52 protein-coding genes (1 of these 52 cut by a window edge) are annotated in these 55,938 nt (G+C 67.5%); 32 read left to right on the plus strand and 20 right to left on the minus strand.

The annotated features are described in order from the left end of the window. A protein-coding gene (locus tag ACN6PJ_RS18960) for an ABC transporter permease subunit (protein ID WP_427997382.1) crosses the window boundary here: on the plus strand, positions 1-500 show its 3' portion. Its footprint begins 1,276 nt before the window's first position; the window shows 500 of its 1,776 coding nt (coding positions 1,277-1,776); the start codon falls outside the window, past its left edge; its stop codon occupies positions 498-500. A 33-nt stretch (positions 501-533) separates the two neighbouring features. Next, the gene (gene dapA, locus ACN6PJ_RS18965; protein ID WP_427997383.1) at positions 534-1,439 is read left to right on the plus strand and encodes a 4-hydroxy-tetrahydrodipicolinate synthase; all 906 of its coding nucleotides are present in this window, start codon (positions 534-536) and stop codon (positions 1,437-1,439) included. A gap of 121 nt (positions 1,440-1,560) precedes the next feature. Here dapA and ACN6PJ_RS18970 read toward each other — a convergent pair whose 3' ends face one another. From ACN6PJ_RS18970 to ACN6PJ_RS18985, 4 genes are all read right to left on the minus strand, one after another. Then, positions 1,561-2,388: an IclR family transcriptional regulator gene (locus ACN6PJ_RS18970; protein ID WP_427997384.1), complete on the minus strand. Its 828-nt coding sequence runs from the start codon at positions 2,386-2,388 to the stop codon at positions 1,561-1,563. Between the two features lie 136 nt (positions 2,389-2,524). Beyond that, complete coding sequence (locus tag ACN6PJ_RS18975) at positions 2,525-3,301, minus strand: phytanoyl-CoA dioxygenase family protein (protein WP_427997385.1); 777 nt, start codon at positions 3,299-3,301, stop codon at positions 2,525-2,527. Between the two features lie 121 nt (positions 3,302-3,422). Then, positions 3,423-4,511: an AI-2E family transporter gene (locus tag ACN6PJ_RS18980; RefSeq protein ID WP_427997386.1), complete on the minus strand. Its 1,089-nt coding sequence runs from the start codon at positions 4,509-4,511 to the stop codon at positions 3,423-3,425. Between the two features lie 151 nt (positions 4,512-4,662). Then, the gene (locus ACN6PJ_RS18985) at positions 4,663-5,730 is read right to left on the minus strand and encodes a LysR family transcriptional regulator (RefSeq protein ID WP_427997387.1); all 1,068 of its coding nucleotides are present in this window, start codon (positions 5,728-5,730) and stop codon (positions 4,663-4,665) included. A 382-nt stretch (positions 5,731-6,112) separates the two neighbouring features. On the opposite strand from ACN6PJ_RS18985, the gene ACN6PJ_RS18990 reads away from it, so the two are divergent. From ACN6PJ_RS18990 to ACN6PJ_RS19000, 3 genes are all read left to right on the plus strand, one after another. Further along, positions 6,113-7,312, plus strand: a complete 1,200-nt coding sequence (locus ACN6PJ_RS18990; RefSeq protein ID WP_427997388.1) for an efflux RND transporter periplasmic adaptor subunit — start codon at positions 6,113-6,115, stop codon at positions 7,310-7,312. Between the two features lie 37 nt (positions 7,313-7,349). After that, entirely contained in the window at positions 7,350-10,565 is a 3,216-nt protein-coding gene (locus ACN6PJ_RS18995) for an efflux RND transporter permease subunit (protein ID WP_427997389.1), read from the plus strand. Positions 10,566-10,637: 72 nt separating this feature from the next. Then, the gene (locus tag ACN6PJ_RS19000) at positions 10,638-12,116 is read left to right on the plus strand and encodes an efflux transporter outer membrane subunit (protein WP_427997390.1); all 1,479 of its coding nucleotides are present in this window, start codon (positions 10,638-10,640) and stop codon (positions 12,114-12,116) included. A 30-nt stretch (positions 12,117-12,146) separates the two neighbouring features. Here ACN6PJ_RS19000 and ACN6PJ_RS19005 read toward each other — a convergent pair whose 3' ends face one another. Together ACN6PJ_RS19005 and ACN6PJ_RS19010 are read right to left on the minus strand one after the other, a co-directional pair. Then, the gene (locus tag ACN6PJ_RS19005; protein ID WP_427997391.1) at positions 12,147-12,710 is read right to left on the minus strand and encodes a hypothetical protein; all 564 of its coding nucleotides are present in this window, start codon (positions 12,708-12,710) and stop codon (positions 12,147-12,149) included. Further along, positions 12,710-13,645, minus strand: a complete 936-nt coding sequence (locus ACN6PJ_RS19010) for a LysR family transcriptional regulator (protein WP_427997392.1) — start codon at positions 13,643-13,645, stop codon at positions 12,710-12,712. The genes ACN6PJ_RS19005 and ACN6PJ_RS19010 overlap by 1 nt, the downstream gene beginning before the upstream one ends. A gap of 172 nt (positions 13,646-13,817) precedes the next feature. Between ACN6PJ_RS19010 and gtdA the strand changes: the two genes are divergently transcribed. The 14 genes from gtdA (at position 13,818) to ACN6PJ_RS19080 (ending at position 27,230) form a co-directional block, all read left to right on the plus strand. After that, on the plus strand, positions 13,818-14,870 hold the full coding sequence (gene gtdA / locus ACN6PJ_RS19015; protein ID WP_427997393.1) for a gentisate 1,2-dioxygenase: 1,053 nt from the start codon (positions 13,818-13,820) through the stop codon (positions 14,868-14,870). Positions 14,871-14,957: 87 nt separating this feature from the next. Beyond that, a complete protein-coding gene (locus ACN6PJ_RS19020; RefSeq protein ID WP_427997394.1) occupies positions 14,958-15,656 on the plus strand; it encodes a fumarylacetoacetate hydrolase family protein in 699 nt (232 codons plus the stop codon). 2 nt (positions 15,657-15,658) lie between these two features. Continuing rightward, positions 15,659-16,918, plus strand: a complete 1,260-nt coding sequence (locus tag ACN6PJ_RS19025; RefSeq protein WP_427997395.1) for a flavin-dependent oxidoreductase — start codon at positions 15,659-15,661, stop codon at positions 16,916-16,918. A gap of 85 nt (positions 16,919-17,003) precedes the next feature. Then, on the plus strand, positions 17,004-17,969 hold the full coding sequence (locus ACN6PJ_RS19030) for a tripartite tricarboxylate transporter substrate binding protein (RefSeq protein WP_427997396.1): 966 nt from the start codon (positions 17,004-17,006) through the stop codon (positions 17,967-17,969). A gap of 52 nt (positions 17,970-18,021) precedes the next feature. Then, positions 18,022-18,660, plus strand: a complete 639-nt coding sequence (gene maiA, locus ACN6PJ_RS19035) for a maleylacetoacetate isomerase (RefSeq protein ID WP_427997397.1) — start codon at positions 18,022-18,024, stop codon at positions 18,658-18,660. Beyond that, complete coding sequence (locus ACN6PJ_RS19040) at positions 18,657-19,040, plus strand: chorismate mutase (protein ID WP_427997398.1); 384 nt, start codon at positions 18,657-18,659, stop codon at positions 19,038-19,040. Before maiA ends, ACN6PJ_RS19040 begins: the two co-directional genes overlap by 4 nt. Further along, on the plus strand, positions 19,033-20,046 hold the full coding sequence (locus tag ACN6PJ_RS19045) for a Bug family tripartite tricarboxylate transporter substrate binding protein (RefSeq protein WP_427997399.1): 1,014 nt from the start codon (positions 19,033-19,035) through the stop codon (positions 20,044-20,046). The genes ACN6PJ_RS19040 and ACN6PJ_RS19045 overlap by 8 nt, the downstream gene beginning before the upstream one ends. A 43-nt stretch (positions 20,047-20,089) precedes the next feature. Then, a complete protein-coding gene (locus ACN6PJ_RS19050; protein ID WP_427997400.1) occupies positions 20,090-21,442 on the plus strand; it encodes an FAD-dependent oxidoreductase in 1,353 nt (450 codons plus the stop codon). A gap of 27 nt (positions 21,443-21,469) precedes the next feature. Continuing rightward, positions 21,470-22,684 (plus strand): 3-hydroxybenzoate 6-monooxygenase, encoded by a 1,215-nt coding sequence (locus tag ACN6PJ_RS19055; RefSeq protein ID WP_427997434.1) that lies wholly within the window; start codon positions 21,470-21,472, stop codon positions 22,682-22,684. A 29-nt stretch (positions 22,685-22,713) separates the two neighbouring features. Next, positions 22,714-23,889: an ABC transporter substrate-binding protein gene (locus ACN6PJ_RS19060; RefSeq protein WP_427997401.1), complete on the plus strand. Its 1,176-nt coding sequence runs from the start codon at positions 22,714-22,716 to the stop codon at positions 23,887-23,889. Between the two features lie 9 nt (positions 23,890-23,898). Continuing rightward, a complete protein-coding gene (locus tag ACN6PJ_RS19065; protein ID WP_427997402.1) occupies positions 23,899-24,813 on the plus strand; it encodes a branched-chain amino acid ABC transporter permease in 915 nt (304 codons plus the stop codon). Between the two features lie 11 nt (positions 24,814-24,824). Continuing rightward, complete coding sequence (locus tag ACN6PJ_RS19070; protein ID WP_427997403.1) at positions 24,825-25,793, plus strand: branched-chain amino acid ABC transporter permease; 969 nt, start codon at positions 24,825-24,827, stop codon at positions 25,791-25,793. Then, positions 25,786-26,538, plus strand: a complete 753-nt coding sequence (locus ACN6PJ_RS19075; protein WP_427997404.1) for an ABC transporter ATP-binding protein — start codon at positions 25,786-25,788, stop codon at positions 26,536-26,538. The genes ACN6PJ_RS19070 and ACN6PJ_RS19075 overlap by 8 nt, the downstream gene beginning before the upstream one ends. Beyond that, the gene (locus ACN6PJ_RS19080; protein WP_427997405.1) at positions 26,538-27,230 is read left to right on the plus strand and encodes an ABC transporter ATP-binding protein; all 693 of its coding nucleotides are present in this window, start codon (positions 26,538-26,540) and stop codon (positions 27,228-27,230) included. The genes ACN6PJ_RS19075 and ACN6PJ_RS19080 overlap by 1 nt, the downstream gene beginning before the upstream one ends. 89 nt (positions 27,231-27,319) lie before the next feature. On the opposite strand, the gene ACN6PJ_RS19085 is transcribed toward ACN6PJ_RS19080, so the two are convergent. From ACN6PJ_RS19085 to ACN6PJ_RS19095, 3 genes are all read right to left on the minus strand, one after another. Beyond that, positions 27,320-28,336, minus strand: coding sequence for a Bug family tripartite tricarboxylate transporter substrate binding protein (locus tag ACN6PJ_RS19085; protein ID WP_427997406.1), 1,017 nt, complete (start codon positions 28,334-28,336; stop codon positions 27,320-27,322). A 225-nt stretch (positions 28,337-28,561) separates the two neighbouring features. Continuing rightward, positions 28,562-29,416, minus strand: a complete 855-nt coding sequence (locus ACN6PJ_RS19090; protein WP_427997407.1) for an enoyl-CoA hydratase/isomerase family protein — start codon at positions 29,414-29,416, stop codon at positions 28,562-28,564. Between the two features lie 13 nt (positions 29,417-29,429). Next, entirely contained in the window at positions 29,430-30,653 is a 1,224-nt protein-coding gene (locus ACN6PJ_RS19095) for a CaiB/BaiF CoA transferase family protein (RefSeq protein ID WP_427997408.1), read from the minus strand. A 95-nt stretch (positions 30,654-30,748) separates the two neighbouring features. Between ACN6PJ_RS19095 and ACN6PJ_RS19100 the strand changes: the two genes are divergently transcribed. Beyond that, positions 30,749-31,597 carry a LysR family transcriptional regulator gene (locus ACN6PJ_RS19100; protein ID WP_427997409.1) on the plus strand — a complete coding sequence of 283 codons (849 nt, stop codon included), beginning with the start codon at positions 30,749-30,751 and terminating at the stop codon, positions 31,595-31,597. An 11-nt stretch (positions 31,598-31,608) separates the two neighbouring features. Here ACN6PJ_RS19100 and ACN6PJ_RS19105 read toward each other — a convergent pair whose 3' ends face one another. The 6 genes from ACN6PJ_RS19105 to ACN6PJ_RS19130 form a co-directional block, all read right to left on the minus strand. Continuing rightward, a complete protein-coding gene (locus tag ACN6PJ_RS19105; protein ID WP_427997410.1) occupies positions 31,609-32,583 on the minus strand; it encodes a Bug family tripartite tricarboxylate transporter substrate binding protein in 975 nt (324 codons plus the stop codon). Positions 32,584-32,613: 30 nt separating this feature from the next. Continuing rightward, a complete protein-coding gene (locus tag ACN6PJ_RS19110) occupies positions 32,614-34,425 on the minus strand; it encodes an acyclic terpene utilization AtuA family protein (protein ID WP_427997411.1) in 1,812 nt (603 codons plus the stop codon). Beyond that, complete coding sequence (locus ACN6PJ_RS19115) at positions 34,422-36,383, minus strand: acetyl/propionyl/methylcrotonyl-CoA carboxylase subunit alpha (protein WP_427997435.1); 1,962 nt, start codon at positions 36,381-36,383, stop codon at positions 34,422-34,424. Before ACN6PJ_RS19115 ends, ACN6PJ_RS19110 begins: the two co-directional genes overlap by 4 nt. 19 nt (positions 36,384-36,402) lie before the next feature. After that, positions 36,403-37,572 (minus strand): acyl-CoA dehydrogenase family protein, encoded by a 1,170-nt coding sequence (locus ACN6PJ_RS19120; RefSeq protein WP_427997412.1) that lies wholly within the window; start codon positions 37,570-37,572, stop codon positions 36,403-36,405. A gap of 12 nt (positions 37,573-37,584) precedes the next feature. After that, the gene (locus ACN6PJ_RS19125; RefSeq protein WP_427997413.1) at positions 37,585-39,201 is read right to left on the minus strand and encodes an acyl-CoA carboxylase subunit beta; all 1,617 of its coding nucleotides are present in this window, start codon (positions 39,199-39,201) and stop codon (positions 37,585-37,587) included. A gap of 245 nt (positions 39,202-39,446) precedes the next feature. Continuing rightward, a complete protein-coding gene (locus ACN6PJ_RS19130; RefSeq protein WP_427997414.1) occupies positions 39,447-40,220 on the minus strand; it encodes an IclR family transcriptional regulator domain-containing protein in 774 nt (257 codons plus the stop codon). 162 nt (positions 40,221-40,382) lie between these two features. On the opposite strand from ACN6PJ_RS19130, the gene ACN6PJ_RS19135 reads away from it, so the two are divergent. From ACN6PJ_RS19135 to ACN6PJ_RS19160, 6 genes are read left to right on the plus strand one after another with little or no spacing between them, the layout of a single operon-like run. Further along, the gene (locus tag ACN6PJ_RS19135; protein WP_013397126.1) at positions 40,383-40,856 is read left to right on the plus strand and encodes a MaoC family dehydratase; all 474 of its coding nucleotides are present in this window, start codon (positions 40,383-40,385) and stop codon (positions 40,854-40,856) included. Positions 40,857-40,867: 11 nt separating this feature from the next. Next, entirely contained in the window at positions 40,868-41,302 is a 435-nt protein-coding gene (locus ACN6PJ_RS19140; protein ID WP_427997415.1) for a MaoC family dehydratase, read from the plus strand. Between the two features lie 54 nt (positions 41,303-41,356). Beyond that, the gene (locus ACN6PJ_RS19145; RefSeq protein ID WP_427997416.1) at positions 41,357-42,343 is read left to right on the plus strand and encodes a Bug family tripartite tricarboxylate transporter substrate binding protein; all 987 of its coding nucleotides are present in this window, start codon (positions 41,357-41,359) and stop codon (positions 42,341-42,343) included. Between the two features lie 8 nt (positions 42,344-42,351). After that, positions 42,352-43,614, plus strand: coding sequence for a CaiB/BaiF CoA transferase family protein (locus ACN6PJ_RS19150; protein ID WP_427997417.1), 1,263 nt, complete (start codon positions 42,352-42,354; stop codon positions 43,612-43,614). A gap of 12 nt (positions 43,615-43,626) precedes the next feature. Continuing rightward, positions 43,627-43,995: a Zn-ribbon domain-containing OB-fold protein gene (locus ACN6PJ_RS19155; protein ID WP_427997418.1), complete on the plus strand. Its 369-nt coding sequence runs from the start codon at positions 43,627-43,629 to the stop codon at positions 43,993-43,995. Next, positions 43,992-45,149, plus strand: a complete 1,158-nt coding sequence (locus ACN6PJ_RS19160) for an acetyl-CoA acetyltransferase (protein WP_427997419.1) — start codon at positions 43,992-43,994, stop codon at positions 45,147-45,149. Before ACN6PJ_RS19155 ends, ACN6PJ_RS19160 begins: the two co-directional genes overlap by 4 nt. A 93-nt stretch (positions 45,150-45,242) precedes the next feature. On the opposite strand, the gene ACN6PJ_RS19165 is transcribed toward ACN6PJ_RS19160, so the two are convergent. From ACN6PJ_RS19165 to ACN6PJ_RS19180, 4 genes are all read right to left on the minus strand, one after another. Next, positions 45,243-45,983 carry an amino acid ABC transporter ATP-binding protein gene (locus ACN6PJ_RS19165; RefSeq protein WP_427997420.1) on the minus strand — a complete coding sequence of 247 codons (741 nt, stop codon included), beginning with the start codon at positions 45,981-45,983 and terminating at the stop codon, positions 45,243-45,245. A gap of 60 nt (positions 45,984-46,043) precedes the next feature. Continuing rightward, a complete protein-coding gene (locus tag ACN6PJ_RS19170) occupies positions 46,044-47,144 on the minus strand; it encodes an amino acid ABC transporter permease (protein ID WP_427997421.1) in 1,101 nt (366 codons plus the stop codon). A 1-nt stretch (position 47,145) separates the two neighbouring features. After that, the gene (locus ACN6PJ_RS19175) at positions 47,146-48,336 is read right to left on the minus strand and encodes an amino acid ABC transporter permease (protein ID WP_427997422.1); all 1,191 of its coding nucleotides are present in this window, start codon (positions 48,334-48,336) and stop codon (positions 47,146-47,148) included. A gap of 168 nt (positions 48,337-48,504) precedes the next feature. Then, on the minus strand, positions 48,505-49,521 hold the full coding sequence (locus ACN6PJ_RS19180; RefSeq protein ID WP_427997423.1) for an amino acid ABC transporter substrate-binding protein: 1,017 nt from the start codon (positions 49,519-49,521) through the stop codon (positions 48,505-48,507). A gap of 308 nt (positions 49,522-49,829) precedes the next feature. Between ACN6PJ_RS19180 and ACN6PJ_RS19185 the strand changes: the two genes are divergently transcribed. From ACN6PJ_RS19185 to ACN6PJ_RS19210, 6 genes are all read left to right on the plus strand, one after another. Beyond that, positions 49,830-50,552: a cell division ATP-binding protein FtsE gene (locus ACN6PJ_RS19185; RefSeq protein ID WP_427997424.1), complete on the plus strand. Its 723-nt coding sequence runs from the start codon at positions 49,830-49,832 to the stop codon at positions 50,550-50,552. Further along, entirely contained in the window at positions 50,549-51,457 is a 909-nt protein-coding gene (locus tag ACN6PJ_RS19190) for a cell division protein FtsX (RefSeq protein WP_427997425.1), read from the plus strand. The genes ACN6PJ_RS19185 and ACN6PJ_RS19190 overlap by 4 nt, the downstream gene beginning before the upstream one ends. Before the next feature lie 300 nt (positions 51,458-51,757). Then, entirely contained in the window at positions 51,758-52,471 is a 714-nt protein-coding gene (gene cheD / locus ACN6PJ_RS19195; RefSeq protein WP_427997426.1) for a chemoreceptor glutamine deamidase CheD, read from the plus strand. Between the two features lie 30 nt (positions 52,472-52,501). Next, positions 52,502-53,032 (plus strand): RNA 2',3'-cyclic phosphodiesterase, encoded by a 531-nt coding sequence (thpR, locus tag ACN6PJ_RS19200; RefSeq protein WP_427997427.1) that lies wholly within the window; start codon positions 52,502-52,504, stop codon positions 53,030-53,032. Between the two features lie 48 nt (positions 53,033-53,080). Next, the gene (locus tag ACN6PJ_RS19205) at positions 53,081-53,641 is read left to right on the plus strand and encodes a 5'-3'-deoxyribonucleotidase (RefSeq protein WP_427997428.1); all 561 of its coding nucleotides are present in this window, start codon (positions 53,081-53,083) and stop codon (positions 53,639-53,641) included. A gap of 91 nt (positions 53,642-53,732) precedes the next feature. After that, positions 53,733-55,070 (plus strand): NAD(P)H-dependent oxidoreductase, encoded by a 1,338-nt coding sequence (locus ACN6PJ_RS19210; RefSeq protein ID WP_427997429.1) that lies wholly within the window; start codon positions 53,733-53,735, stop codon positions 55,068-55,070. A 40-nt stretch (positions 55,071-55,110) separates the two neighbouring features. Here ACN6PJ_RS19210 and ACN6PJ_RS19215 read toward each other — a convergent pair whose 3' ends face one another. Then, on the minus strand, positions 55,111-55,857 hold the full coding sequence (locus ACN6PJ_RS19215; RefSeq protein ID WP_129241039.1) for a FadR/GntR family transcriptional regulator: 747 nt from the start codon (positions 55,855-55,857) through the stop codon (positions 55,111-55,113). Positions 55,858-55,938 lie beyond the last annotated feature (81 nt).

Consider the following 55,938-nt stretch of genomic DNA (forward strand, 5'->3'; position numbering starts at 1 on the left):
AGTCGGCCATGCTGGCCTTCGTGCTCTCGCCCATCGTGGTGCCGCGCATGATCATCGCCGTGGGCATGTTCTATTTCTTCGCCCGGGTCGGCCTGGTGGGGTCGACCATCGGCCTGATCCTGGCGCACACGGTGGTGGCGGTGCCCTACGTGGTGATCACCATGATGGCGGTGCTGCGCAATTACGACACGCGGCTGGACCTGGCGGCGCAAAGCCTGGGCGCGGGCCCTTGGGCCACGCTGCGCTTCGTGACGTTCCCGATCCTGGGCGCGGGGCTGATGTCCTCGTTCCTGTTCGCGTTCGCCACTTCCTTCGACGAACTCACCATCGCGCTGTTCGCCTCGGGCGGCCTGAACGCCACGCTGCCCAAGCAGTTCTGGGACGAGGTGACCTTGCAGATTTCCCCGGTGATCGCCGCCGTCTCCACCTGCCTTTTCATTTTCATTGCCGCGCTGATCTGGCTGGCCGACAGGCTGCGCCGCCGTAGCCTGGCCGGCTGATCCGCGCCTGTTTCACCTTTTAGGATAAGTTTCATGCTGAACGCTACCCGACTGCGCGGTGTCTTCCCCGCCATCCCGACCCCCGTCAACGCCGACGACACCATCAACGTCCCGGCCGCGCAGGCCCTGATCGCCTACCTGCTCAAGCAGGGCATCGACGGCATCGTGCCGCTGGGCGGCACCGGCGAATACGGAGCGCTGGCGCGCGCCGAGCGCATCCGCATGTGCAAGCTGACGGTGGACGCCGTGCAGGGCGGCGTGCCGGTGATCCCCGGCGTGCTGGACCCCGGATTCCACGACGCCCTGCAGGCCGGCCAGGAGTTCGCCGACGCGGGCGCCGATGCGCTGATGGTGCTGACGCCCTACTACACGACGCCCACGCAGGCCGGCATCCGCGAGTATTTCCTGCGCTACGCCGACGCCTCGCCGCTGCCCGTGATGATCTACGAAATCCCGTACCGCACGCGCATCGCGATCGCGCCGGAAGTTCTGCACGAACTCTCGCGCCACGAGAACATCATCGGCATGAAGGCCTGCAACACGGACATGTACCACTTCCTGCGCACGGTGGCGGGCGTGGACGAATCCTTCGCGGTGTTCAGCGGCGAAGACACGCTGCTGCCCGTGCACCTGGCCGCGGGCGCCCGTGGCGGCATCGTCGTAACCGCCAGCCTGCTGCCCACGGCATGGCGCAAGGTCTACGAGCTGGCTTCCGAAGGACGCACGCGCGAGTCCATGGAACTGCACCGCCGCCTGATCCCGCTGATGAACCTGGCTTTCGCCGAGACGAATCCGGGGCCGATGAAGTCCGTGATGGATTTGATCGGCGTGGATGCGCCGGAGGTGCTGGATCCGCTGGTGGCGCCCGCCGACGGGCTGCAGGCCGCTTTGCGGACGGAGTTGCTTCCTTTGCTTCGGGAGTTTGAAGGGCTGGCTTAAGGGCGGCAGCGATCGCGTCTTGGGGCCATGGGCGGGTTCCTGGGACGCCCGCCCCTCGGCCGGCCCTGGGGGCCTTACCCAGCGCCTTGCGCCGGGGTAAGCCCAACAACCGACATAACCCTTACCGCGAATACCCCGAAAACTTCGACTTGGAAATCGAAGTCGCCGCCACCTGCACATGCGGCGCCAATTCCGCCTCCACTCTGGCCACCGTCCAGCGCGTCGTCGGCACCGCGATATTGATCGCCGCGACCGCCAGCCCCCGGTGATCGATCACCGGCGCCGCCACCGAAATATCCCCCAGCACCGTTTCGTTCACGATAATCGCGTAGCCCTTCTCCGCCACGCGCCGCACGCGCTCCAGCAGCTTCTCCGGGTTTATTTCGGTGTAGGGCGTGATCGCTTCCAGGCGCGTCTGCGCCAGGATCTCTCGGCGCTGTTCGTCGGACAGGCGCGACAGGATCGCCGTGCCCGAGGCCGTGAAATAGGCCGGCAGCCGGCTGCCCACGGCGATGTCCACGTTGACCAGGTGATGGCCGGGAAAGCGCGCCACGAAGACGATCTCGTGGCCGTCCAGTTCCTGCAGATTGGTGGTTTCGCCGAGCGTGCGGCTGATGTCCAGCAGATACGGCGACGCCTTGTCGATGAGTTCGTTGGCGCGCACGTAGTTGTACGAGAATTGCAGCACCTTCGGCGTCAGCCCGTAATTGCGGGTGTCGGGAATGCGGCGCAGATAGCCCAGCGTTTCCAGCGTGTAGACCAGGCGCTGCGTGGCGCTGCGGTCCAGGCCCGAGGCGCGGGCGATATCGGCCAGGGTCATGTGGCGCTTGGGGCCGTCGAACGCATGCAGGACCTGGAAGGCCTTTTCGGTGGAGCCCACGAAGAGCGAAGACCGGGTCTCGGTCGTCGCTTGCGTTTTTTCCGTGTCGGCTTGGGGTGGATTGCGCACAGGAAACAGCCTATTCGAGTTCTAGGGATGCGGCGCGGGAAATAGCGCATGGCGGGTTCCGGGTGGGCCAACCAGGCGCAGTGCGCTAATATTAATTGTAATTCAATTATTAATAGCAGATTCCAATCGTTTTTGCTTAGACGGCGGCGGCCTCCAGCGGCACCCCCGGCTGCGACGCGGACCGCGTGCCGGGCAGGGGGTGGCAGGATTGCGGGTGATAGGTATGGACGACCGAGAGCTTTACGCGGTCGCTGCGGTTGCCCTGGGCCGCGTGCAGCGTGCGGCAATGGAAGAAGACCACGTCCCCCGCCTGCAGCTCGGGACAGACCGCGCGGGCGATCCATTCGGCGTTCCGGGGCTCGTCCTCGCGGAAGAATTTCTGTTCGTCGAACTGCTCGGGCGCGTAGGCCGCGGCGTGAGAGCCCGGGATGAACGAGAGCCCGCCGTTGGCGCGGGTTTCCGGCCCCAGCGCCAGCCAGCAAGACACCAGGTCCGTGTCGGAAAACGACCAGTAGCGGATGTCCTGGTGCCAGCCCGTCAGGCTGCCGTATGCGGGATGCTTGGTCATCACGCAATTGTGGTGCACCGTGGACAGCACCGGGGTCTCGCCGAAATAGCGCGCCAGCCACTGGCCGATGCGCGGGTCGGTGGCCCATTGCGCGAACAGCGGGCCGCGGGCATAGGCATTCAGAAGGCGCCTGACGGTCAGCCCGCCCTCGGCGGCGCGGGATTCGGGCGCGCCGGGGTAGCGCAGATCGGCTTCGTATTCAATGGGCGCCACGTGGCCGCGCAAATCGCGCTCGGCCGCGGCGCGCAGCGCCGCCACCTGTTCCGGGCTGGCGAATTGGCGCAGCACCACGAACCCCTGCTCGCGCAGCACGGCTATCTGATCATCAAGCGGTAACCCGGACATCTCGATCCTCACACCCCGCGGCGTAAGCTGCAAAGCGTCTGCATGCGGCGCAGGCGCGCACCGGCCAGGCGCCGGCATACGCGGGATGGCTAGATTACCAAAACCGCCGGCAGGCCCGGCGTCAGGCCTGGGGAGGATTCACCCGGGCGGCGTCGCGTTCCTGGACTTCATGGTGCACCCACTCCCGCCACACGGCCACCAGCAGGGCCATCAGCACCGGCCCCACGAACAGGCCCACGATACCCATGGTCTTCACGCCCCCGACCAGGCCGAAGAAGGTCGGCAGGAACGGCAGCTTGACGGGGCCGCCCACCAGCCTGGGACGCAGGGTCTTGTCGACGATGAAGAGTTCGACGCTGCCCCAGACCATCAGGGCGATGCCCGCCACCAGGTGGCCCGAGCCTACCAGGTACAGCGACACCAGGGTGAACGACAGCGGCGCGCCGCCCGGAACCAGCGCCATGAAGCCGGTCACCACGCCCAGCAACACCGGCGACGGCACGCCCGCCACCCAGTAGGCGATGCCCAGGACCACGCCTTCGCCCAACGCGATCAGGCCCATGCCGGTGACGGTGGAGTTGATGGTGGCGGGCACCACGCGGGAGAAGCGCAACCAGCGCGCGGGCAGGATGCGTTCGCCCAGCACGTCCAGCTGGGCCACCATGCGGGTGCCGTCCTTGTAGACGAAGAACAGCGTGATCAGCATGAACAGCACGGTCAGCAGCAGCTGGAACACGTTGCCCGTGGCGGCCAGGACCATGCGGTAGATATTGCCCAGGTGTTCGCCGCTGACGGCCTCGACCAGCGCGCCCAGCGCGTGGGGTTCCCCGATATAGGACTCCCAGTACTGGCCCAGGCGCTCGCCGACGACGGGCATCGAGGTGATCCAGCCGGGCACGTCCACGCCGTGGCGGTTGGCGGCGATGGCCCAGGCGAAGAAGGCGCTGGCCTCCTTGATGGCGTAGGACAGCGCCAGCGACATTGGCACGATCAGCACGACCACGACCACCAGCAACGCCAAGGAGGCGGCGAGCGTGGTGCGGCCGCCGCAGCGCGCGACCAGGCGTTGGTACAGGGGCCAGCTGGCCAGGCCGATGATCAGCGCCGCCAGGGCGGGAACCAGGAAGCCGCTGAGGAAGTACACCCCCGCCAACAGCACGAGCAACAAAAGCCAACGGGCGATCAGGTAGGCGGGTAGTACAGGCTGCATAGAGCGGATCGACAGTAAGTGCGTTGTAAGGCTTTGACTGTCGGACTATACAGACGTTTCGCGCAATACGAGGGACACAAGGGCTGTATTTACTACGGAGTTTCCCGTGTTTCCCGGGGCGGCCGACATCCGCCGGCCGCCCTGCCCCCATTTACAAAGCGTATTCGGCCGCCTCTTCGCGGGCGCTGCGGCGGCGTTGCGGCGTGCCGAGCAGCGCGGGGCTCTGCATGGTGGCCGCCACCGTGGCGGGCTGGGTGCCCTGGCTGCGCGCGTAGATGCCGCAATGCGCCGCCGCCGGATCGGTCTCGTCGCGGCCGCTGAGCAGCGGGCAGCCCGCGAACAATTCAGCCACCCAATCGGTGAAGGCCCGCACCTTGGGCGACAGTTGCCGGCTCTGCGGGTACAGCACCGAAATCGCGGTGGGGCTGGGCTTCCATTGCGGCAGCACTTCGATCAGCTCGCCCGATTGCAGGTGCGGCAACGCCATGTAGCGCGGCACCTGGATCAGGCCGAAACCCTTGAGCCCGCAATCCAGGTAGGCGCCGGCCTCGTTCACGGCCACCGCGCCCCTCATGTCCACTTCCTGGTGCTTGCCGTCCACGTTGAAATCCCAGGCGCAATTGCGGCCGGTGCGGCTGGAGAAATAATGCACGGCATGGTGGTCGCGCAGCGCCTCGATCGTCTGCGGCATGCCCTGGCGCGCCACATAGGTGGGCGAGGCGCAGGTCACGGTCTGCAGGGTGCCGATGCGGCGCGCGACCAGGCTGGAATCCTCCAGGTCGCCCGCGCGGATCACGCAGTCCACGGCCTCCTGCACCATGTCCACCGGGCGGTCGCCCAGGCCCAGCACCAATTCCACGTCGGGGTATTTGTCGTGGAAATCACACAATGCGGGGATCAGGATCAGCCGCCCGATGCTGGTGGGCACGTCGATGCGCAAGCGGCCCTTCAGGCGCAGCGCCGCTTCCTGGAAGCAGGCCTCGGTTTCCTCTACGTCGGCCAGGATGCGCACGCAATGCTGGTAGTAGCCGGCGCCGTCGGGCGTGAGGCCGATGCGCCGCGTGGTGCGGTTGAGCAGGCGCACGCCCAGCAGGCGTTCGAGATTCTGGATGATGGTGGTGACGGTGGTGCGCGGAAGCGAGAGGCTGTCGGCCGCCCGGGTGAAGCTGTTGGCGTCCACGACGCGCACAAACACCTGCATAGCCTGAAAACGGTCCATGGCGACGGTGTCCTTGAGACGAATAAGTCGGGGTGGAAGGAGCATAACCCGATTTCGGCGCTGATTAGTCGTTTTCACCGACTAGTGTTGCCGAAATGTACGGGTTTATCCGCCCCCGTAAAACACTCACAATTCAAACCATCTTGAAGTGCCCTTGCCGCCCGGCGCCCCCAAAGGGCATGTCAATCCTCAGATTCCGGCCATCGCGAAGACCCGCCCCGCCAAGGCGCCTTTGCCTGGACTAGGCGACCGCGCCATATGCTGCATCGCAGCATTCCAGCGGGAATCTCAGGACTGGCATCCCCGGGGCGCCGTCGCCGCCTCCCGCCCCAGGCTCCCGGGCAAGCGCGCTTCCGTCCCGACATCATCTCAAGGAAACATCATGGTTTCGCGTCATCGTATTGCTGTGCTTGCCGTTTTCGCAGCCGTCATCGCGGCCGGCGGCGGTTATGCCCTGTTCCGCGCCCCCGCCGGCGCCAACGCAGCCCAGGCGCAAAGCGCCCCCGCGGCGGCATCGGTCGAGGTGGCCGAGGTCCTGAACAAGACCATCGTGGACTGGCAGCGCTATTCGGGCCGCCTGGAAGCGATCGACCGCGTCGACATCCGGCCGCTGGTCTCCGGCACCCTGACCGCCGTGCATTTCCAGGACGGCAGCATCGTCAAGAAGGGCGACGTGCTCTTCACCATCGACCCCCGCCCCTACGCGGCCGAGGTGGACCGGGCCGCCGCCGCCCTGACCGCGGCCAAGGCCCGCGCTTCGTATACCGCCAGCGAACTGGCGCGCGGCCAACGGCTGCTGGCCGACAACGCCATCGCCCGCCGCGACTTCGAGGAAAAGCAGAACGCCGCCCGCGAGGCCGCCGCCAATCTGCAGGGCGCGCAGGCCGCGCTGGACTACGCCAAGCTCAACCTCGGCTACACGCGCATCGAGGCGCCGGTCGCCGGCCGCGTATCGCGGGCCGAAGTCACGGTGGGCAACGTCGTGGCCGCTGGCGCCTCCTCGGTGCCGCTGACCACCCTGGTCTCGGTGTCCAAGATGTACGCCTCGTTCGACGTGGACGAGCAGACCTTCCTGCGCTACGTGAATCCGGCCCGCAACGGCCACAGCACGGCGGCCGTGCCGGTGGAACTGGGCCTGGCGAACGAGGAAGGCTATTCCCGCAGCGGCGTCGTGCACTCGGTGGACAACCGCCTGGATGCCACCTCGGGCACCATCCGCGTGCGCGCCGAGTTCGACAATTCCGACGGCCAGCTCCTGCCGGGCCTGTACGCGCGCATCCGCCTGGGCGGCAGCGATCCCCGCGAGGCCGTGCTGATCGACGAACGGGCCATCGGCACCGACCAGGATAAGCGCTACGTGCTGGTGCTCGACGACAAAAACCACGCCACTTACCGCCAGGTCAAGCTGGGCGCCAACCAGGACGGCCTGCGCGTGATCGACTCGGGCCTCGCTCCGGGCGAACGCATCGTCGTCAATGGCTTGCAGCGCATCCGCCCCGGCGACGCCGTGACCCCCACCGTCGTCCCCATGATCGCGGCCCAGCGCAAGCCCGTCACGACCGCTTCGGCCGCCAGCAACTGAGCCGGCCCGACCCCTGCAAGGCGCAACGAGAACGTCCATGAATATCTCGAAATTCTTCATCGACCGGCCGATCTTCGCCGGCGTGCTCTCCGTGCTGGTGCTGCTGGCCGGCATCCTGGCCATGTTCCAGCTGCCCATCTCCGAATATCCGGAAGTGGTGCCGCCGTCCGTGGTCGTGCGCGCGCAATACCCCGGCGCCAACCCCAAGGTCATCGCCGAGACCGTCGCCTCGCCGCTGGAGGAATCCATCAACGGCGTGGAGGACATGCTGTACATGCAGTCGCAGGCCAATAGCGACGGCAACCTTACCCTGACGGTGAACTTCAAGCTGGGCGTGGATCCCGACAAGGCGCAGCAACTGGTGCAGAACCGCGTGTCGCAGGCGCTGCCGCGGCTGCCGCCGGACGTGCAGCGACTGGGCGTCACCACGGCGAAGAGCTCCCCCACGCTGACGCTGGTGGTGCACCTGATCTCGCCCAACGACCGCTACGACATCACCTACCTGCGCAATTACGCGATCCTGAACGTCAAGGACCGCCTGGCCCGTATTTCGGGCGTGGGCGAAGTGACGGTCTGGGGGTCGGGCAACTACTCCATGCGCGTCTGGCTGGATCCGCAGAAGGTGGCCCAGCGCGGCATGACGGCGGGCGAAGTGGTCGCCGCCATCCGCGAGCAGAACGTGCAAGTGGCCGCCGGCGTGATCGGCGCGTCCCCCACGCTGGGTGACGTGCCCCTGCAGCTGAACGTGAACGCGCGCGGTCGCCTGCAAACCGAAGAGGAGTTCCGCGACATCATCCTGAAGACCTCGCCCGACGGCGCCGTGACGCACCTGTCGGACGTGGCCCGCGTCGAGCTCGATGCGCAGGAGTACGGCTTGCGCTCGCTGCTGGACAACAAGCAGGCCGTCGGCATGGGCATCATGCAGTCGCCGGGCGCCAACGCGCTCGACGTCTCCACCAAGGTGCGCGCCGCCATGGCCGAGCTGGCCCAGGACTTCCCGCCGGGCGTGGAATACCGCATCGAATACGACCCCACGCAGTTCGTCAGCGCCAGTATCGAGGCCGTGGTGCACACGCTGCTGGAAGCGATCGCGCTGGTGGTGCTGGTGGTGATCCTGTTCCTGCAGACCTGGCGCGCTTCCATCATTCCGCTGCTGGCCGTGCCGGTCTCCATCGTCGGCACTTTCGCGCTGCTGCTGATCTTCGGCTATTCCATCAACGCGCTGTCGCTGTTCGGCATGGTGCTGGCCATCGGCATCGTGGTGGACGACGCCATCGTGGTGGTGGAAAACGTGGAGCGGAACATCGCGGCCGGGCTGAGTCCGCGCGACGCGACCTACCGCGCCATGCGGGAAGTCAGCGGCCCCATCATCGCCATCGCGCTGACGCTGTGCGCGGTGTTCGTGCCGCTGGCCTTCATGACCGGCCTGACAGGCCAGTTCTACAAGCAGTTCGCCATGACCATCGCCATCTCGACGGTGATCTCGGCCTTCAACTCGCTGACCCTGTCGCCCGCGCTGTCCGCCATCCTGCTCAAGGGCCATCACGAGAAGCCGGACTGGCTGACCCGTGGCATGAACCGCGTGTTCGGCCGCTTCTTCGACTGGTTCAACCGCATGTTCGGCCGTGCCTCTGAATCCTACGGCACGGGCGTGTCGGGCGTGATCCGCCGCAAGGCGGGCGCGATGGGCGTGTACGCCGTGCTGGTGGCCGCCACCGTCGGTATCTCGTACATGGTGCCGGGCGGTTTCGTGCCGGCCCAGGACAAGCAGTACCTGATCGGCTTCACGCAGTTGCCCAACGGCTCCTCGCTGGACCGCACCGACGCCGTGATCCGCCGCATGAGCGACATCGCCCTGAAGGAACCGGGCGTGCAAAGCGCGATCGCATTTCCGGGCCTGTCCATCAACGGCTTCACCAACAGCTCCAGCGCCGGCATCGTGTTCGTGATGCTCAAGCCCTTCAACGAGCGCAAGAACGCCGCGCTGTCGGGCGACGCCATCGCGGCCTCGCTGAACCAGAAGTTCGCGGCCATCCAGGACTCGTTCATCGCCGTGTTCCCGCCCCCGCCGGTCATGGGCCTGGGCACGCTGGGCGGTTTCAAGTTCCAGATCGAGGACCGCGGCGCCGCCGGCTATGCCGAACTGGACAAGGCCAAGGCGGCCTTCCTGGCCAAGGCGCGCCAGACGCCCGAGCTCGGCCCGGCCTTCTCCAGCTACGAAATCAACGTGCCGCAGCTGGACGTGGACCTGGACCGGGTGAAAGCCAAGCAGCTGGGCGTGCCGGTGACCGAAGTCTTCGATACGATGCAGATCTACCTGGGATCGATGTACGTGAACGACTTCAACCGCTTCGGCCGCGTCTTCCAGGTTCGCGCGCAGGCCGATGCGCCGTTCCGCGCGCACGCCGACGACATCCTGCAGCTCAAGACCCGCAACGCCGCCGGCGACATGGTGCCGCTGTCGTCGCTGGTGACCGTCAAGCAGACCTTCGGGCCGGAAATGGTGGTGCGCTACAACGGCTACACCGCCGCCGACATCAACGGCGGCCCGGCGCCCGGCTACTCGTCCGACCAGGCCCAGGCCGCGGCCGAGCGGATCGCCGCCGAGACCCTGCCCCGCGGCATGAAGATGGAATGGACGGACCTGACCTACCAGCAGATCCTGGCGGGCAATGCCGGCCTGTGGGTGTTCCCGATCAGCGTGCTGCTGGTGTTCCTGGTGCTGGCCGCGCTGTACGAAAGCCTGACCCTGCCGCTGGCCGTGATTCTGATCGTGCCGATGAGCATCCTGGCCGCGCTGACGGGCGTCTACCTGACCGGCAACGACAACAACATCTTCACCCAGATCGGTCTGATGGTGCTGGTGGGGCTGTCGGCGAAGAACGCGATCCTGATCGTGGAGTTCGCCCGCGAACTGGAGATGAACGGCCGCACGCCGCTGGAGGCCGCCATCGAGGCCAGCCGCCTGCGCCTGCGCCCGATCCTGATGACGTCCATCGCGTTCATCATGGGCGTGGTGCCGCTGGTGCTGTCCTCGGGCGCGGGTTCCGAAATGCGCCACGCCATGGGTGTCGCCGTCTTCTTCGGCATGCTGGGCGTGACGCTGTTCGGCCTGTTCCTGACGCCGGTGTTCTACGTGCTGCTGCGTTCGCTGGGAGGCAAGAAACTGCATGCCGCGGCGCCGCACGAAGCCCCCGTCTGCGTGCCGCACCTGGACACGAACGCGCCGCCCGCCCCGCAGCACAACGCCTGAGCCGGCAGGCCAAGAGCATAGCCAGCGCGTCCCGCCCCGGCGGCGGGGCGCGCCACAAAGAGAATAGCCATCATGATCCAAAGACTGACCCGCGGTTCCGCCCTGCTTGCCGTCCTGCTCGCGCTCGCCGGCTGCGCGGTGGGCCCAACCTACGAACGGCCGTCGGCCGCGGTGCCGGCGGCCTACAAGGAAGCCGCCCTGCCCGCGTCGGAAGCAGGCACCTGGAAACCCGCCGAACCATCGGAAGACGCGCTGCGCGGCGCCTGGTGGAAGGTATTCAACGACGAAGGCCTGAACCAGCTCGAGGACGAGGCGCTGCAGGCCAACCAGAACCTGCAGGCCGCCGCCGCGCGCCTGACCCAGGCGCGCGCGCTGCAGCGCGAAGCGCGCTCCGGCTTCTTCCCCACCCTGGACGCCGCCTTCGGCCCCAACCGCCAGCGCCCTTCGGCCGTGTCGCAAGGCCTGCCGGACGGCACTTCGACCAGCCCCGTGACCACCTGGCGCGCCCAGGGCATGGTGTCGTACGAAGCCGACCTGTTCGGTCGCGTGGCCTCGACCTACGATGCCGCCAGCGCCGACGCCCAGCAGAGCGAGGCGCTGTACCGTTCCGTGCTGCTGGCCCTGCAGGCCGACGTCGCCACGACCTATTTCCTGGTCCGCGAACAGGACGCCGAATCGCAGCTCTACCGCCAGACGGTCAAGCTGCGCATGGACACGCTGCAACTGATACAGCGCCGCTACGACGCCGGCGACATCAGCGAACTGGACCTGGCCCGCGCCAAGACGGAACTGGCCAGCGCGCAATCGGAAGCGCTGGGCATCGACCGCCGCCGGGCCGCGTCCGAGCATGCGCTGGCCGTGCTGCTGGGCCGCGCGCCGTCCGAATTCTCGATGCCGCCGCAGCCCATCCAGAAGGTGGCGCTGTCCATCCCGGCGGGGCTGCCGTCCGCCCTGCTGGAGCGCCGCCCGGACATCGCCGCCGCCGAACGCGCGATGGCGGCCGCCAACGCGCGCGTCGGCGCGGCCAAGTCCGCGTTCTTCCCGCGCCTGGACATCACCGGCGCCTTCGGCTACGAGTCATCGGAGCTGGGCAACCTGTTCCAGTGGTCCAGCCGCACCTTCCTGCTGGGTCCGCTGGTGGGCGCGGCGCTCTCCATGCCCATCTTCGACGGCGGCCGCCGCCAGGCCGGCCTGGACCGGGCCCGCGCCGTCTACGAGGAAGACGTCGCCACTTACCGCCAGACCGTGCTGAACGCCTTCCGCGAAGTGGAAGACAATCTGGCCAACCTGCGCATCCTGGCGGACCAGACCCGCGCGCAGGACGCCGCCGTCGAATCGGCCGCGCGCGCCGCCAAGCTGTCGCACACGCAATACCGCGAAGGCTCCATCAGCTACCTGGATGTGATCGAAGCCGACCGCAGCGTGCTGCTGCAACAGCGCGTGGCGGTGCAGCTCAGCGGAGAACAGGCGCGTTCGGCCGTGGGCCTGATCCGCGCGATCGGCGGCGGCTGGGAAAATCCCGTGCCGCCGGAAAAAGTGGCGACGAAGTAAGGTCCGGGCGGCCCGGGCGCCCTGCCCGGCTCAGGCGCCCGGACCGCCGCCCCGGTTCCGCTCCATATAGCGCCTGGCCATCTGGTACCCGGCGAAGACGTAGAAGCCGTTGCTGTTCAGCACCAGCCAGGCCCCCAGCCCGCCCATCAGGGCCACCACGGGCCCGACCGCACGCATGTCGCCCTGGGTCCAGGCGATAACGCCCAGGATGCCGACGGCGACCAGCCCCAGGGCCACGCGTTTCAACACCACCAGGCCGAACGCGTGGCCGCCCATGAAAGAAACCACGCCGATCGCCAGGGCCAGCGCCATGCCCGCGCAGACCAGCACCAGCGCAAAGGCCGCCAGCGCCGACCCCGCGTCTCGCAGCAACAGGTCCAGAACGCCGATGCCCACGCCCAGGCCCCCCGCCATGACCAGCACGGCCAACACCAGGGGCGACCACATGCCCGGCGGCGCGCGGCGCGCGTCCATGGCTTCCACGAAACGGTGCATCGCGGGCGAGCTGCGGGCCTCGTCCTGCCCCGGCAGCGCCGCCTCCAGCTTGCGGCATTGCGCGATCAGTGCGTTCAGGCCCGCGCGCGGCGTGTCCATTACGCCCTCGCCGTGCCCGGCGCATGCTCCGCGACGGTATTGCGCAGGGCCGCCATGGCCTCCTGCACGGCGAGCGGGCGGAATGGATCCTCGCGCCAGTACATGGCCACCGATCCGAAGCCCGACAAACGCACCGGGATCACACGCATCGCCCGCATCTGCGAAAAACGCAGCGCGGCGCGATGCGAGGCGACGCCGATCATGTCGCTGTTGTTGATCAGCGTGAGGTTGACGGTCACCGAGTTGGACTCCACGTGGTCGGGCGGCGGCGCCTGCCCCGCCGCAGCCAGGGCCGCGTCCACCGCGTTGCGGATGGGCGTGCCCTTGGGCCACAGGATCCAGCGGTAGGACAGCAGGTCCTGCCAGGACGGCTGCTCCACCGAGAACAGGGGATGCCGGGGCCGCGCCACGAGGTGGATGGGTTCCAGGTACAGGGCCTCGAAGCGGATGGCGGGATCGTGATGCTCGGGCGCCGAGCGGCCCACCACGATGTCCAGGTCGCCCTGGGCCAGTTGCGCCAGCAGGTGGTCGGTCGTGCCCTCGACCAGCTTCACGCGCGCCTGGGGCATGCGCTCCAGCAGTTTCATCACCGCCAGCGGCACCGTGTCCGAGGCCGACGCGCCCGACGCGCCGATCACCACCCTGCCGCCGCCGCCCTCGCGCAGCGCCGCCATATCGGCGCTGGCGCGGTCCAACTGGGCCTCGACGCGCTGGGCATGGGCGATCAGCACCTCGCCATGCGGCGTCGGCCGCAGGCCGCGCGCGTGGCGTTCGAACAGCGGCAGCCCGATGTCGTCTTCCAGATCCTTCAGCCACTTGGACAGGCCCGGCTGCGTGGTGTTGAGCATCGCCGCCGAATGGCTGATGTTGCGGGTCTGGGCCAGACTGAGCAGCATTTTCAGATTGCGCAGGCGCAATCGATGAGTCCAGTCCATACAGCCCTCGTTTGTCTCGTATGTATATTCTTATTGATATGGATAATAAGATAATTTCATTTCAAAACACATAGCTCCTTTCGCATAATCGTCTCCACAACATGAGCCGCCGCGCACCGCGCAGCGGCCGCCCCGCAGAAGCCGGCGCCAGCCGGACATTCCGGAGACAAACATGCCCGACGGCCCCAACCCCGCCGCCGATCGCGCCGCCTATTACGCGCGCATCGCCAAGAAACACATGGCCCCCCTCTGGGAGTCGCTGCACAACCTGGTGCCGCGCGAGCCCGCGCCGCGCTGCGTGCCCGCCATCTGGAAATACGACGACGTGCGCGAGGACGTCATGGCCTCCGGCTCGCTCATCAGCGCCGAGGAAGCGGTGCGGCGCGTGCTCATCCTGGAGAACCCCGGCCTGCCCGGCCAGGCCAGCATCACGCAAAGCCTGTACGCCGGCCTGCAACTGATCCTGCCCGGCGAAATCGCGCCCAGCCACCGCCATACGCAATCGGCGCTGCGCTTCATCGTGGAAGGCCGCGGCGCCTACACCGCCGTGAACGGCGAACGCACCACCATGCATCCGGGCGACTTCATCATCACGCCGTCCTGGACCTGGCACGACCATGGCAATGCCGAAACGGCCGAGGGCGGCGAGCCCGTGGTGTGGCTGGACGGCCTGGACATCCCGCTGCTGCGTTTCCTGGACGCGGGCTTTGCCGAGAACTACCCCTCGTCCACCCAGCCGGTCACGCGCCCCGAAGGCGACAGCATGGCGCGCTACGGCCACAACATGATGCCTGTGCGTCACCAGGCCGCCAGCGGCACTTCGCCCATCTTCAACTATCCCTACGAACGCAGCCGCGAAGCGCTGGACCAGCTTTACCGCCACGGCGAGCTCGATCCCTGGGACGGGGTGAAACTGCGCTACCTGAACCCCGCCACCGGCGGCTATCCCATGCCGACGATGGCGACGTTCATGCAGTTCCTGCCCGCCGGGTTCCAGGGCAGGACCTACCGTAGCACCGACTCCACGGTCTACAGCGTGGTCGAAGGCCGCGGCACGGCGCGCATCGGCGAACAGGAATTCCATTTCGGCCCGCGTGACGTGTTCGTCGCGCCTTCCTGGATGCCGGTGGAGCTGGCCGCGCTGGAAGACGCCACGCTGTTCAGCTATTCCGACCGTCCGGTCCAGGACGCGCTAGGCCTCTGGCGCGAAGCCCGCGTCGGCTGAAGCTCCCCGGCCGCGGCCGCGCGCTAGGCGCCGGCCGCAGCCTGTCCGTTTCCATTCCGCGCGCCTTGCGCGCTCAAAGGGTGACCCATGTCCTTCGTTTTTGATCCCGCCCCTTCCGTCGCCGTGCCCGTGGCCGGCACCGCGGACAGCTTTCCCGTGCGCCGCGTCTACTGCGTTGGCCGCAACTATGCCGCCCACGCCAGGGAGATGGGCTTCGATCCCGACCGCGAGCCGCCGTTCTTCTTCTGCAAGCCCGCCGACGCCGTGGTGCCCGTGGCCGAGGGCACCACGCTCTCGCTGCCCTATCCGCCCGAGACGGCCAATCTGCACTACGAGATCGAATTGGTCGCGGCCATCGGCCGCGGCGGCGCGAACATTCCCATCGACCAGGCGCTGGAGCACGTGTGGGGCTACGCCGTCGGCCTGGACATGACGCGCCGCGACCTGCAGATGAAGATGCGCGAGGCCGGCCGCCCCTGGGAACTTGGCAAGGCCTTCGACTTGAGCGGGCCCATCGGCCCCCTGCATCCCGCCGGCTCCGTCAAGGACATCGACAAGGCCGGCATCTGGCTGCAGGTCAACGGGACCGACAAGCAAAAAAGCGATATCGGCAAGCTGATCTGGTCCGTGGCCGAAACCGTCTCCTATCTCTCCAGGTACTTCCGCCTGGAAGCCGGCGACCTGATCTATACCGGCACGCCCGAGGGCGTGGGTCCGGTGGTGCGCGGCGACCGGATGGTCGGCGGGGTCGACGGCCTGGGCACGATCAGCGTGGAGATGGTGTAGCCATGAAAACAGACACCGATGTCATCATCGTCGGCGCCGGCGTGGGGGGCCTGGTCCTGGCGCTGAGCCTGCACCAGGCCGGCATCGCCTGCCGCGTATACGAGGCCGTGCGCGAAATCAAGCCGCTGGGCGTGGGGATCAACCTGCTGCCCCACGCCACCCGAGAACTCGACGAACTGGGACTCCTGCCCACCCTGGACAAGATCGCGGTGCGCACGCGCGAGTCGGTGTTCTACACGCGGCACGGCCAGTTCATCTATGGCGAGCCCGCCGGCATCGAAGCGGGCTACGACTGGCCGCAGTACTCCATCCATCGCGGCGACCTGCAAATGGCCTTGCTTGCCGCCGTGCGCCAGCGCCTGGGCGACGACAGCGTGGCGGTCAACGCGCGGTGCACGGGCGTGGAGCAGGACGCCGATTCCGTCACGGCCCGCTTCCAGGACGGCGACGGCAACACGTTGCCGCCGGTGCGCGGCCGCATCGCCGTGGGCTGCGACGGCATTCACTCGGCGCTGCGCAAGCAGCTTTATCCCCAGGAAGGCGCGCCGCGCTATTCCGGCGTGAACATGTGGCGCGGCACCACTCGCTGCAAGCCCTTTCTCTCCGGCGCCAGCATGGTGCGCGCGGGCTGGCTGTCCATAGGCAAGATGGTCATCTATCCCATCCGCGACAACATCGACGCCGAAGGCAACCAGCTGGTGAACTGGGTGGCCGAGATAGAGGCCGCCGAACCGGCCGTCCGCGACTGGAACCGCAGCGGCCGGCTGGAAGACTTCTTCCCCGCATTCTCAGACTGGCATTTCGACTGGCTGGACGTGGCGCGCCTGATCCAGGACGCCGATTCGATCCTGGAATACCCCATGGTCGACCAGGACCCGCTGCCCACCTGGACGCAAGGCCGCATGACCCTGCTCGGCGACGCTGCCCATCCCATGGTTCCGCGCGGCTCCAATGGCGCGGGCCAGGCGGTGGTCGACGCCCGCTACCTGACGGGCCAGCTCAAGCGCAACGGCCTGAGTGCGGAAGCGCTGCAGAACTACGACCGCGTCCGCGTGGAGGCCACGACGCGCGTCGTCCTGACCAACCGCAGCAACCCGCCCGACGCCATCCTGCGCGAAGCGCATCTGCGTTCCGCGGACAAGCCGTACGCGCGCATCGAAGACGTCATCAGCCGCGAGGAACTGGAGGGAATATCGCGCCGCTACAAGGAAGTCGCGGGCTTCGATCCCGCGGCGCTCAAGGCGCGGGCTTCCTACGTGTAGCCCCAAAAGCCCCGGGCAGGCGCGGCCCAGCCGCGCCGCCCTCATCAAGCCGGCGCCTGACCGGCGACAAGAACGGAGACAAACCATGCACAAGCTCATACGCATCCTGGCCGCCGCGGCGCTTACGTTCACCGCGGCGGCGAGCCACGCCGCCTGGCCAGACCGGCCCGTCACCCTGGTCGTGCCGTTCACGCCCGGCACCGGCATCGACCTGATCGCGCGCCAGCTGGCGGCCAATCTGCCCCGGACGCTGGGCCAACCCGTCGTCGTCGAGAACCTCGCCGGCGCCAGCGGCAATATCGGCACGGAGAAGGTCGCGCGCGCCGCCCCCGACGGCTATACCTTTCTCGTGACGGTGAACACCTTCGTCATGAACGGCAGCCTGTACAAGGGCAAGCTGCGTTTCGACCCGCAAAAGGATTTCGCGCCCGTGGGCCTCACGTCCTGGGGCTCCCTGCTTCTGGTGACGCATCCGTCCACCCCCGCCAATACCGTTGCCGACGTCGTCCAGGCGGCCAAGGCCGCGCCGGGCAAGCTCAGCTATGGAACGCCTGGCGTGGGCACGCCGCACCATCTTTCGATGGCGCTGTTCCTGGACCGCACCGGCGCCACCATGCTGCACGTTCCCTACAAGGGCACGGCGGGCGCCGTCACCGACATGCTCGGCGGCCGGCTGGACTATATGTTCCTGCCCGTGCACGTCGCGCTGCCCCAAGTGCATGCCGGGAAACTGAAAGTGATCGCCACGGGCAGCCCCAAGCGCCTGCCGCAACTGCCCGACACCCCCACCCTGACCGAGGCCGGCCTGCAAGGCGCGGACGTGGACATGTGGTACGGCGTGCTGGCGCCCAAAGGCACGCCGGCCGCCATCGTCGAGCGCATGAACCGGGAGATCAACGCCGTGCTCAAGACGCCCGCCACCGCCTCGGCGTTCGATGCGCAAGGCATGGTTCCGGCCACCTCGTCCCCCGCCGAATTCGGTTCCCTCATCGCCCGCGACGCCAAGCGCTGGGACGACATCGTCGCCCGCACCGGCATCACGGCCGAATAGCGAAGCCGGACCGATCCAACCACGGACTACCGTCCTCAACGACGCCCATTCCATGCAACTCCACAGCTTCTTCAACAGTTCCACGTCCTATCGCGTGCGCATCGCCCTCGCGCTCAAGGGCCTGCCCTACGATTACCTGCCGGTCAACCTGCGCAAGCAGGAGCAGCGCGCCGCTGGCTACGTGGCCCTGAATCCCTCGGCAGGCGTGCCCCTGCTGATCGACGGCGAGCTCCGGCTGTCGCAATCGCTGGCCATCATCGACTATCTCGACGCCACGCACCCGCAGCCTCGCCTGATTCCGGCCGGCACGCGGGAGCGCGCGCGCGTGCTGGAGCTGTCCGACGCCATCTCCTGCGACATCCATCCCGTCAACAACATGCGCATCCTGCGCTACCTGCAGGACGTGCTGGGCGCGAGCGAGGAACAGAAGAACGCCTGGTACCACCATTGGATCCGGGAAGGCCTGACGGCCGTAGAGGCGTTGCTGGCCCGCCATGGCCACGGCGCCTATTGCTTCGGCGACACCCCCACCCTGGCGGATTGCTGCCTGGTGCCCCAAGTGGCGAACGCCCAGCGCATGGGCTGCGACCTGTCGGCCTACCCGCGCGTGCTGCGCATCCATGAGCACTGCAACGCGCAGCCCGCCTTCCAGCAGGCCGCGCCCGCTCGACAACCGGACTACAGCAAGTGACGAACCAAGAACCCGACGCCCTAGGCGCGCCGCTGCGCGCCTATACCGACCCCGCCTACCGCCCGCTCTGCGCCACCCTGGCCGACGTGCGGGCCAATATCGACCGGCTGGACGACGATATCGTCCGCCTGATCGCCGAACGCGCCCTGTACGTGAAGGACGCCGCGCGCTTCAAGCGCGATGCCTTCCAGGTCAGCGCGCCCGCCCGCCAGGCCCAGGTCTTCGACAAGGTGCGCCTGCTGGCGCAGCGCCACAACCGGGGCTTCGCCAACCTGGACCAGGTGGTGGACGCCACCTATCGCGCAATGGTCGCCGCCTTCATCGCCAATGAGCAGACCTACTTCAACACCATGAAAGACCTGGGAGACACCCATGCATAAGTCCTCGACGCCGGCCTGCGCGCAGAAGCTCGCGCGCCGCATCGCGCTGCGCGCGATGGCGCTGGGCCTCGCCGCGCTGGCCCCGCTGGGCGCGGCCCGCGCCGACGCCTGGCCCGCCCAGCCGCTCAAGGCCATCGTCCCGTTCGGACCGGGCTCCAGCCCGGACCAGGTGGCCCGGATCGTCGGCGAAAAAACCGGCGCCATCCTGGGCCAGACGATCGTGATCGAAAACAAGCCGGGCGCCAGCGGCAACATCGGCACCTACGCCATCGCCAACGCCAAGCCCGACGGCTATACCTTCGGCGTCTCCATCACCGGCCCCCTGGTCAACAACACCCTGCTTTTCGACAAGCTGCCTTACGCGCCCGCGACCGACCTGTCGCCGCTGACGCTCGCCGTGCACCAGCCCAACGTCCTGGTCGTGCCCGCCACGGCCGGCATCGCCAACGTCGGCCAGCTGCTGGAAGCGCTCAAGAAGAACCCTGATAAATACAACTTCCCGTCGCCGGGGGCCGGCACCGTGTCGCACCTGGCCGTGGAACTGATGCTGCAGCAGATCGGCGCGCGCGCCACCCACGTGCCCTATCCCTCGTCGCCCGCCGCGCTGACCTCGCTGCTGTCCGGCGATACGCAATTCGCGGCCCTGCCGCCCATCGCGGTCATGCCGATGGTGAAGGACGGCCGGCTCAAGGCGCTGGCCGTCACTTCGTCCAAGCGTTCGTCCCTGCTGCCCGACATCCCGACGCTGGCCGAAGTGGGCGTGCCGGGCATCGAAGGATCCGCGTGGATCGGCTTCGTGATGTCGTCCAAGGTTCCGGCGGATATCCAGAAAAAGCTTTCCGACGCGCTGATCCAGGCCGTCCGCGATCCGGAGGTGTCCAAGCGCCTGCAAGCCCAGTTCATGGATCCGGTGGGCAGCGCGCCGGCCGAGTTCCGCGGCTACATGGACGATGAACTCAAGCGCTGGGAACCGCTGATCCGCAAGCTCGGCATCAAGGGTCAGTAGCGCGGCGCCGGGGCAATCCGTCAGTACAAGCAAGGAGAATCAGATGGTCATCACCGAACCCGCCCGCCAGGTCCCCCTTTACGGCGAATTCGACGTCGTCGTGCTGGGCGGAGGCCCGGCCGGCCTGCTGGCCGCCGCCAGCGCGGCGCGCCACGGCGCCAGCGTGCTGCTGGTGGAGCGCTATGGATTCCTCGGGGGCATGGGCACGGCGGCAGGCGTATCCAATTTCTGCGGGCTGCATGCCAACATCCATGGCGACATCCGGCAGGTGGTGCACGGCATGACCGACGAACTGCTGGCCCGCATGCGGGCCATGGACGGCCTGAACGATCCGCACCTCATCCTGGGCAAGATCCACGCCCAGGCCTATGACATATCCGCCTTCAAGTGCGCCGCGGACGGCCTGGTCCAGGACAGCGGCGCCCAGGTGCTGTTCCATGCCCTGGCCACGGGCGCGGCCCGGGACGCGGACGGCCGCGTGGACGCGCTGTTCCTGGAAACCAAGTCAGGCCGGTGCGCCGTGCGCGCGCGGATATTCATCGATTGCTCCGGCGACGCCGACCTCGCCCAGTGGGGAGGCCTGCCCTTCGAAAAGGGCGACGAGCGCGGCCACATGCTCTATCCCACGCTGATGTTCAAGGTGGGCAACGTGGACGGCGCGCGCGCGCAGGAGGCCTGGAAGACCATCCCGCAGCTGATGGACCAGGCCGCCGCCAGCGACGAGTTCAGCTTCCCGCGCCGCGGCGCCATCGTGCGTCCGCAAAAGCACGACTATGAATGGCGGGTCAACGTGACGCAGCTGGCCAATGCGGACGGCAGCGCCGCGGACGGCACGGACGCCACGTCCCTGTCGGCCGGCGAGCTGGAAGGCAGGCGGCAGATCGTGCAATACCTGGCCTTCCTGCGCGCCAAGGTTCCGGGATTCGAGAACGCCTACGTGCTGGACATCGCTCCCCAGCTGGGCATTCGCGAAACGCGCCGCATCGTGGGCGAGGCCGTGCTGACCAAGGAAGACGTGCTGGGCTGCGCCGATTTCGAGGACAGTATCGGCGTCAATGGCTGGCCGCTCGAAATGCACACCGCGGGCGACGTGCAGTGGATCTGGCCGCCGATTCCGGAATCGCGCGGCTACAACCAGCTTCCGTTCCGCATGATGGTGCCCCGCCGCGGGCCTGGCGTGGCGAACAACGTGCTGGTCGCCGGGCGCTGCGCGTCCATGACGCACGAAGGCCAGTCCGCCGCCCGCGTGAGCGGCAGCTGCTTCGTCATGGGCGAAGCCGCCGGCACGGCATCCGCCATGGCGATCCAGGCGGGCATCCTGCCTGCCGACATTTCCATCCCGGCCTTGCAGGCGCAGTTGCGCCGGCAAGGCGCATTCCTCGGCGGCGGGGACTGAACGACGCGGAGACCGCATATGAACGCCATGCAGAAAACAATGCCCACCGGGCAATCCGTCATCGTCGTGGGCGGCGGCATCGGCGGCCTGGCCGCCGCCCTGGCCCTGACCCGCCAGGGCATCGCCGTGCAGCTGCTGGAGCAGGCCGCGCACATTGGCGAGATCGGCGCCGGCATCCAGCTCGGGCCCAACGCCTTCGCGGCGCTGGACGCCCTGGGCGTGGGCCCGGCCGCGCGCGGGCGCGCCGTATTCACCGACCACATCATCATGATGGATGCGGTGGACGCGAAGGAAGTGGTGCGCATCGATACCGGCGACGCCTTCCGCGCCCGCTTCGGCGGCCCTTATGCCGTCATCCATCGCGCCGACATCCACCTCTCTATCCTCGAAGCGGTGCAGCAGAACCCGCTGATCAGCTTCCGCACCTCCACCCAGATCGCCGGCATGTCGCAGGACGACAGGGGCGTGGAAGTCGTGGACACGCAGGGCAACCGCTACCGCGCCGATGCCGTGGTGGGCGCGGACGGCGTGAAATCCGTGATCCGCGAGCGCATGGTGGGGGATCCGGCAAGGGTGACCGGCCACGTGGTCTACCGCGCCGTGGTCGAACGCGGGAACATGCCCGAGGAACTGCGCATCAACGCGCCCGTGCTATGGGCCGGCCCGCACTGCCATCTGGTGCACTATCCCTTGCGCGGCGGCCAGCAATACAACCTGGTGGTGACCTTCCACAGCCGCGAACGGGAAGAATGGGGCGTGCGCGAGGGCAGCAAGGAGGAAGTGCTGTCGTACTTCGAGGGCATCCACCCGCGCCCGCACCAGATGCTGGACCGCCCCACCTCCTGGAAGCGCTGGGCCACCGCCGACCGCGAACCCGTGGAGCGCTGGGGCCGGGGCCGCGTCACCATCCTGGGCGACGCGGCCCATCCCATGACGCAATACATGGCCCAGGGCGCCTGCATGGCGCTGGAGGACGCGGTAACCCTGGGCGAGGCCGTCAGGCGCTGCGAGCACGACCTGGAGGCCGCGTTCCGCCTGTATGAATCGGTCCGCATTCCACGCAGCGCGCGCGTGGTGTGGTCCACGCGCGAAATGGGCAGGCTTTATCACGCGCGAGGCGTCGAACGCACCGTGCGCAACATGCTGTGGACGGGCCGCAGCCAGTCCCAGTTCTACGATGCGTTGCAATGGCTGTACGGTTGGAAGGTGGAAAACTGCCTCGCGGGGCAATCCTCTCAATAGACAAAATGCAGGCACTCAAGGAGACAACCATGAGAAAAACCGCAATCCGCGGCAGCGCCGCCCTCGTGCTTGCGCTGACCGCGTTCGCGGCCGGCGCGCAGCAAAAGCCCGTGGACATCGGTTTCATCGGCACGCTGTCCACGCCCGCCGGCTACATCGGCGAGGACGAACGCGATGCCTTCATGCTGGCGGTGAAGGAAGGCGGCGGCAAGCTCGGCGGCGTGCCCGTCAACGTGCGCGTCGAGGACGACGCGCTCAAGCCCGCCAACGCCAAGCAGATCGCCGACAAGATGGTGCAGAGCGGCGTGCGCCTGTTCACCGGGATCAATTTCTCGAACGTCATGGCGGCGGTCGGCCCCACCGTGCTGAACGCCGGCGCCTTCTACGTCAGCCTGAACGCCGGGCCGTCGAACTACGCCGGCAAGGCCTGCAATCCGAACTACTTCTCCGTGGCGTTCCAGAACGATTCCTACGCCGATACCGCGGGCATGGCGGCCAACGAGCTCGGCGCCAAGCGCGTGGTCATCATGGCGCCCAACTACCAGGCGGGGCGCGACGCCGTCGCGGGCTTCAAGCGCACCTACAAGGGCGAAATCGCCGACGAGATCTACACCAAGCTGGAGCAGGCGGACTTCTCGGTCGAACTCGCGCGCATCCGCTCTCTCAATCCCGACGCCATTTTCCAGTTCCATCCGGGCGGCGCGGGCATCAACCTGACTAAGCAGTTCGCCAATTCCGGACTGGCCGGCCAGATCAAGATGATCACCCCGATCTACTCGATGGATGACCGCATGCTGGCGGCGACCGGTTCCGCGGGCGCGGGCTTCTACCTGAGCTCGCTGTGGAGCGCCGATCTGGACAACCCACAGAGCAAGCACTTCGTGGAAGCGTTCACCAAGGCCTACAACCGCGCGCCCACCGCCTATGCCGCGCAGGCCTACGACACCGCCAATCTCATCGCCTCGGCCCTCAAGGCCGTGGACGGCGACGTCGCGGGCCGCGCCGACGACTTCCGCGCGGCGCTGCGCCGCGCCGACTTCCCCAGCGTGCGGGGCAAGTTCAAGTTCGGTCCGAACCAGCATCCCATCCAGGACTGGTACCTGCTGCACATCGAGGCCGGCCCGGATGGCAAGCTGCGCTACAAGAACCTCAAGGTCATCGCCCGGGACCACACCGACGTGCATGCGGCGGACTGCAAGATGTAGGGGATTCCCATGCTGATGCTCCTGGAACAGATCCTGAACGGCCTGCAGTACAGCGCCTTGCTGTTCCTGTTGTCGGCCGGCCTGACGCTGGTGTTCGGCATCATGAACGTCATCAACCTGACGCATGGCTCCTTCTACATGGTGGGCGCGTTCTGCGCGGCCAGCGCCGCCGCCGCCACGGGCTCGTTCGCCGCGGCCGTGCTGGCCGCGCTCGCCGGCGCGGCGCTGTACGGGCTGGTGGTGGAGTTGCTGGTCATCCGCCACCTGTACCGCCGCGACCACCTGGACCAGGTGCTGGCCACGCTGGGCCTGACACTGTTCACCAATGAACTGGTCACGGTGCTGTTCGGCCGCAGCCCGCCGTTCATGGACATCCCGCCGTTCCTGTCCGGATCCGTGGCGCTGCTGCCCGGCCTGAACTACCCCGTAATGCGGCTCGCCTTCATCGGCGCCGGCGTGCTGGTGGCGGTCGGACTGTGGCTGCTGATCTCGCGCACGCGCGTGGGCATGCTGGTGCGCGCGGGCGCGGACGACGGAGAAATGGTGGATGCGCTGGGCGTGAACATCCAGCGCCTGTTCACCCTGATCTTCACGCTCGGCGCCCTGCTATGCGGCTTCGCCGGCGTCATGGCGGCGCCGCTGCTGGCGGTGGAGATCGGCATGGGCGAGCGCATCCTGATCACCACCTTCGTCGTCATCGTGGTGGGCGGCGTGGGCTCGGTGCGCGGCGCGCTGGCGGGCTCGCTGATGATAGGCATGACCGATGCGCTGGGGCGCGCCTACATCCCGTTCTGGATGTCGCGGCTGCTGCCTCCCGAACTGTCGGACTCCGCCAGCTCCAGCCTGGTATCGGCCAGCATCTACATCCTGATGGCCATCGTGCTGCTGTTCAAGCCGCGGGGCCTCGTGCCCGCGCAGCGTTAGGAACGATATCCATGACACGAAAAATGATCGTCAACGCGATCGGGTTCCTGCTGTTCGCCCTGGTGCCGGCCATCGCGTCGGCCACGGGCGAGACCTTCCTGGTCAATCTGATGACCCGCTTCCTCATCTATGCCATCGCCGCGGTCAGCCTGGATCTGATCCTGGGCTACGGCGCCATGGTCAGCTTCGGCCACGCCGCCTTCTTCGGCCTGGGCGGATACGTGATCGGCATCGCCGGCTTTCACCTCGCCCAGGGCGACACGCTGTTCGGCTGGAGCGGCAGCAATGCCGCGCTGGTGATGTGGCCGCTGGCGGTGGCCATGGCCGCGCTGGCCGGGCTGGTGGTGGGTTTCCTGTCGCTGCGCACTACCGGCGTGCAGTTCATCATGATCACGCTGGCGTTCGGACAGATGCTGTACTTCATCCTCGTCGGCCTGATGGTCTACGGCGGCGACGACGGCCTGTCCATCGATGCGCGCAACACGCTGCCCGGCCTGGACATGGACCATCCCGCCACGTTCTACTATGTGTGCCTGGCGCTCATGGCGGTCTGGGCGCTGGCCTGCCGGCGCATCGTCGATTCGCCGTTCGGCATGGCCTTGCAGAGCATCAAGCAGAACCCGCGCCGCAGCATCGGCCTGGGCCTGGCGCCGCTGCGCTACCGCCTCACCGCCTTCGTGCTGTCGGCGGCTGGAACCGGCCTGGCCGGCGCGCTGTGGGCAAACTACGCGCTCTTCGTCAGCCCCGACATGTCGTCGTGGCAGAAGTCTGGCGAACTGATGGCCATGGTCATTCTTGGCGGCATGGGCACGATCTTCGGGCCGGTGCTGGGCGTGGCCGTGTACCTCGGCCTGGAACAGGTCGCCACTGCGTGGACGGAGCACTGGATGCTCATCCTCGGCCCGGTGCTGGTACTGGTGGTGCTGTTCGGCAAGCGCGGCGTCTACGGCTGGCTCGTGGGAGGGAAGCACCATGACTGATCGGCCCAAACTCGAAATCCGCGGGCTGCAGAAGCGCTTCGGCGCCGTCCACGCCACGCAGGGCGTCGACCTGGCCGTCCGGCCCGGCGAACTGCACGCGCTGATCGGCCCCAACGGCGCCGGCAAGACCACGCTGCTGTCGCAGATCAGCGGCGAGATCCTGCCCGATGACGGCAGCATCCTGCTCGACGGCCGCGACATCACGCGCATGGCCGCGCACAAGCGGCCCGCGGCGGGCCTGGCCCGGTCGTTCCAGATCAGCCAGCTCTACCCCGGCTTCACCGCCGAGGACAACGTCGCCATGGCCGTGCAGGCGCACAGCCCCGGCGGCTTCAACCTGTGGAGAAACGCCCGCCGCCTGCCGCAGCTGCGCGAGCCGGCCCGCCAGGCGCTCGAACGCGTCGGCCTGGGCGACCGCGGCGGCGTGCGCGTGTCCGCCCTCGCCCATGGCGAAAAGCGGCAACTCGAATTAGCCATGGCGCTGTCGTTGAACGCCTCCGTGCTCTTGCTGGACGAGCCCATGGCCGGCATGGGCGCCGAGGAGTCGCAACGCATGACGGCGCTGCTGCGGGAGCTCAAGGGCCGCTATGCCATCCTGCTGGTCGAGCACGACATGGACGCCGTCTTCGCGCTGGCCGACCGCATCACCGTGCTGGTGTACGGCAAGACGATCTTCACCGGCACGCCGGACGAGGTGCGCAGGCATCCGGACGTGCGCGCCGCCTACCTGGGCGAGGAGGGATGATGCTGCAGATCAAGGCGTTGCAGGGCGGCTACGGCGCCAGCAAGGTGCTGTTCGGCGTGGACCTGGACATCGCGCCGCGGCAGGTCGTATCCCTGATCGGGCGCAATGGCATGGGCAAGACCACCACGGTCAAGACGCTCATGGGCATGCTGCCCGCGCAGGGCGGCGACATCCTGCTGGACGGCAATCCCATCGCGGGTCTGGCGCCGCACCGCATCGCGCAGCTTGGCATCGGCCTGGTGCCCGAGGGCCGCCGCGTCTTCGGCTCGCTCTCGGTGGAGGAGAACCTCGTCGCCACCGCGCGCAATACCCGCGCCGGCTGGCACGTGGACCGCGTGTTCGAACTGTTTCCCCGCCTGAAGGAACGCCGCTCGCAATCCGCCCGCACGCTGTCGGGCGGCGAACAGCAGATGCTGGCCGTGGGCCGCGCCCTGCTCATCAATCCGCGCCTGCTCGTCCTGGACGAAGCCACCGAGGGCCTCGCGCCGCTGATCCGGCAAGAAATCTGGAACTGCCTGCGCCGCCTGAAGGAAGACGGCCAGACCATCCTGGTGATCGACAAGAACCTGAAGGAAATGGCTACGCTCGTGGACCGCCACCACGTCCTGGAGAAAGGCCGCGTCGTGTGGCGGGGCAGCCCCGCCGAACTTGCGGCCCAGCCGGAGTTGGCGCACCGATACCTCGGTGTGTAGGATCGGTGGGGGAGCGCTTTTGTCCTGGGGCGGTCCGGCGAAAAAAAAGGCGGCCCGCCTTGCGGCGGCCGCCCGTTTAGCTGGGGCGCTTAATTCAGGCTGGCGCCGGAAATCTTCACGATCTCCTGGTACTTCGCCTTCTCGCCCTTGACGAACTCGGCGAAGGCCTCGGATGTCATCGGCGGCGCTTCCGAACCCATCGTCAGCAGGCGCTGCTTCACGTCGGGCTGCTGCATCGCGTCCGAGTAGGCCTTGTTCAGCTTGGCGACCACCGGCGCGGGCGTGCCGCCCGTGGTGAACACGCCGAACCAGGTGCCCAGGTCGAAGCCCTTGATTCCGGATTCCTCGACCGTCGGCACGTCGGCCAGCAGCGAGGAGCGCTTGGCGGTAGTAACGGCCAGCGCCTTCACCTTGCCGTCCTTGATCAGGGGGGCCGAGGCCGCCAGGTTGTCGAACATGAAGTCCGACTGGCCCGACAGCAGCGCCAGCTGGGCCGGCGCCGCGCCTTGGTACGGAATGTGCTCGACCTTGATGTCGGCGCGCGCCTTCAGCAGTTCACCCGACAAGTGGCCGGCGCTGCCATTTCCGCCCGAGCCGTAGTTCAGCTTGCCGGGGTTCTTCTTCGCGTATTCGATCAGGTCCGACAGTTTTTCGATCTTGTTCTTCTGGGCGAACTCGACGTTCATCACCAGCACGTTGGGCACCGACGCCACGATCGTGACCGGCGCGAAATCCTTCACCGGGTCGTAGGGCAGATTGGCGAACAACCAGGGATTGATCGCGTGGGTCGCGACCGCGCCCATCACCAGCGTGTAGCCGTCGGCCGGCGCCTTGGCCACCAGGTCGGCGCCGATGTTGCCGCCGGCGCCCGAACGGTTTTCCACGATGACGGGCTGGCCCAGGGAACCGCGCACCTTCTCGGCCAGCATGCGGGCCATGGTGTCCAGCGGGCCGCCGGGCGGGTAAGGCACGACGAAGCGCAGGGGCTTGGCCGGGAAATCGGTGGCTTGGGCCAGGGCGGGCGCGCCGAAAGGCAGGGTCGCGGCCAGCGCGACCGCGCCTTGCAGCAAGGCGCGGCGCACGGCGCTGCTGGGGGTGGGCTTCATGGGGGTTCTCCTCGCTCCGTATCAATAGCGGTCAGTAGCATACCGCAGCGGGGGCCAGGGCGTAACAAAGAGAAACCGGCAAAGTCCTCCGCTGCTCCGGTATCTGGGCGTTTCCCCCGCATCCGCCCTCCCTGGAAACCGCGGTTACGGGTTACGGGACGAGGGCGCTGGTGCCCGGCATCGGGCCGTCCCGGGAAACGACGCGGGAGACAGCGCCCGCCGCGTTCAGGAGCCGGAAGCGGCGGCGTCCCAATCCGGCCGCCGCCGGGCCTTGGCCGCCGCGACACCCTCGATCGCTTCGGTGCGCAGCTGGCGGGCGAAAGCGCGCGATGCCGTATCCAGATAGGCCCCCAATTCTTCCTCGTGCCAGCGCTGCTGGCCGAACAGGCCCCGCAGCATGCTCTTGGTCTGTCCGGCGGCGCGCGGCGCGGCGTCCACGCAGCGCCGCAGCATGCCGGCGACCCCATCCTCCCAGTCCTGCCCGGCATCGAACACATAGTCCAGCAGGCCGATGGCGCGCGCCGCATCGGCGTCGATGCGTTCACCGGTCAGCATCATCCGCCTGGCGGCCTGCAGGCCGATGCGGGCGGCAACGAAGGGCAGGATCTGCGCAGGCACCAGGCCGATCGACACTTCGGGAAAGCCGAAGCGCGCACCGCGCGCGCCGGCGGCGAGGTCGGCGGCGCATACCAGGCCCGCGCCGCCGCCCATGGCTGCTCCCTGGGCCAGCACGACGGTGATCTTGGCGCTGCCGGCGAAACGCTCGAGGAAGCGGCCGTAGCGCCGGTTGCCCATGGCGACCGGATCCTGGCCGTCGGCGTCGGGCTGCGCGGCGATCCGATCCGCGATATTGCCCAGGTTGCCGCCCGCGCTGAACGCCGGCCCTGCCGCGCTGACGGCCAGCACTCTCACGGCGGCATCGGCCTCGGCGCGGTCGAGCGCGTCTTCCAGATGTTCGACCATTTCCGCGCCCAGCGGGTTGCGCGTCTCGGGCCGGTTCAGGATCATGTGGAAGACCGCGCCGTCTCGCCGAGTCAGCAGCGGCGCGTCCGCCGCGTCGTTAGATTGCGCCAGGTTCATGGTTGCCGCTCCTTCAATGCGCCGCGGCGGCCGGGGTTGCCGCCAGTTGAATGATCCCTTCCTGCGCCAACGCGGCGATCTCGTCCGGCGCGTAGTCCAGTTCCTGAAGCACCGCCTGCGTATCCTCGCCCACCGCGGGCACGCGCTCGCCGGAATCGCCGGCCGCGGGCTGCACGCCCGGCAGGCCCACGAACGGCACGTCGCCCAGGCCGGGCTGGCTGAGCGTCCGCACCAGGCCCAGGTGCCGCACCTGTTCGTCCTCCTGGAACTGGTCGTAATCCTTCACTTCGCCATACAGAATGTCGTTCTCGCGGAAGCAGGTCGTCCAGTACGCGGTGGTGCGCGAACGCAGGGCCTGCGCCACGCCCCGATTGATCTCCTCGCCCACCTGTATGCGGTGCTGCGGCGTGTCCATGCGCGGATCCGTCAGCCAATCGTTCCGCCCGATGACCCGGCAGATCGCCGCGAACATCGCATTGTTCATGGCGAACACCAGCACATAGCCATCCGCCGTGCTGAAGATTCCCTGCGGATAGGTGACGCTGGTGGCGGGCTCGCCGCGGCGCAGCGCATGGTCGATCAACGAGCTGTTCTGCAAGGCCGCCATGGTGGCCAGCAGGCTGACGTCGATGTGCGTGCCCGATTGCCCGCGTTCGCGCGCGAACAGCGCCCCTCCGATCGCATTGGCGGTGTACACGCCGCAAGACAGGTCGCCGACGAACGGCTTCACTCGCTGGGGCAGGCCCGCGCCATCGCAGTTGGCCGTGGTCAGGCCCGTCAGCGCCTGCACGACGGAATCGGTGCCGGGCCGGTCGACATAGGGGCCCGACAGGCCGAATCCGGAAATCGAGGCATACACCAGGCGGGGATTGATCTCGCGCAGCGCCGCATAGCCTACGCCGAGCCGGTCGGCCACGCCGGGGCGGAAACTCTGCACCACCACGTCGGCTCGCGCCGCCAGCCGGCGCAGCACCTCCCGCCCTGCGCCGGTCTGGGCATCCAGCGCCAGGCTGCGCTTGCCCCGGTTGAAGGCCAGGGCGATGGCGCTGAACCCTCCGCGCGGCACGCCCATGCTGCGTCCCCAGTCGCCATGGAAGGGCTCCACCTTCGTCACCTGCGCGCCCATCTGGCCGAGGATCTGCGCGCAGTACGGCCCCGCGATGCCTTGCGACAGGTCCAGCACGCGCAGGCCTTCATACACCCTGTGCAGGGGATTCGGATCGATAGCGGAATTCACGGTTGTCTCCATGGACTTGGGGAAAGGCTGGGCTTGTGCGCTACGCCCGCGGCCCCGGATAATCGTCCGAGTACGCTGGCACACAAGGAACTCTCATGGCGGTGCGCGATCTGGACATAGGTTTGCTCAGGACCTTCCTGGCGGTGGCCGACCGCGAAAACTTCGCGGGCGCGGCCGACCAGGTGTTCCGCACCCAGGCCGCGGTCTCGCAACAGATGCAACGGCTCGAGCGGCTGCTGGACTGCAAACTGCTGGTGCGCGTGGGACGGCACAAGCGCCTTACCGAACAAGGCGTGCGCCTGCGCGAATACGCGCGGCGCATGCTTGCGCTCAACGACGAGACCTGCCGCGCGATGAACAAGAGCGTGTTCGACGCGCCGACGCGCATAGGCGTATGCGCCGACGCCGTGGACACGATCCTGCCCGACTACCTGGCGCTCTGCGCGCGCACCTATCCCGGCATGCGCATCGAGATCCAGGTCAACCGCAGCCGCTGGCTGGCCTCGGCGCTGCGGCGCGGCGACATCGACCTGCTGCTCGAACTCGAACAATTCGACGAGTTCCCCCGCATCACGTTCCGGACTTCGCCCGTGGTCTGGATTTCTGGCACGCATTTCCATCATCAGCAAAACCTCCCATTGCCACTGGTGCTGGTGGACTCGCCCTGCGTCTTCCGGCGCATGGCGCTGAACCGCCTGGAGCAGGAGAACCGCCCCTGGCGCAATGCCTTCCAGACCCCTACCCTGGCCGGCGTGCGCGCCGCCTTGCGGGCCGGCCTGGGCATCACCCCGCGCACCATCGAGATGCTCACGCCGGGCCTCAAGGTGGTGGGGGAAGAGCTGGGCCTGCCCGCCCTGCCCTCCGCCAGCTACCACCTCTACATGCGCGCCGGCGACAACCCGGACGGCGCACGCAAGCTCAGCGAACTGTTCGTTCCCTCGTGAGCGCCGCGCGCCTAGCGCTGCTGCATGCCCGCGGCCACGATCACTTTGCCCCACTCCACGGTGTCGCGCTGCTGGATGGCGCGCAGGTCCTCGGGCGACCCGGGCTGCGGCAGCAGGGCGCGGTCGGTCAGGAAGCGGCGGCCGTCCGGGTTGTCGAGCGCGCCGTTGATCCACGCGGCCAGGCGCTGCGAGACCGCGGGCGGCGTCGAAGCCGCCGCCCAGATGGCAATCCATGACGACACGTCGAAGCCCGGGTAGCCAAGCTCCGCCACGGTGGGCACGTCCGGAAAGGCGGGCACGCGCGTGGCGGTCGACACCGCCAGGGCCCGGATCTTTCCGGCGCGCAGCTGCGGCGTCGCGGTCACGGCATCGCAAAAATAGAAGTCGTACTGGCCGCCCAGCAGATCCGTCATGGCCTGCGTGCTGGCTCGGTACGGCACGTTCACCGCGTTGATGCCCGCCATGGCGCGAAAGCGTTCGCCGGCGATGCGCCCGCCGACGTTGGCGCTGGCGAAGCTCAGGCTGGCTTTGGACGCGCGCGCGGAGGCGATGAACGCCTGCAGGGTTTCTGCCTTCACGCGTTGCGGATTGACCACCAGGAAATACGGCGTGGTCGCCAAGGTGGTCAACGGGGTGAAGTCGCGCTCGGGGTCGTAGGGCAGCGACTTGTAGATGCTGGCATTGGCCGCATGGGTGGACGGCCCCGACACCAGCAGGTTGTATCCATCGCCGGATTGCCGCAACACGTACTCGGCGGCGATGTTGCCGTCTGCTCCCGGCCGGTTCTCGATGATGATCGGGCTGCCCACCTGATCGCGTATCCGGTCCGCGACGTAGCGGATGATGGTGTCCGTCGCCCCTCCCGCGCCGTACGCCACGGTCATGTGGACCGTTTTGTCCAGCGCCTGCGCGCGGACGCCGCCGCAAGCCGCCAGCAGCGCGCCGGCCCCGGCCAGTTGAATGAATGCCCTGCGGGTCTGTTCCATTTGTAGTCTCCTCCCATCCTTACACTCCTGCTATCGCAGGATTTCGCCGGGACAAGGAATTTCCAGGTCCAGCAGCATCTGGGCGTACGACTTGCCCAAGGGGTCCGAGCGCAAGCTGGACGAACCGCCGCCGCCCAGCGCGCGCCGCAGCACGAAATTGACCGCCCCCGTACCGGGCAGCTCGAAACGCGACACCTCGCCCTGCACCAGGTGACTGAAGTATTCGCGAACCCGCTCGGCGGTCAGCTCGCGCAGCAGCACGGGCCAGTAAGCCTCGGAACGCGCGATGACGCCTATGTTCGAATCGTCGCCCTTGTCGCCGCTGCGGGCATAGGCCAGCCTTGCAAGCGGCACCCTCAAGGCGCCCGCCGGGGCGGCCGCCGGGGCGGGGATTGGCTCGGGACCCGCGGGAACGCAGGCGCCGTCCTCGCCGTTTTCCGGAACGGTCACCTCGGCGTGCAGGTCTGCGCAGTCGAGCCACACCGGCACGCACTGCTTGGCGATGTAGAACGACCCCGTCTTGATGATGGCCTGGATGTCGGAGCGGCCGCCGAAGTGGCTGCGCGTGCCCGGCCCCATCGACGTGCCGGCCGACGCGGACTCCTTTTGCAGGAACTCCAGGCCCTTGCGATCGGCGTGGGCCGCGGCGATGCGAAGGATCACCTCGCGGCTGTCGTTCTCGCGCGCATTGCCGCCGTACATGGCTTCGGCTCCCAGCAATTCCACGACGGTGGAGGCATAGTCCGGCAAGCCGTGCTGGGCAAGCAGCTTGCGCGTGCGCCGCAGCAGTTCATCGGCGGTGCGCTGGGCTTTTGCGCGCGCCCGTTGCCCGCGGATGGCCATCATGATGCCGATCTGGTAGCCGCCATGGCCGGTCGCGGTGATCTTGTATCGCGTGGAAGGCGCCCGCCCGCGCGCGCCCTCCACGCGGACCCGGTCCGGACCCGTTTCGCGGATGGAGACCTGGCGCAGGTCGCACACCACGTCGGGAAGCTCGTACGCGGCCGGGTCGCCGATTTCATACAGCAGCTGTTCCGCCGCCGTGGCGCGGCTCACCAGGCCGCCCGTGCCCGGCGGCTTGGTCAGATCGAAGCCGCCGTCCGGATCCAGCGCCACGATCGGATAACCGATGTTCGCCCAGTCCGGCACGGTCTCCCAATCGGTGAACAAGCCGCCCGTCGCCTGCGGACCGCATTCGATCAAATGCCCGGCCAGGCTGGCCTGTGCCAGCTTGTCGTAATCCGAGAACGCCCAGTCGAACTCGTGTATCGCCACCGCCAGCGCGCAGGCGCTGTCCACCGCGCGCCCCGTGATCACGATGTCCGCGTCCAGCGCCAGCGCCTGGACGATGGGATAGGCGCCCAGGTACGCGTTGGCCGACAGCAAGGGCCCGAACCCGTCCAGGTCGGGCAGCGGGCGCCCCTGCGCATCGGTGAACTCGGCCTGCAGCTCGGCAACGTCGTCGCCCGTGACAACCGCGATGCGAGGCGCCAGGCCCTGTTCGCGGGCGAAGGCGAGTATGGCGTCGCGGCACCCCTGCGGATTCAGGCCGCCGGCGTTGGACACCAGCCGCACCCCGCGTTCCAGCAAGGTCTTCAGATGCGGGCGGAGCACGTTGACGAAGTCGGTCGCGTAGCCCAGTTCGGGGTTGCGCATGCGGGCCCGCTGCAAGATGGACATGGTCGTTTCCGCCAGATAGTCGAAAACGATGTAGTCCAGCTTTTCGGCCGTGAGCAATTGCGGAATCGCGATCTGGGAGTCTCCCCAGAATCCCGAGGCGCATCCGACATGCACCTGCCCTTTCGTCCGGCGCGCCGGAGTCTCGCTGTGGTTCCCGCTCATTGCTGCACCTCCATCAATGCCTGCCCCGTGCTGACCTGGTCTCCCGCGGCAACGGCCAGCTTCGCCACCATGCCCGCCGCGCCCGCGGCGATGGACATTTCCATCTTCATGGACTCCAGCACCAGCACGGTCTGCTGCGCCGTCACGCTGTCTCCCTCCTGGACGTCGACGCTGATCACCCTGCCGCTCATCGGCGCCCGCAACAGGCGGGCCTGCCCGGCTTGCGGGTCCTCGCGTCCGGCAAAGCGCGTGGCTCGCAAGAAGCGCCAGGCGCTGGCTCCGTCCTGCACCCAAGCCTCGCCCGGCCCGGCCATGGCCACGCGCAGACTGCGCCGCAGTCCGTCCACGACCAGCACCATGTCGCCGTCACGGCGATGCATCGCATCGATCCGGACCTGCGTGCAGTCCCCATCCGCGACGTGCCCCTCCCAGGCCCGCACCAGCACGCCGCCGTCCGCCTCCCGCGAGATGCGCAGAAGCTTCGGTTTCCCGTCAGACGCGTCATCGAGCGCTACTTCGCCTGCCGCGGCGAGGGCGCTGCCGCCGGCCGCGGGCCAGCCGGCCAGCGCCAGCGCCGCCGCGGCCACCGCATGCTCCGAAGGCTCCGCCCTCCAGTGCCCGGACGCCATGTCCTGACCGGCCAGAAAATTCGTCGTCACCCCGCCGTCGAGAAAATCCGGGTGGTTGATCGCGCGCGCCAGGAAATGCAGGTTGGAGCGGACGCCCAGCAGGCTTCCGCTTTCGCAGGCCCGCGTCAGCTTCCGGATGCACTCCTCCCGCGTTTCGCCCCACGCCAGGTACTTGGCCAGCATCGAGTCATAGTGCGGCGTGATCTCCAGGCCGTCTTCCAGCGCCGTATCGACACGCAGCCCGGAGGGCTCCACCCACCGAAGCACCGTACCGACCTGCGGCACGAAGCCCGCGGCGGGATCTTCCGCGCAGACGCGCAGCTCCATCGCGTGGCCGCGGCGCTGCACGTCCTCCTGCCGCAGCGCCAGCGGTTCGCCCTGGGCCACCCTCAGCTGCCACTGCACCAGGTCGATGCCGGTAAGCAATTCGGTCACGCCGTGCTCGACCTGCAACCGCGTGTTCATCTCCATGAAATAGAAATCGCCAGCCTCGTCCAGCAGGAATTCCAGCGTTCCCGCCCCCACGTAGCCGATAGCCTGGCAGGCCCGCCTCGCGACGGCGCCCATGCGCTCGCGCAGCGCGGGCGGCACGGCCGGCGAGGGGCTCTCTTCCACCAGCTTCTGGTAGCGCCGCTGCAGCGAGCAGTCCCGCTCTCCCAAGTGCAGGACATTGCCATGTTCGTCGCACAGCACCTGGATCTCGATATGGCGGGCCGCCAGGATCGCCTTCTCCAGGATCAGCTCGTCCGACCCGAACGCTCCCAGCGCTTCGGAGCGGGCCAGCGGCAGCGCCTGCGCCAGCGCCGCATCGTCATGCGCCAGCCGCATGCCGCGTCCTCCGCCGCCGGCGGCCGCCTTCAGCAGCACCGGGTAGCCGATGGCGCGCGCCCGCGCCGACAGTTCCCTATCGTCGGAGATGCCTTGCGCGCCGGGCACCGTGGGCACATCGGCGCCGTGCAGCGCCTCCTTGGCGCGCGCCTTGTTGCCCATCAGGGCGATGACCTCGGCGGACGGCCCCACGAACGTCAGGCCTGCGTCCGCCACCGCGCGGGCGAACTCGGCGTTTTCGGACAGGAATCCATAGCCCGGATGCACCGCCTGCGCGCCGCTGCGGGCGCAGGCGCGGAGAATGGCCTCCACGTTGCGGTAACTGGCGTGGGCCGGCGCGGCGCCGATGCGCACCGCCAGGTCCGCCTCCCGGACATGACGGGACTCCGCGTCCGCGTCCGAGTACACCGCGACCGTGCGCAGCCCCAGGCCGCGCGCCGCCCGGATGACCCGCAGCGCGATTTCCCCCCGGTTGGCGACGAGCAAGGTATCGAATCTCATCATGTCCATCCTTGCGGCGTCAGGCCGCGCGCGCGGGCAGGATGCCCATGTGCTTGCAAATGATCGTGAGCATGATTTCGTCGGCGCCGCCGCCGATGGAGATCAGGCGCAGGTCGCGCCATGCGCGCGAAACTGCGTTTTCCCAGGTAAAGCCCATGCCGCCCCAATACTGCAGGCACGAGTCGGTGACCTCGCGGCACAGGCGGCCGGCCTTGAGCTTGGCCATGGACGCCAGCTCGGTCATGTCGCCACCTTCCATGTGCACGCCTGCCGCGCGGTAGACCAGGGACCGCAGCATCTCGACCTCCGTCTTCAGCTCCGCGAGCCGGAAATGCACGGCCTGGTTGTCCAGCAACGGCTTGCCGAAGACCTGGCGCTGACGCGTGTAGTCGATGGTGTCGTTGATCACATCGCTCAGCGCCGTCACGCGCCGGGTGGCGCCGCTCAGACGCTCTTCCTGGAACTGGCGCATCTGGTAGGTGAAGCCCATGCCCTCTTCGCCGATGCGGTAGCGCTGCGGCACGCGGACCTCGTCGAAGAACACCTGCGCGGTGTCGGAAGACCACATGCCCACCTTTTTGATCTTGCTCATCGTCACGCCGGGCACGGGCTTGCCGTTTTCCTGCTTGAGCGGCACGCAGATCAGCGACTTGTTCCGGTGCGGCTTGCCGTCGCTGGTATTGGCGAGCAGGCACATCCAGTCCGCTTGCGTGGCGTTCGTGATCCACATCTTGGAGCCGCTGATCACATAGTCGTCGCCATCCTTGCGGGCGGTCGTCTTCAGCGAAGCGACGTCGGAGCCCGCGCCGGTTTCGGACACGCCCAGGCAGGCCACGTAGTCTCCGGCGATCGAGGGCCGCAGGAACTGTTCGCGCACGGCGTCGTTGCCAAAGCGCGCCAGCGCCGGCGTGGCCATGTCCGTCTGCACCGCGATCGCCATGCCGACGCCGCCGGCGCGCACTGAACCGATGGCCTCGCAGAATGCGATTTCGTACGAATAATCGAGGCCCATCCCGCCGAACTCGACCGGCTTGTTCACTCCCAGGTATCCCGCCTTGCCGAGTTTCTTGAAGACGTCGTGGGCGGGAAATATCTCCGCGTCCTCCCATTGGTCCAGATAGGGATTGATCTCTTTCTCGATCAACTGGCGTACGCCGTCCTGCAACGCGATGTGCTCGTGGGTAAACATGGAATCTCCTCGTTAGAATCTTGCGACGCCGAACTGGATGGGATGAACGTCGCGCTTTGCCGACCGCGTGCACGCGGCCAACGCCACTCCCAGCACTTCCCGGGTAGCGCGCGGATCGATCACGCCGTCGTCCAGCAGCAGGCTGCTGGTGTGCACGGCGGAAGACTGAAGGTCGAATGTCCGGATGATTTCCTGGCTTTCCGCTTCCAGCGCGGCGGTGTCCGGCGCCATGCCGGCGCGCTTGGCGCTGTTCTCGGCGACGCGCCGCATGGTCATGGCGGCCTGCTCGCCGCCCATCACGGCGGTTCTCGCATTCGGCCAGGAAAACAGGAAATCCGGCTTGAAGGCGCGTCCGCACATGCCGTAGTTGCCCGCGCCGAACGAGGCGCCGCAAAGCACGGTCAGGCGCGGCACGCCGGCATTGGACAAGGCCTGGATGAGCTTGGCGCCATGCTTGATCATGCCCGCCTCTTCGTGCGCGCGCCCCACCACGAACCCCGTGATGTTCTGCAGGAACACGATGGGCCTGCCCAGTTGGGAACACAGCTGTATGAACTGCGCGGCCTTGGTGGATCCCGCCGTGTCGAGCGGACCGTTGTTGGTCAGCAGCCCGATCGGCATGCCCAGGATGGCCCCATAGCCGCAAACCGTGGCCGCCCCGTAATCAGGCTTGAATTCATGGAAGTCGGACCCGTCGATCAGCCGCGCAATCACTTCGCGCATGTCCACCGGCACCCGGTAGTCCGCCGGCATGATGCCCAGCAGGTCCTGGAGGTCGTGCCGAGGCGGCGCGCCGGCGAGGGCGTCTTCCTTTCCCGCCCATCCGAAGGCGCTCACGATGTCGCGCACCTGGAGGATGGCCTCGCGGTCGTTGTCGGCCACGTAATCGGCCAGGCCCGACACCGACGCGTGCATCTCCGCCCCGCCCAGCTCCTCTTCCGTGGCGATCTCTCCGGTGGCGGCCTGCAATAGCGCCGGGCCCGCGAGGAAGGCATGCGCCTGGTTGCGCACCATGACGACATAGTCGGACAGGCCGGGCAGATAGGCCCCGCCGGCCGTGGACGAGCCGTGCACCAGGGATATCACCGGGATGCCCGCCGCCGACAATCTGGCCAGGTTGTAGAACATGCCGCCGCCGTGGACGAAGCGTTCGGCGCGGTACTTCTTCAGATTCCCGCCGGCGCTTTCGACCAGCTGGATGAAAGGCAGCCGGTTGGCCAGCGCGATCTCCTGGCAGCGCATGACCTTCTGGGCAGTCATGGCCTGCATGGCGCCCGCGCTGATGCCGGCGTCGTTGATGACGATCATGCATTGCACGCCGCACACCTGCCCGACGCCCGCGATGATGGCCGCGCCCGGCACGCTGGTGGCGGGGTCCGGGTTCTCGATCCCGCAATAGCCCGCCAGCGTCATCAGTTCCAGGAAGGGGCTGCCCGCATCGATCAGAGCCTCCAGGCGCTCCCGCGGGAGCAGCTTGCCGCGCTTGCGGAACGCGGGCGCGGCCTGGGCCGAGCGGTCCACCGCGCGCTGCTCCAGTTGCGACAGGTCCGACAGCAGCGCCAGCATCTGTTCGCGGTTGCGCCGGTAGGCAGGGGATTGCCTGTCGAGACGGGATTCCAGATCGGCCATGGTTGCAGACACCTTATGTCGAGTTCCGGGAGGCTGCGGCGGAGCGGCAGCGTGAACCTATGATGGGCTACGCGGACGCCCCGCACAATCAAGAACTCGTCCGCCGACAGTTAAGGATTGCTTAAGTGTTGCGGGCTTCGCGCCCGCGCCCCGCCAGGCGAAAAAAAACCGCCTTGCGGCGGGTTCCGGGAAGCCCGGACGGATGGCGGGCCGGGCACGACGAACGCGGTGGCTTGGTCAGACGGCTAGCGCAGGCCCACCATCGTCGCGCGCAATTGCGACGCCGTCTGCCGCAAGGGCTGGAGAAACTCCGCTACCGCGGCCGCTTCCTCGAAGGTGCCGGCCGTCAGGCTGACGTTGACGGCCGCCACGATGGCGCCGTCCTGGTCGCGCACCGGGACCGCCAGGCCGGCGATGGAATCGTCCAGCTCGCTGTCCACCCAGGCATAGCCCTGCTCTCGCGCCAGCAGGATCGCCTCGCGCAACCTGTCCTTGTCCACAACCGTGGCGGCCGTCATTTTTTTCAGCCGGGCCGCTTGCAGATAGGCTTCCAGCGCCTCGTCTTCCAGGCCCGACAACAGGACCCTGCCCATCGATACCGCGTGCGCCGGCAGGCGGCTGCCCAGCGACGGACTCATGGGCAGGATCCGCTTGGTATGCAGGCGCTGCACGTAGACGATTTCCTCCTCGTCCAGCACCGAGACCGCGCAAGACTGGCCTATGCGAGCGCCCAGTTCCTCAAGCGCCAACTGCGAGTGCCGCCAAAAAGGCAGCGTGTACAGATAGGACAGCCCCAGGCGCAGCACTTTGGGCGTGAGCCAGTAGTGCTTGCCGTCGCTTTTCACGAAAGCCAGTTCGATCAGCGTCATCAGAAAACGGCGCACCGCCGTGCGCGGCAATTCGACCGCCGCCGCAACGTCGGCCAGCGTCTGGCGCGCCTCGCCCTGGCCCATGGTTTCGATGATTTTGAGTCCGCGCGCGAAGGTGCGGACGAAAGATTCGCTGTCAGGCGTTGCCATAGGTGCTCCTGCATACGTGCTTGACACGTCCGCAACCAACTCTCAGAATGACCGTATAGCGGATGAGTATGTCCGCTTAGCGGTCATTATAAGCAGACGGACCGCGTCGCGCAAGTCCGGGCCCGGCAATGCGCCTTCCCCATAACCCGCCCTGGAAAGGCCATGACTCAAACCACATTCGAGACAGATTTCTGGAAAGACGCCGCCACGCGCAAGATCTGGGACGACATCGTCCCCGGCGAGCCTCGCAAAACCATTCCCTACACCCTGACGCTGGAAGCCATTCAGAAGTACTGCCGCGTCGTCGACGACATGCATCCCCTGTACTTCGACGAAGCCTATGCGCTGAAGTCGCCCTACAAAGGCCTGATCGCGCCGCCGGCCATCCACATCCTCCTGATGTTCGCCTGCACGCCCACCGATGACTGGATGCGCAGCCCCGGCACGGTCAATGCCGGCCAATCCTGGAGCTACAACATCCCGGCGCGTCCGGGCGACGTCATCCGGCTGGAAGCCCGCGCGCTGGACAAGTTCATCCGCAAGGATCGCCTGTTCGTCGTGCACGACAACGTCTTCTTCAACCAGAACAACGAAGTGATCTGCTCCGGCCGCGGCTGGACTATCCGGCCCGTGTAAGGAGCAACAAGATGACCCAAGTATTCGACTCGCTCGCGATCGGCCAGAAAATCGAAGGCGCGCCCTTCTCGCCCACCCGCGAATCCATCCGCGCCTTCTGCGAAGCCTCGCTGGACTACAACCCCCTGCATCTGGACGACAACTACATGCAGGGCGACTTCGGCCGCACCAACTTCGGCGGCATCATCATGCACGGCATGAACAACTTCGGCGTGATCACCCGCATGCTGACCGACTGGCTCTATGAGCGCGGCGGCGTTCAACGCCGCCTGGAAACGCGCTGGAAGTCGCCCGTCAAGCCGGGCGACACGATCACCCCGCTGGCGGTGATCACGGCCACGCGCAAGACCGAGAAAAGCCAGTGGGCGACGCTGGACGTGCAAGTGCTCAACCAGCGCGGCGAGACCGTGGCAACCGGCGAAGCGATGGTGGAATTCCCCCGCTAAAGCCTCCGGTATCCGCCATGCGGATACCGGCCAAGAACAACCGAGGAGACAACAATGAATCGCTGGTTGCACACCGCAGCCTCCCTGTGCCTGGGGATGCTATGCCTGTTGCCCCTGGGCGCGCGCGCCCAGGCCTTTCCCGATCGTCCGGTCCGCCTGGTCGTGCCCTTCCCGCCCGGCGGCACCACCGACATCCTGGCCCGCATGCTGGGCAACGCGCTGGGCACGGAATGGAAACAGCCCGTGGTGATCGAAAACAAGCCCGGTGCCAGCGGCACGATCTTTTCCGAACAGCTGGCGCGCACGCCGGCCGACGGCTACACACTGATGGTGACCGCCACGCATCACGTGATCAACCCGGCGCTGTACAAGAATCTGCGCTACGACAGCAGGAAGGACTTCACCGCGGTCGCGCAAGTGGCCGCGGTGCCCAACGTGCTCGTCATCAACCCCGACTTCGCCACGCGCAACCATATAAACAGCGTCGCCGACCTGATCGCCTACGCCAAGGCCAATCCCGGCAAGGTGAACTTCGGTTCGGCAGGCACCGGCGGCGCCAACCATTTGTCCGGCGAACTGTTCAAGTCCATGGCCGGCGTATCCATGGTCCACATCCCCTACAAGGGCGCCGCGCCCGCCCTGAACGACTTGCTGGGCGGCCAGATCCCGATCATGTTCGACTCCGTCCCCGGCGTGCTTCAGCACATCAAGGCCGGCAAGCTGCGCGCCTTGGCCGTCACCTCGCTTAGCCGTTCCGCGGCCCTGCCCGACGTGCCGACAATGGACGAAGCGGGGGTGAAGGGCTTCGAGGCCACGGCCTGGTTCGGCCTGTACGCGCCCGGCAACATGGATCCCAAGCTCCTTGCCAGGATATCCGGCGACGTTCTGGCCGCTTTGCGTTCGCCATCCATCCAGGAGCAGTTCGCGCAGCAAGGCGCCATGCCGGGAACGATGACGCAGCCCGAGTATGCGAGCTTCGTCAACGCGGAAATGGACAAGTGGGCCAAGGTCATCAACGACGCCCGGATCACCATCCAGTAGGAGCAGGCATGACGGCAACACCAAGCAACGCGCCGGCGCCCGGCGCGCTCTCCCACATCCGCGTGCTGGATCTCTCGCGGATCCTGGCTGGCCCATGGTGCACGCAAAACCTGGCCGACCTGGGCGCGGAGGTGATCAAGATCGAACGCCCCGGCACGGGCGACGACACGCGCGCCTGGGGCCCGCCCTGGATCCGCGACGGCGCGGGCCAGGATACGCGCGACTCTTCCTACTATGCCGCCGCGAACCGCGGCAAGAAGTCGCTGACCCTCGACATATCCAAGCCCGAGGGCCAGCGCATCGTGCGGGAACTGGCGGCGCAAAGCGACGTGGTCATCGAGAACTACAAGATCGGCGACCTCAAGCGCTATGGCCTGGACTACGCCAGCCTGCGCGCCATCAACCCGCGGCTGGTGTATTGCTCCATCACGGGCTACGGACAGGAGGGTCCCAGCGCCAGCAAGCCCGGCTATGACTTCGTCTTCCAGGCCATCGGGGGCCTCATGAGCATTACCGGCGAGCGCGACGACCTGCCCGGCGGCGGGCCGCAGAAAGCCGGCATCGCGATCGCCGACGTCATCACCGGGATGTACGCCACCATTGCCATCCTCGCCGCGTTGAACTACCGCGACGTCTCCGGCCTGGGCCAGTACATCGACATGGCGCTGCTCGACTGCATCGTGGCCCTGGGCGGCAACCAGGTGACGGGTTACTTCGCCAACGGCAAGCTGCCCAGGCGCTACGGCAATGCGCACGCCAGCCTGGTGCCCTATCAGGTCTTCGCGGTGGCCGACGGCGAGATCGTCGTGGCCGTGGGCAACGACGATCAATGGCAGCGCTATTGCGCGGCCATCGAGCGCCCGGACCTCGGCGCCGACGCGCGCTGGACCACAGTCACCGGACGCATCCAGGGCCGCGACGCCCTGGTGCCCGAGCTGGCCCGCAGCATGCTGGCGCGGCCCGCGGCCGACTGGATCGAAAGGCTGGAAGCGAACGGCGTTCCCTGCGGACGCATCAACGACTACGGTCAAGTATTCCAGGACCCCCAGGTGCTGCACCGCGGCTTGCGCGTGGACATCCCCCGGCCCGCCCACGCCGACGTCGACGGCCAGGTGTCCACCATCGCCAGCCCGCTGCGGCTGAGCGATACGCCGCCGCGCTACGACCTTCCGCCGCCGCGGCTGGGCGACAGCACGGACAGCGTGCTCGGCGCGCTCCTGGGCTACAGCGCCGAGCAGATCGCCGGCCTGCGCGAACAGCGCATCGTTTGAATGGAGACTTCCATGACGCAACAGGAATCCCCGCTGGCGATCTACCGCCGCCACCTGTCGGCCGGGCAGCTCGCCTATCAGTACGATACGCGCGCGGAAAGCGCGGTCTTTCCGCCGCGCGTGCTCGGCCCGGGCTCCGGCAATCCGGCGCTCGAATGGCGGCTGAGCGCGGGCCTGGGCACCGTGCATGCCGTGACGGTCGTGCATCCGCGCGACCAGCCCCCCTACAACGTCGTCCTGGTCGACCTGGACGAAGGCTTTCGCCTCATGAGCCGGGTCGAAGGCCAGCCCGCCATCGGCATGCGCGTGCGCATGCGCGCCCATACGCCGCCCGATGGCGGCCCGCCCTATCCCGTCTTCGATATCGAGGAACCGGCATGACCCCCACCCTGCAACGCGGCAGCGTCGCCATCGTCGGCGCCGCCGAATCCGATCTGGGCAAAGTCATGCCCGGCCTCGGCCCCCTCGACCTCATGGCGCAGGCCACGGCGCGCGCGCTGGACGATTGCGGCCTGCGCCTGGAGGACGTCGACGGGCTGTTCGCCACCACCTCGCAAAGCCGCATGCCCACGCTGGCGCTGGCCGAATACCTCGGCATCCAGCCTCGCTACCACGACGCCACGAACATGGGCGGCGCCTCGTTCATGACCATGGTTGCGCGCGCCCAGGCCGCGATCGAGGCCGGCCTGTGCCACGTCGCCGTGATCGCCTACGGCAGCACCCAGCGCAGCATGGGGCGGGCCAACGTCGCCGCGCCCGACCCCAATCCGCACGAAGCGCCCTACCGGCCCATGTACACCGCCAGCGCCTACGCGCTGGCCGCCTCGCGCCACATGTACCGGTACGGCACGACGCGCCGGCAACTCGCCGACATCGCCGTCGCCGCCCGCCAGTGGGCCCTGCTCAATCCGGCAGCCTGGGAGAAAAACCCGCTCACGGTCGAAGAGGTCCTGGCCTCGCCCATGATCAGCGAGCCGCTCACCCTGCGCGATTGCTGCCTGGTCACCGACGGCGGCGGCGCGCTCGTTCTCACCCGCGCCGAACGCGCCCGGGACCTGCGCCGCCCGCCCGTCTACGCGCTGGGCGTGGGCGAAGCGCTCGGACACTACTCGATCTCCGCCATGCCCGACCTCACCGTCACGGCGGCCGTGGCGTCCGGCGCCCAGGCTTATCGCATGGCCGGCCTGGCGGCGAGCGATATCGACGTGCTGCAGCTCTACGACGCCTTCACGATCACGCCCCTGCTCTTTCTCGAAGACCTGGGCTTTTGCCCCAAGGGCGAAGGCGGCCGCTACGTCGAAAACGGCCGCATCGCGCCCGGCGGCGAACTGCCCGTCAACACCAGCGGCGGCGGCCTGTCGTACTGCCACCCCGGCATGTACGGCATCTTCGCGCTGATCGAAGCCACCCGCCAGCTGCGCGGCGAATGCGGCGAGCGGCAGGTCTCCGACTGCCACACCGCGCTCGCGCACGGCAACGGCGGCACGCTGTCCAGCCAGAGCACTGTCATCCTCGGCGACGCCGCGGCGCTGTAGCGCCCCCCAAAAAAATCCCCGCGCGGCGTAGCGCCGCGCGGGGATTCTTTCATGGAACCCTTGCGGCGGGTTCCCGGAGATTCGAGGCCGGAATCAGTGCAGGATCTGGCTCAGGAACAGCTTGGTCCGCTCGTTCTGCGGATTGTCGAAGAACTCGTCCGGGCTGTTCTGCTCGATGATTTCGCCGCGGTCCATGAAGATCACGCGGTTGGCGACCTTGCGCGCGAAACCCATTTCGTGGGTCACGCAGATCATGGTCATGCCGCTTTCCTGGGCGAGGCTCACCATCACGTCCAGCACTTCCTTGACCATTTCCGGGTCCAGCGCGGAGGTGGGCTCATCGAACAGCATGATCTTGGGATTCATGCACAGGGAACGCGCGATCGCCACGCGCTGCTGCTGGCCGCCCGACAGCTGGCCGGGAAATTTCGTGGCCTGCTCCGGGATGCGCACGCGCTGCAGATACTTCATGGCAGTGGCTTCCGCTTCCGCGCGGGGCTTCTTCAGCACCCACATGGGCCCCAGCGTCAGGTTCTCCAGCACCGTCAGGTGGGGGAACAGGTTGAAGTGCTGGAACACCATGCCGACGTCCTTGCGGATGGTCTCGATGTGCTTCAGGTCATTGGTGAGCTCGGTGCCGTCCACGATGATGTGGCCCTTCTGGTGCTCTTCCAGGCGGTTGATGCAGCGGATCATGGTGGACTTGCCCGACCCGGACGGCCCGCACACCACGATGCGCTCGCCGGGCGCGACTTCCAGGTTGATGTTGCGCAACACGTGGAACTGGCCGTACCACTTGTTCACGTCCTGCAGACTGATGATGGCATTGGACATGCCTGTACTCCCATAGATATCGCTGGGCGCGCCCGCCAGGGGCGGACGCGCGGCAAGTTGCTAGCGTGCGTGGCCGGTGGCCAGGCGTTTCTCCAGCGCTTGGCTGTATTTGGACATGGAAAAGCAGAACACGAAGTAGATGAGCGAGATGAACAGGTACGCCTCCACCCCGAAGCCCCGCCATGCCGCGTCGGACAGGGCCGCCTTGGCCGCCAGCGTCAGGTCGAAGATGCCGATGATCACCACCAGCGACGTGTCCTTGAACAGGGCGATGAAAATGCTGACCAGCGGCGGGATCACGATCTTCAGCGCCTGCGGCAGGATGATCTTGCGCATCTGCTGCCAGTAGCTCAGGCCGAGGGAATCGGCGCCTTCGTACTGGCCCTTCGGGATCGCCTGCAAGCCGCCTCGCACGGTTTCGGCGATGTACGCCGCCGCGAACATGATGATCGCGATCTGCGCGCGCAGCAGCTTGTCGATGGAAAATCCCTCGGGCAGGAAGAGCGGCAGCATCACCGACGACATGAACAGCAGGCTGATCAGCGGCACGCCGCGGATGAGCTCGATGTACACGACGCACAGCGCCTTGATGGCGGGCATCTTCGAACGCCGCCCCAGGGCCAGCAGCACGCCGATGGGGAACGCGAAGGCGATGCCGAACGTGGACAGGATGAGCGTGAGCGGCAGGCCGCCCCAGCGCGCGTTTTCCACATACGAAAGGCCCAGCACGCCGCCCCACATCAGGATGGCCACGGCCGTCAGGCCCACGATCCAGATGAGGGCGAGCTTCCAGTTCCAGAAGCGGCGGATGCCGCTGCAGACGATCACCGCGACCAGGATGATGGTCGCGAGCAAGGGACGCCACTGTTCGTCGAACGGATAGGTACCGAACAGGATCAGCCGGTGCTTCTCGGCGATGAACGCCCAGCAGGCGCCGCCGGAGGCGCGGCATTCCTGGGCGGTCGCTGCGTTGAAGTCCGCCTTGATGAAGGCCCATTCGACCAGCGCCGGCACCGCCATGAGCAGGAACCACGCCAGCAGCACCGTGATGAGGATGTTCAGCGGCGACGAAAACAGGCGGGACTTGAGCCAGGCCCAGGGACCCACGTGCGAGCTGGGCGGCGGCATGGCCTCGGTGGGAGTATGCGTAGTGCTGCTCATCTCAACGCTCCACCAGCGCGATGCGCTTGTTGTACCAGTTCATGAATATCGAGATCGACAGGCTGACCGTCAGGTACGCGCCCATGATGATGAGAATGCCCTCGATGGCCTGGCCCGTCTGGTTCAGTGTCGTGTTCACCACCGACACGATGTCGGGGTACCCGATGGCCACGGCCAGCGAGCTGTTCTTCGTCAGGTTCAGGTACTGGCTGGTCATCGGGGGGATGATCACGCGCAGCGCCTGCGGCAGGATCACCAGGCGCAGCACCTTCGAGCGCGGCAGGCCCAGCGAGCCCGCGGCTTCCCATTGGCCGTTGCTGACCGCCTGGATGCCCGAACGCACCACTTCGGCAATGAACGCCGACGTGTAGATCACCAGCCCCGCCAGCAACGCGGCGAACTCCGGCGACAGCGTCAGACCGCCCGAGAAGTTAAAGCCCTTGAGCTCCGGCATGTCCAGTGTCAGCGACGCGCCGCTGACCAGCCAGCCGATGAACGGCAGGCCAATCAGGAGGCCGATGGCCCAGCGGCCCAGCGGGAACATGTGACCGGTGGCCTCATGGCGCTTCTTGCCGTAGTGGCCCAGGATGATGATCGCGACGATCGCCAGTCCCAGCCCGGCCAGCATCCAGTCGAGCGAGTTGCCTTCCAGCGCCGGCACTTTCAGGCCGCGGTTGGAAATGAACACGCCCGGCAGCGGATTGTGCGCCTGGCGCGGACCCGGCATGTTCTCGGTGATCAGCGCATACCAGAAGAAGAGCTGCAGCAGCAGCGGCACGTTGCGCATCACCTCGACATACACAGAGGTGATCTTGGCCACGAGCCAGTTCTTGGACAGGCGGCCGATGCCGATGAGCGTGCCGAGGATGGTCGCCAGCACGATGCCGAGGACGGCTACGCGCAGCGTGTTGAGCAGGCCGACCATGATGGCGCGGCCGTACGTGTCTGAGGGGGAATAGGCGATGGCGGTTTCGCCGATGGCGAAGCCGGCCTCGCGGTTCAGGAAGCCGAAGCCCGTGGCGATGTTGCGCACGGACAGGTTGTGGAGCGTGTTTGAAACCAGGAACCACACGGCCCAGGCTACCGCGGTCAGCGCAATCACCTGGTAGACCACGGAGCGTACGCCGGGATCGTTCCAGTTCAGACGCCGTGGGGGTGCCGAAATCGGGGCGTTTTTGTTGGGAGTCATCATGATGAATCTACAGAAGTCGGACACCGGGTGGCATGCCGGAAAAGCCGCGCCACCCACTTCTGCCGCCCGCCCGAAGGCGGGTTAGGGCCTGTCCAGAATACACGTCCTGTGCAGACAGGCCCTAGGCATGACGGAGAGCCGTGCTCCGCCATGCCAGGCAGCCGCGCGTTAGCGCACCGGCCAGCCGTACATCAAGCCACCTTGCTTGTACGAAGCGTTCAAGCCGCGCTCCAGCTTCATCGCGCTGTTCTTGCCCAGCGTGTTCTCGAAGCTTTCGCCGTAGTTGCCCACGCTCTTGATGATGTTGTAGGCCCACTTGTCGTCCACGCCCAGGTTCTTGCCCATGCCCGGGGTCACGCCCAGGATGCGCTGGATGTTGGGATTGGTGCTCTTGGTCATTTCATCGACGTTGGCCTTGGTGATGCCGTATTCCTCGGCTTCCAGCATGGCGTTGAGCGACCAGCGGACGATGTTGAACCACTGCTCGTCGCCCTGGCGGACCATGGGGCCCAGCGGCTCCTTGGAGAAGTCTTCCGGCAGGATGACGAACTTGTCCGGGTTCTCAAGCGTGGTGCGGGTGGAGGCCAGTTGCGACTTGTCGGTCGTGAAGGCGTCGCAGCGGCCGGCCGAGAAGGCGCGGATGATTTCGTCGTACTTGTCGATCACGACCGGCTTGAATTCGATCTTCTGCCCGCGGAACCAGTCGGCCAGGTTGAGTTCGGTCGTGGTGCCGGGCTGCACGCAGATCGTGGCGCCGTTCAATTCCTTGGCGCTCTTCACGCCCAGGTCCTTGGAAACCATCACGCCCTGGCTGTCGTAGTAGTTCACGCCCACGCCGATCAGGCCCAGCGTCGTGTCGCGCGTCAGCGTGACGGTGGTGTTGCGGGTCAGGACATCGACCTCGCCGGACTGCAGCGCGGTGAAGCGCTGCTGCGTGTTCAGGGGGGTGAACTTGACCTTGGTGGAGTCGCCGAACATGGTCGTGGCGATGGCGCGGCACAGGTCCACGTCGATGCCCTTGTATTCACCCTTGCTATCCGCGATGGAGAAGCCCGGAATGCCCGTCGAAACCCCGCACTGGACAAACCCCTTTTTCTTGACGTTGTCGAAGGTCGCGCCAGCGTTGGCTGCCGCGGAAGCAGCGAACAAGGCGGCGCCGACAGCAGCGAGTTTCAGTACTTTCATCGTGTTCTCCGTGTGGGATAAGGCGAATTCGCGCTAGGCCGGGTTGGGCCTACGCATGGGGCGGATGGTAGCGTCCGCGCCGCACGCGGCGCATCCGGGAATTCCCTTGAAATATAGGGACACTGGATGAAATGAAACGCAGTTTTCATACGAAAAGAGGGACGTTTTTCCCCGTCGGACTGCGCCGCAGCCGGGCTTTGTTCCAGGCGGCACGCGCCGGCGGGAAATTTTTCGCGCCTCATCCCCCTGTCGGCTTAGGCCACCTTAGTGTCCCCGAGTTACTATTGCGGCTTCATCTGACAGCCGCCATGATCGAATTCCAGCACGTATTCAAATCATATGGTCGCGGCCGCAATATCCTGGCCGACATCAACTTCCGCGTAAGCGCGGGAGAGTTCGTTTTCGTATCGGGGCCGTCCGGCGCCGGCAAGTCCACCCTGCTCAAGCTGATCGGCGGGCTCGAGCCCGCCAGCCGGGGGGCGATCCAGGTCAACGGCCAGCGGCTGGACAAGCTGCCCGCCCGCGCCCGGCCGTACCTGCGGCGCGCGGTGGGCGTCATCCTGCAGGATACGCACCTGCTGTTCGACCGCAGCGCTTTCGAAAACGTGATGCTGCCCCTGGCGGTCACCGGCCATGCCTGGAATTCGGCCGCCGCCCGCGCCCGCGCCGCGCTGGACAAGGTGGGCCTGTCGGGCAAGGAAGACCTGAATCCGATCGAACTGTCGGGCGGCGAACAGCAGCGCCTGGCGATTGCGCGGGCCATCGTGAACCGGCCGGCGATCCTGATCGCGGACGAGCCCACCGCCAACCTCGATCACGACAACGCGCAACGCATCATGAATGTTTTCCGTGATTTCAACCGCGTCGGCGTCACCACCCTGATCGCCTCGCACGACCAGGAGCTCATGGCCGGCTACGCCACCCGCACGCTGCGCATCGAACCGGGCAAGTTCGCCGATTCCCATGGCGGCGCGCAACCGTCCGACGCCGGCGCTCCCCGCGGCCATGGCCAGCAAGGAGAAACGGCATGAACGCCTGGCTGCGGCAACACCGCTATGCGTTGATGGTCACCCTGCGCCGGCTGGTCAAGCAACCGTTCTCCTCGCTGGCCAACCTGCTGGTCATGGCACTGGCGCTGGCCCTGCCGCTGCTGGGCAGCGCGATCCTGGTCTCGGTGCAACCCGTGGCGCGCGAAATGTCCGTCACCCCGGAAGTCACCGTCTTCATGCGCGTGGACGCGCCTGCCGGCGCCGCCGCCGACGTGGCCAAGCGCATCCAGGGCGAGTACGCGCAAGAGGTGCGCGCCGTGCGCGTGGTGGGCCGCGAGGACGCGCTGGCGGACCTGCGCGCCAATCCCGCCTGGCAGCAGGCGCTGGCCGTGCTGCCGGGCAACCCCCTGCCCGACGCGGTCGTGGTCACGCTGGCAGACGGCGAGGACCTGGCCGGCCGGGCGGACACCCTTGCGGCGGCCTGGAAGCAATGGAACCACGTGGACCTGGTGCAGCTGGACAGCGCCTGGGTCCAGCGCCTGGAGGCGATCCTGCGCTTCGCGCGCATCGGCCTGGGATTCCTGGCCGCCTGCGTGGCCGTCGTGGTGCTGGCCACCGTCTTCAACACCGTGCGCATGCAGGCGCTTTCCCAGCGCGAGGAAATCGGCGTGGCGCGGCTCGTCGGCGCCACCGAGTCTTTCGTGCGCCGGCCCTTCCTGTACCTGGGCGCGCTCTCGGGGGCCGTGGCGGCGCTGCTGTCCATCGGCGTGGCGGCAATCGCCCTGGCCCCGCTGAACGACGCCCTGGTCGGGCTGGCCCGCAGCTACGGGGCGGAGTTCGCCCTGCACCTGCCCGGCCCGGCCGTGCTGGTCGGCGCCGTCGTGGCGGCCGCCGCCCTGGGCGCCCTGTCCGCCCGCTGGTCGGTCACCCGCAGCACGCGCTTCTGACGGACGCCAAAGGCTTCGTCTAGCCCCCCTTCGTCCCCGTGATCCGGGGAACGGTTCCCGCCCGCCTGTGTAGCATGTCCGCATGCACGCTTGCGGGCGCGCGCTGGCCGCACGCCAGCCCGCCTAAACAGGGACGCGCCATATCCTGGCCCGGGATCGCCGGTTACACAGGATTTCTCCCGCTTGTCGCCCGGATATGCAAGAATAAAGCGACATTTTCTTACATTTTTTGAAATAAAGCCGTTTTCACCGCCCGCTCCTTCGTGTCCCACTCGCCGTCCTTGTCTCCTATTCCGCCCCATGGCCGCCCGTCTTGAAGCCCGTGCGACGCGCCACTATTTCGATAGCGCGTTCCAGTGTCAGGCGGTGAAAGTACTGCCCAACGAGTACTACGTCACCGACGAAGACCTGATGATCTCGACCGTCCTGGGGTCGTGCGTCGCCGCCTGTATCCACGATCCCGTGACAGGCGTGGGCGGAATGAACCATTTCATGTTGCCTGAAGGCGACATGCAGTCGCCCGCCTCGGCCACCATGCGCTACGGCGCATTCGCCATGGAAGTGCTGATCAACGAATTGCTCAAGGCCGGCGCCGTGCGCTCGCGGCTGGAGGCCAAGGTGTTCGGCGGCGGCGCCGTGCTTTCCGCCATGCAACAGATGAACATCGGGGAACGCAACGGCCAGTTCGTCCTCCACTACCTGAAAACGGAAGGCATTCCCGTGAAGGCGCAGGACCTGGGCGACGTGCACGCCCGCCGCATCAATTACTTCCCGCGGGACGGCCGGGTAATGGTCCGCAAGATGGCGCCGCACCACCAGCGCGCCGAGGAACTCATCGCCAGGCGCGAACAGGCCGCCGCCCAGAGCGTGCAGGCCAAGACGGAAAGCCCTCCGCGCGTGGAGCGCTTTTCCCGGCCGGGCGTGGAACGCTTCGACCGCCCCGCCCGCCCCGGCGTGGAGCGTTTCGACACGGGCGTCACCCGCCGGCGCAGGCCCGAAACCGCAGGCAGCTGAACCCCGCGGCCGTGCCCCTACAATCACGGCATGTCGACCGTCCGCCTCTTCTACGCGCTGTGGCCCGCGCCCCCGCTGGCCGGATCGCTCGCGGCCTGGGCGGAACAGGCCCGTCCCAGTTGCGGCGGACGCGCCATGCGCACGGAAACCCTGCACATGACCCTGGCCTTCCTGGGGCCGGTGGACGCCGCGCTCGCGGACGAGCTGGCCGCCGCGACGCCTGAGAAGCGCATCGCTCCCGGAGAGATCGCGGTGGACCGCTATGGGGTGTTCGGCCGCCAGCGCATCCTCTGGGCCGGCCCCGGCGACACGCCCGCCGGCCTGCAGGCCGCGCACGACGGGCTATGGCAGTGGCTGGCCGGCTTCGGCCTGGGCCCGCCGCCTCACCCCTTCCGCCCGCACGTTACCCTGCTGCGCAACATCGAACGGCCGCAGCCGCCCGCCGCCGCGCCTGAGCCCCTGCTGTGGCGCTACGACCGCATGGTCCTGGTCGCGTCCGAATCGCTCACGGGCGGCAGCCGCTACCGCATCGTGGCGCAATCCCGGCCGCAACCTGCCTGACCGCCCGCTCTGGCACAATCGGACGGTCGCAACAACCGCCGGATCGCCATGATCATCCTGCTGGACCAAGACGGCGTGCTCGCCGATTTCGAACACGCCTTTATCGACGCCTGGCGCGAGCGCCATCCCGGCATTCCCCCCGTGGCGTTCGAGGATCGCAAGTCCTTCTACATCCGCCAGGACTACGCTCCCGAGCTGCGCGGCATGGCCGAAGCCATCTACACCGAGCCCGGCTTCATCCGCAACCTCCCGCCGGTGCCCGGCGCGCTGGAAGCGGTAAAGGAATTGCTGGCGCTGGGCATGGACGTGCGCATCTGCTCCTCGCCGCTGTCCCAGTTCGAGAACTGCGTGGCGGAAAAATACCTCTGGGTTGAAAAACACCTGGGCCGGGACGCCACCAACCGGCTGATCCTGACCAAGGACAAGACGCTGGTGCACGGCAATCTGCTGATCGACGACAAGCCCCTGATCGAAGGCGCGGTGAAGCCGCGCTGGAAGCACATCCTGTTCGACGCGCCCTACAACCGCGAGGTCGCCGACCGCCCCCGCCTCACCTGGAAGAACTGGCGCAGCGTGCTGGCGGGAGAGCTGTATACGGCAGACGAGTGAGTCCTGTTCAGCGGCCGCGATTTAGGGCTATCCTGTCTTGCCGCGCCCGCCCCAGGGCCCGTGGGCACCCACCCGGAGAGGAGCTCGCATCATGAATCTGCACCGCCTGCTCAAGCAGCGTGAAGCCGATCACAAGCCTTTGCGTGTCGCATTGCTGGGCGCCGGAAAGTTCGGCGCGATGTTCATGAGCCAGGCTCCCCGCACCCCGGGGATCCGGCTGGTGGCGGTGGCGGACCTGGTGCCGGACCGCGCCCGCGCCGCGCTCACCCGCGTGGGCTGGCCCGCCACCGCGCTGAACGCCTCCAGCACCGGCGACGCCCTGAAGAACGGCAAGGTCTATTTCAGCGACGATCCCCACGCCATCATCGCCAGCCCCGACGTCGACATCGTCATCGACGCAACCGGACAGGCGGCGGCGGGGATCAACCACGTGCTGGCCTGCTGCGAGCACGGCAAGCACATCATCATGGTCAACGTCGAGGCCGACGCGCTGGCCGGGCCCCTGCTGGCCCGCCGGGCCCGCGAGGCAGGCATCGTCTATTCGCTGGCCTACGGCGACCAGCCCGCCCTGATCTGCGAAATGGTGGACTGGGCGCGCGCCAGCGGCTTTGAAGTCATGGCGGCGGGCAAGGGCACCAAGTACCTGCCGGAGTTCCATACCTCCACCCCCGACACCGTCTGGCCCTATTACGGTTTCACCGCCGAAATGGTCGCGGCGGGCGACTTCAACGCCCAGATGTTCAACAGCTTCCTGGACGGCACCAAGAGCGCCATCGAAATGGCGGCCGTATCCAACGCCACCGGGCTGCTCCCCTCGCCGTCCGGCCTGCACTTCCCTCCCTGCGGCGTGGACGACCTGGCCCGCGTGCTGCGTCCGCGCGAAAGCGGCGGCATCCTGCACCATCGCGGGCAGGTGGAAGTGATTTCGTCGCTGGAGCGCGACGGCAGGCCGGTATTCCGCGACCTGCGCTGGGGGGTCTACGTGACCCTGGCGGCCGACAGCGATTACGTGCGCCGCTGCTTCAAGGAATACGGGCTGGTCACGGATCCCAGCGGCAATTTCACGGCCATGTACAAGCCCTACCACTTGATCGGGCTGGAGCTGGGCATCAGCGTGGCCAGCGTGGGCCTGCGACGCGAACCCACCGGCGCGCCGGCAGGATGGCACGGCGACGTGGTCGCCACCGCCAAGCGCGACCTCCCCGCCGGCCAGATCCTGGACGGCGAAGGCGGCTATACGGTGTACGGCCGCCTGATGCCGGCGCGCGATTCCGTGGCGGACGGCTATCTGCCGCTGGGGCTGTCGCACCAGGTCAAACTGAAGAACCCCGTGCGGCAATCGCAGGCGATCCGCTGGCGCGACGTGGAATACGACGAAAGCTCGACGGCGGTGCAGTTCCGCCGCGAAATGGAGCAGACCTTCGCCTAGGGCCGGCTCGCCCTGCCCTGGATCGAGCCTTGCACAGGCCCTAGACAGGCGCCGGGCGTTCCGCCTGGAATAGCCGCAGGCGGTCCGCGGCGTTGCGCAGGTGCTGCTCCGCGGCCTGGCCGGCGGCGTCGGGGTCGCCGCCGTCTATGGCGGCGAAGATGGCCTGGTGCTCGCTCTGCACCGCCGCCATGCGCTCGGCGTACATGCGCGCCGTGTTGTTGCGCGCGCTGCGGATGACCCGGCGGACATTGGCTTCCAGATAGTCGTTCAGCGCCACCAGGTGCGGGTTGTGCGTGGCCTGCACGATGGCCTGGTGGAATTGGTAGTCTTCTTCGTCGCCCAGCTTGTCGTTCAGCAACGCGTATTCCATGCCCACCAGCGCCTGGCGCATCTTCTTCAGGTCGGCCTCGGTGCGGCGCTGGGCCGCGTAGCGGGCTGCCGTCACCTCGATGGACAGCATCAGTTCGAGGATGTGCTCCAGGTCCTGATTGTCGCCCGGCGTGGGCGCGGCGATGCGGAACGCGTTCTTCTGGAAATTCGGATCGACGAAAACGCCGCTGCCCTGCTGCGACGTGATTAGGCCTTCGGACTTCAGGCGCGCCAGCGCTTCGCGCACGACGGCGCGGCTGACTGAATAGGTTTCGGTCAGCTGCTTTTCCGTGGGCAGGCGATCGCCGGGCGCGAGCACCCCTTGGCGGATCTGTTCCGCCAGCGCATCGCCCAGCGCCGCCGAAAGCGAACTCTTGGGCGCGGCGCGCGGCGGATCCTGTTCTTGGGTAGGCTGCATTGGACTCGTTGGAACCTGCTGGGCGCGCGCTGCCGCGGCCCCGTCTGTTGATTGGAATACCTCGTACCGCGGCAACGGCTG

This window comes from Achromobacter sp., from assembly GCF_050285585.1.
Classification (GTDB): Bacteria; Pseudomonadota; Gammaproteobacteria; order Burkholderiales; family Burkholderiaceae_B; genus Achromobacter.

Bases quoted from the DNA above. Each gene is read 5' to 3' on its own strand.
- ACN6PJ_RS19210 (WP_427997429.1), top strand. From the start codon at position 53,733: ATGAATCTGCACCGCCTGCTCAAGCAGCGTGAAGCCGATCACAAGCCT.
- ACN6PJ_RS19110 (WP_427997411.1), bottom strand. From the start codon at position 34,425: ATGAGCGGGAACCACAGCGAGACTCCGGCGCGCCGGACGAAAGGGCAG.
- ACN6PJ_RS19075 (WP_427997404.1), top strand. From the start codon at position 25,786: ATGACTGATCGGCCCAAACTCGAAATCCGCGGGCTGCAGAAGCGCTTC.
- ACN6PJ_RS19010 (WP_427997392.1), bottom strand. From the start codon at position 13,645: ATGGACTGGACTCATCGATTGCGCCTGCGCAATCTGAAAATGCTGCTC.
- ACN6PJ_RS19055 (WP_427997434.1), top strand. From the start codon at position 21,470: ATGCAGAAAACAATGCCCACCGGGCAATCCGTCATCGTCGTGGGCGGC.
- ACN6PJ_RS19135 (WP_013397126.1), top strand. From the start codon at position 40,383: ATGACTCAAACCACATTCGAGACAGATTTCTGGAAAGACGCCGCCACG.
- ACN6PJ_RS19175 (WP_427997422.1), bottom strand. From the start codon at position 48,336: ATGATGACTCCCAACAAAAACGCCCCGATTTCGGCACCCCCACGGCGT.
- ACN6PJ_RS19140 (WP_427997415.1), top strand. From the start codon at position 40,868: ATGACCCAAGTATTCGACTCGCTCGCGATCGGCCAGAAAATCGAAGGC.
- ACN6PJ_RS19050 (WP_427997400.1), top strand. From the start codon at position 20,090: ATGGTCATCACCGAACCCGCCCGCCAGGTCCCCCTTTACGGCGAATTC.
- ACN6PJ_RS19060 (WP_427997401.1), top strand. From the start codon at position 22,714: ATGAGAAAAACCGCAATCCGCGGCAGCGCCGCCCTCGTGCTTGCGCTG.
- ACN6PJ_RS19185 (WP_427997424.1), top strand. From the start codon at position 49,830: ATGATCGAATTCCAGCACGTATTCAAATCATATGGTCGCGGCCGCAAT.
- ACN6PJ_RS19070 (WP_427997403.1), top strand. From the start codon at position 24,825: ATGACACGAAAAATGATCGTCAACGCGATCGGGTTCCTGCTGTTCGCC.
- ACN6PJ_RS19180 (WP_427997423.1), bottom strand. From the start codon at position 49,521: ATGAAAGTACTGAAACTCGCTGCTGTCGGCGCCGCCTTGTTCGCTGCT.
- ACN6PJ_RS19120 (WP_427997412.1), bottom strand. From the start codon at position 37,572: ATGTTTACCCACGAGCACATCGCGTTGCAGGACGGCGTACGCCAGTTG.
- cheD (WP_427997426.1), top strand. From the start codon at position 51,758: ATGGCCGCCCGTCTTGAAGCCCGTGCGACGCGCCACTATTTCGATAGC.
- ACN6PJ_RS19030 (WP_427997396.1), top strand. From the start codon at position 17,004: ATGCACAAGCTCATACGCATCCTGGCCGCCGCGGCGCTTACGTTCACC.
- ACN6PJ_RS19105 (WP_427997410.1), bottom strand. From the start codon at position 32,583: ATGGAACAGACCCGCAGGGCATTCATTCAACTGGCCGGGGCCGGCGCG.
- ACN6PJ_RS19000 (WP_427997390.1), top strand. From the start codon at position 10,638: ATGATCCAAAGACTGACCCGCGGTTCCGCCCTGCTTGCCGTCCTGCTC.
- ACN6PJ_RS19085 (WP_427997406.1), bottom strand. From the start codon at position 28,336: ATGAAGCCCACCCCCAGCAGCGCCGTGCGCCGCGCCTTGCTGCAAGGC.
- ACN6PJ_RS19125 (WP_427997413.1), bottom strand. From the start codon at position 39,201: ATGGCCGATCTGGAATCCCGTCTCGACAGGCAATCCCCTGCCTACCGG.
- ACN6PJ_RS19160 (WP_427997419.1), top strand. From the start codon at position 43,992: ATGACCCCCACCCTGCAACGCGGCAGCGTCGCCATCGTCGGCGCCGCC.
- ACN6PJ_RS19020 (WP_427997394.1), top strand. From the start codon at position 14,958: ATGTCCTTCGTTTTTGATCCCGCCCCTTCCGTCGCCGTGCCCGTGGCC.
- thpR (WP_427997427.1), top strand. From the start codon at position 52,502: ATGTCGACCGTCCGCCTCTTCTACGCGCTGTGGCCCGCGCCCCCGCTG.
- ACN6PJ_RS19045 (WP_427997399.1), top strand. From the start codon at position 19,033: ATGCATAAGTCCTCGACGCCGGCCTGCGCGCAGAAGCTCGCGCGCCGC.
- ACN6PJ_RS19065 (WP_427997402.1), top strand. From the start codon at position 23,899: ATGCTGATGCTCCTGGAACAGATCCTGAACGGCCTGCAGTACAGCGCC.
- maiA (WP_427997397.1), top strand. From the start codon at position 18,022: ATGCAACTCCACAGCTTCTTCAACAGTTCCACGTCCTATCGCGTGCGC.
- ACN6PJ_RS18985 (WP_427997387.1), bottom strand. From the start codon at position 5,730: ATGGACCGTTTTCAGGCTATGCAGGTGTTTGTGCGCGTCGTGGACGCC.
- ACN6PJ_RS18990 (WP_427997388.1), top strand. From the start codon at position 6,113: ATGGTTTCGCGTCATCGTATTGCTGTGCTTGCCGTTTTCGCAGCCGTC.
- ACN6PJ_RS19080 (WP_427997405.1), top strand. From the start codon at position 26,538: ATGCTGCAGATCAAGGCGTTGCAGGGCGGCTACGGCGCCAGCAAGGTG.
- gtdA (WP_427997393.1), top strand. From the start codon at position 13,818: ATGCCCGACGGCCCCAACCCCGCCGCCGATCGCGCCGCCTATTACGCG.
- ACN6PJ_RS18980 (WP_427997386.1), bottom strand. From the start codon at position 4,511: ATGCAGCCTGTACTACCCGCCTACCTGATCGCCCGTTGGCTTTTGTTG.
- ACN6PJ_RS18975 (WP_427997385.1), bottom strand. From the start codon at position 3,301: ATGTCCGGGTTACCGCTTGATGATCAGATAGCCGTGCTGCGCGAGCAG.
- ACN6PJ_RS19205 (WP_427997428.1), top strand. From the start codon at position 53,081: ATGATCATCCTGCTGGACCAAGACGGCGTGCTCGCCGATTTCGAACAC.
- ACN6PJ_RS19165 (WP_427997420.1), bottom strand. From the start codon at position 45,983: ATGTCCAATGCCATCATCAGTCTGCAGGACGTGAACAAGTGGTACGGC.
- ACN6PJ_RS19155 (WP_427997418.1), top strand. From the start codon at position 43,627: ATGACGCAACAGGAATCCCCGCTGGCGATCTACCGCCGCCACCTGTCG.
- ACN6PJ_RS19150 (WP_427997417.1), top strand. From the start codon at position 42,352: ATGACGGCAACACCAAGCAACGCGCCGGCGCCCGGCGCGCTCTCCCAC.
- ACN6PJ_RS19190 (WP_427997425.1), top strand. From the start codon at position 50,549: ATGAACGCCTGGCTGCGGCAACACCGCTATGCGTTGATGGTCACCCTG.
- ACN6PJ_RS19130 (WP_427997414.1), bottom strand. From the start codon at position 40,220: ATGGCAACGCCTGACAGCGAATCTTTCGTCCGCACCTTCGCGCGCGGA.
- ACN6PJ_RS19100 (WP_427997409.1), top strand. From the start codon at position 30,749: ATGGCGGTGCGCGATCTGGACATAGGTTTGCTCAGGACCTTCCTGGCG.
- ACN6PJ_RS19005 (WP_427997391.1), bottom strand. From the start codon at position 12,710: ATGGACACGCCGCGCGCGGGCCTGAACGCACTGATCGCGCAATGCCGC.
- ACN6PJ_RS19215 (WP_129241039.1), bottom strand. From the start codon at position 55,857: ATGCAGCCTACCCAAGAACAGGATCCGCCGCGCGCCGCGCCCAAGAGT.
- dapA (WP_427997383.1), top strand. From the start codon at position 534: ATGCTGAACGCTACCCGACTGCGCGGTGTCTTCCCCGCCATCCCGACC.
- ACN6PJ_RS18995 (WP_427997389.1), top strand. From the start codon at position 7,350: ATGAATATCTCGAAATTCTTCATCGACCGGCCGATCTTCGCCGGCGTG.
- ACN6PJ_RS19115 (WP_427997435.1), bottom strand. From the start codon at position 36,383: ATGAGATTCGATACCTTGCTCGTCGCCAACCGGGGGGAAATCGCGCTG.
- ACN6PJ_RS19170 (WP_427997421.1), bottom strand. From the start codon at position 47,144: ATGAGCAGCACTACGCATACTCCCACCGAGGCCATGCCGCCGCCCAGC.
- ACN6PJ_RS19090 (WP_427997407.1), bottom strand. From the start codon at position 29,416: ATGAACCTGGCGCAATCTAACGACGCGGCGGACGCGCCGCTGCTGACT.
- ACN6PJ_RS19025 (WP_427997395.1), top strand. From the start codon at position 15,659: ATGAAAACAGACACCGATGTCATCATCGTCGGCGCCGGCGTGGGGGGC.
- ACN6PJ_RS19145 (WP_427997416.1), top strand. From the start codon at position 41,357: ATGAATCGCTGGTTGCACACCGCAGCCTCCCTGTGCCTGGGGATGCTA.